At 52.0% G+C, this 56,987-nt stretch carries 44 protein-coding genes, 23 pseudogenes and 1 other annotated feature (2 of these 68 only partly in view); of the genes and pseudogenes, 25 read left to right on the top strand and 42 right to left on the bottom strand.

The annotated features are described in order from the left end of the window. Both FOY93_RS23200 and FOY93_RS23195 read right to left on the bottom strand, forming a co-directional pair. On the bottom strand, window positions 1–2,993 hold the 5' portion of the coding sequence (locus FOY93_RS23200) for an inverse autotransporter beta domain-containing protein (protein WP_143345820.1). It extends 124 nt beyond the left edge of the window; 2,993 of the gene's 3,117 nt are visible here — the first part of the coding sequence; the start codon lies at window positions 2,991–2,993; the stop codon falls past the left edge of the window. A 26-nt stretch (window positions 2,994–3,019) separates the two neighbouring features. Continuing rightward, window positions 3,020–3,418, bottom strand: coding sequence for a YuaE family lipoprotein (locus FOY93_RS23195; protein ID WP_232057404.1), 399 nt, complete (start codon window positions 3,416–3,418; stop codon window positions 3,020–3,022). A gap of 166 nt (window positions 3,419–3,584) precedes the next feature. Between FOY93_RS23195 and FOY93_RS23860 the strand changes: the two are divergent. Further along, window positions 3,585–3,793, top strand: a pseudogene (locus tag FOY93_RS23860) (IS91 family transposase); the annotation flags it as partial. Between the two features lie 204 nt (window positions 3,794–3,997). On the opposite strand, the gene FOY93_RS23190 reads toward FOY93_RS23860, so the two are convergent. Then, window positions 3,998–4,462, bottom strand: a complete 465-nt coding sequence (locus FOY93_RS23190; protein ID WP_123061062.1) for a GyrI-like domain-containing protein — start codon at window positions 4,460–4,462, stop codon at window positions 3,998–4,000. Window positions 4,463–4,701: 239 nt separating this feature from the next. On the opposite strand from FOY93_RS23190, the gene FOY93_RS23185 reads away from it, so the two are divergent. Both FOY93_RS23185 and FOY93_RS23180 read left to right on the top strand, forming a co-directional pair. Further along, a complete protein-coding gene (locus tag FOY93_RS23185; protein ID WP_123061061.1) occupies window positions 4,702–5,907 on the top strand; it encodes an AAA family ATPase in 1,206 nt (401 codons plus the stop codon). Next, window positions 5,907–6,881 (top strand): ParB family protein, encoded by a 975-nt coding sequence (locus tag FOY93_RS23180; protein ID WP_172621953.1) that lies wholly within the window; start codon window positions 5,907–5,909, stop codon window positions 6,879–6,881. The genes FOY93_RS23185 and FOY93_RS23180 overlap by 1 nt, the downstream gene beginning before the upstream one ends. 81 nt (window positions 6,882–6,962) lie before the next feature. Here the strand turns inward: FOY93_RS23180 and FOY93_RS23175 are convergent. Next, a pseudogene (locus FOY93_RS23175) lies at window positions 6,963–7,067 on the bottom strand (DUF4113 domain-containing protein); the annotation flags it as partial. Between the two features lie 64 nt (window positions 7,068–7,131). Between FOY93_RS23175 and FOY93_RS23170 the strand changes: the two are divergent. Beyond that, window positions 7,132–7,257, top strand: a pseudogene (locus FOY93_RS23170) (IS3 family transposase); the annotation flags it as partial. A 370-nt stretch (window positions 7,258–7,627) separates the two neighbouring features. Here the strand turns inward: FOY93_RS23170 and FOY93_RS23855 are convergent. The 6 genes and pseudogenes from FOY93_RS23855 to FOY93_RS23850 all read right to left on the bottom strand — a co-directional run. Beyond that, a pseudogene (locus FOY93_RS23855) lies at window positions 7,628–8,434 on the bottom strand (IS66 family transposase); the annotation flags it as partial. Between the two features lie 19 nt (window positions 8,435–8,453). Next, window positions 8,454–8,669 (bottom strand): annotated as a pseudogene (gene tnpB / locus FOY93_RS23145) (IS66 family insertion sequence element accessory protein TnpB); the annotation flags it as partial. A 161-nt stretch (window positions 8,670–8,830) separates the two neighbouring features. Continuing rightward, window positions 8,831–9,412, bottom strand: coding sequence for a DUF2913 family protein (locus FOY93_RS23140; RefSeq protein ID WP_123061056.1), 582 nt, complete (start codon window positions 9,410–9,412; stop codon window positions 8,831–8,833). Between the two features lie 51 nt (window positions 9,413–9,463). Continuing rightward, window positions 9,464–10,036, bottom strand: a complete 573-nt coding sequence (locus tag FOY93_RS23135) for a cytochrome b/b6 domain-containing protein (protein WP_123061055.1) — start codon at window positions 10,034–10,036, stop codon at window positions 9,464–9,466. A 596-nt stretch (window positions 10,037–10,632) separates the two neighbouring features. After that, window positions 10,633–11,852 (bottom strand): IS3 family transposase gene (locus FOY93_RS23130; RefSeq protein WP_172621952.1). Its coding sequence is split into 2 segments (ribosomal slippage): window positions 10,633–11,558 and window positions 11,558–11,852, totalling 1,221 coding nucleotides; the frame shifts between segments, so codons are not numbered across the junction. Next, window positions 11,449–11,565, bottom strand: a sequence feature (AL1L pseudoknot). Its footprint overlaps the gene before it by 117 nt. 693 nt (window positions 11,853–12,545) lie before the next feature. Then, window positions 12,546–12,764, bottom strand: a pseudogene (locus tag FOY93_RS23850) (phospholipase D-like domain-containing protein); the annotation flags it as partial. 168 nt (window positions 12,765–12,932) lie between these two features. Between FOY93_RS23850 and tnpB (FOY93_RS23845) the strand changes: the two are divergent. Further along, window positions 12,933–13,217: pseudogene (gene tnpB, locus FOY93_RS23845) on the top strand (IS66 family insertion sequence element accessory protein TnpB); the annotation flags it as partial. Here tnpB (FOY93_RS23845) and FOY93_RS23840 read toward each other — a convergent pair. Further along, a pseudogene (locus FOY93_RS23840) lies at window positions 13,173–13,655 on the bottom strand (transposase domain-containing protein); the annotation flags it as partial. The pseudogenes tnpB (FOY93_RS23845) and FOY93_RS23840 overlap by 45 nt on opposite strands. A gap of 54 nt (window positions 13,656–13,709) precedes the next feature. Beyond that, the gene (locus FOY93_RS23110) at window positions 13,710–14,621 is read right to left on the bottom strand and encodes a LysR substrate-binding domain-containing protein (RefSeq protein ID WP_143345814.1); all 912 of its coding nucleotides are present in this window, start codon (window positions 14,619–14,621) and stop codon (window positions 13,710–13,712) included. 107 nt (window positions 14,622–14,728) lie between these two features. On the opposite strand from FOY93_RS23110, the gene FOY93_RS23105 reads away from it, so the two are divergent. Beyond that, window positions 14,729–15,091, top strand: coding sequence for a nuclear transport factor 2 family protein (locus tag FOY93_RS23105; RefSeq protein WP_143345813.1), 363 nt, complete (start codon window positions 14,729–14,731; stop codon window positions 15,089–15,091). 154 nt (window positions 15,092–15,245) lie between these two features. Further along, window positions 15,246–15,767 (top strand): response regulator, encoded by a 522-nt coding sequence (locus FOY93_RS23100; protein ID WP_172621951.1) that lies wholly within the window; start codon window positions 15,246–15,248, stop codon window positions 15,765–15,767. 52 nt (window positions 15,768–15,819) lie between these two features. Here FOY93_RS23100 and traM (FOY93_RS23095) read toward each other — a convergent pair whose 3' ends face one another. The 13 genes and pseudogenes from traM (FOY93_RS23095) to FOY93_RS23035 form a co-directional block, all read right to left on the bottom strand. After that, window positions 15,820–16,200, bottom strand: coding sequence for a conjugal transfer relaxosome DNA-binding protein TraM (traM, locus tag FOY93_RS23095; protein WP_123061013.1), 381 nt, complete (start codon window positions 16,198–16,200; stop codon window positions 15,820–15,822). Between the two features lie 436 nt (window positions 16,201–16,636). Beyond that, a complete protein-coding gene (locus FOY93_RS23090; protein ID WP_143345811.1) occupies window positions 16,637–16,888 on the bottom strand; it encodes a hypothetical protein in 252 nt (83 codons plus the stop codon). Continuing rightward, complete coding sequence (locus FOY93_RS23085; protein WP_143345810.1) at window positions 16,885–17,469, bottom strand: adhesin; 585 nt, start codon at window positions 17,467–17,469, stop codon at window positions 16,885–16,887. The genes FOY93_RS23090 and FOY93_RS23085 overlap by 4 nt, the downstream gene beginning before the upstream one ends. Before the next feature lie 98 nt (window positions 17,470–17,567). Continuing rightward, entirely contained in the window at window positions 17,568–17,825 is a 258-nt protein-coding gene (locus FOY93_RS23080) for a hypothetical protein (protein WP_143345809.1), read from the bottom strand. Continuing rightward, a complete protein-coding gene (locus tag FOY93_RS23075; RefSeq protein WP_223540632.1) occupies window positions 17,822–18,319 on the bottom strand; it encodes an adhesin in 498 nt (165 codons plus the stop codon). Before FOY93_RS23075 ends, FOY93_RS23080 begins: the two co-directional genes overlap by 4 nt. 428 nt (window positions 18,320–18,747) lie before the next feature. Further along, the gene (locus FOY93_RS23070; protein WP_223605385.1) at window positions 18,748–19,257 is read right to left on the bottom strand and encodes an adhesin; all 510 of its coding nucleotides are present in this window, start codon (window positions 19,255–19,257) and stop codon (window positions 18,748–18,750) included. A gap of 165 nt (window positions 19,258–19,422) precedes the next feature. Next, window positions 19,423–19,917 (bottom strand): DUF2569 domain-containing protein, encoded by a 495-nt coding sequence (locus tag FOY93_RS23065; RefSeq protein ID WP_143345808.1) that lies wholly within the window; start codon window positions 19,915–19,917, stop codon window positions 19,423–19,425. Window positions 19,918–20,002: 85 nt separating this feature from the next. Beyond that, window positions 20,003–20,251 (bottom strand): hypothetical protein, encoded by a 249-nt coding sequence (locus FOY93_RS23060; protein ID WP_143345807.1) that lies wholly within the window; start codon window positions 20,249–20,251, stop codon window positions 20,003–20,005. Continuing rightward, complete coding sequence (locus FOY93_RS23055; RefSeq protein ID WP_143345806.1) at window positions 20,248–29,214, bottom strand: hemagglutinin repeat-containing protein; 8,967 nt, start codon at window positions 29,212–29,214, stop codon at window positions 20,248–20,250. The genes FOY93_RS23060 and FOY93_RS23055 overlap by 4 nt, the downstream gene beginning before the upstream one ends. A 129-nt stretch (window positions 29,215–29,343) precedes the next feature. Beyond that, window positions 29,344–29,919 (bottom strand): Ail/Lom family outer membrane beta-barrel protein, encoded by a 576-nt coding sequence (locus FOY93_RS23050; protein ID WP_143345805.1) that lies wholly within the window; start codon window positions 29,917–29,919, stop codon window positions 29,344–29,346. A 52-nt stretch (window positions 29,920–29,971) separates the two neighbouring features. Further along, window positions 29,972–30,523: a toxin-activating lysine-acyltransferase gene (locus FOY93_RS23045; RefSeq protein ID WP_143345804.1), complete on the bottom strand. Its 552-nt coding sequence runs from the start codon at window positions 30,521–30,523 to the stop codon at window positions 29,972–29,974. Between the two features lie 10 nt (window positions 30,524–30,533). Further along, entirely contained in the window at window positions 30,534–32,276 is a 1,743-nt protein-coding gene (locus FOY93_RS23040; RefSeq protein WP_240679502.1) for a ShlB/FhaC/HecB family hemolysin secretion/activation protein, read from the bottom strand. 288 nt (window positions 32,277–32,564) lie between these two features. Next, window positions 32,565–32,669 (bottom strand): annotated as a pseudogene (locus FOY93_RS23035) (NgoMIV family type II restriction endonuclease); the annotation flags it as partial. 165 nt (window positions 32,670–32,834) lie between these two features. On the opposite strand from FOY93_RS23035, the pseudogene FOY93_RS23025 reads away from it, so the two are divergent. The 5 genes and pseudogenes from FOY93_RS23025 to FOY93_RS23005 form a co-directional block, all read left to right on the top strand. Beyond that, window positions 32,835–33,173: pseudogene (locus FOY93_RS23025) on the top strand (DUF3363 domain-containing protein); the annotation flags it as partial. 135 nt (window positions 33,174–33,308) lie between these two features. Beyond that, window positions 33,309–33,890 (top strand): annotated as a pseudogene (locus FOY93_RS23020) (TetR/AcrR family transcriptional regulator). A gap of 155 nt (window positions 33,891–34,045) precedes the next feature. Continuing rightward, window positions 34,046–35,107 carry an MFS transporter gene (locus FOY93_RS24165; protein WP_423069608.1) on the top strand — a complete coding sequence of 354 codons (1,062 nt, stop codon included), beginning with the start codon at window positions 34,046–34,048 and terminating at the stop codon, window positions 35,105–35,107. Window positions 35,108–35,117: 10 nt separating this feature from the next. Beyond that, on the top strand, window positions 35,118–35,882 hold the full coding sequence (locus tag FOY93_RS23010) for an SDR family NAD(P)-dependent oxidoreductase (RefSeq protein ID WP_143345802.1): 765 nt from the start codon (window positions 35,118–35,120) through the stop codon (window positions 35,880–35,882). A gap of 24 nt (window positions 35,883–35,906) precedes the next feature. After that, window positions 35,907–36,122: pseudogene (locus tag FOY93_RS23005) on the top strand (LysR family transcriptional regulator); the annotation flags it as partial. 41 nt (window positions 36,123–36,163) lie between these two features. Here the strand turns inward: FOY93_RS23005 and FOY93_RS23925 are convergent. Beyond that, window positions 36,164–36,289 (bottom strand): transposase, encoded by a 126-nt coding sequence (locus FOY93_RS23925; RefSeq protein WP_143345801.1) that lies wholly within the window; start codon window positions 36,287–36,289, stop codon window positions 36,164–36,166. 355 nt (window positions 36,290–36,644) lie between these two features. On the opposite strand from FOY93_RS23925, the gene FOY93_RS23600 reads away from it, so the two are divergent. Beyond that, the gene (locus FOY93_RS23600; protein ID WP_172621950.1) at window positions 36,645–36,872 is read left to right on the top strand and encodes a hypothetical protein; all 228 of its coding nucleotides are present in this window, start codon (window positions 36,645–36,647) and stop codon (window positions 36,870–36,872) included. A gap of 75 nt (window positions 36,873–36,947) precedes the next feature. Here the strand turns inward: FOY93_RS23600 and FOY93_RS22990 are convergent, their stop codons facing one another. Both FOY93_RS22990 and FOY93_RS22985 read right to left on the bottom strand, forming a co-directional pair. Then, the gene (locus FOY93_RS22990; RefSeq protein WP_232057403.1) at window positions 36,948–38,108 is read right to left on the bottom strand and encodes a reverse transcriptase domain-containing protein; all 1,161 of its coding nucleotides are present in this window, start codon (window positions 38,106–38,108) and stop codon (window positions 36,948–36,950) included. Window positions 38,109–39,110: 1,002 nt separating this feature from the next. Continuing rightward, window positions 39,111–40,226 (bottom strand): IS110 family RNA-guided transposase, encoded by a 1,116-nt coding sequence (locus FOY93_RS22985; RefSeq protein WP_143345799.1) that lies wholly within the window; start codon window positions 40,224–40,226, stop codon window positions 39,111–39,113. A gap of 43 nt (window positions 40,227–40,269) precedes the next feature. On the opposite strand from FOY93_RS22985, the pseudogene FOY93_RS22980 reads away from it, so the two are divergent. Further along, a pseudogene (locus FOY93_RS22980) lies at window positions 40,270–40,470 on the top strand (transposase domain-containing protein); the annotation flags it as partial. Between the two features lie 80 nt (window positions 40,471–40,550). Here the strand turns inward: FOY93_RS22980 and FOY93_RS23835 are convergent. The 3 genes and pseudogenes from FOY93_RS23835 to FOY93_RS23830 form a co-directional block, all read right to left on the bottom strand. After that, window positions 40,551–40,679: pseudogene (locus FOY93_RS23835) on the bottom strand (IS1 family transposase); the annotation flags it as partial. Window positions 40,680–40,714: 35 nt separating this feature from the next. After that, the gene (locus FOY93_RS22970) at window positions 40,715–41,617 is read right to left on the bottom strand and encodes a LysR family transcriptional regulator (RefSeq protein ID WP_123061053.1); all 903 of its coding nucleotides are present in this window, start codon (window positions 41,615–41,617) and stop codon (window positions 40,715–40,717) included. A gap of 48 nt (window positions 41,618–41,665) precedes the next feature. After that, a pseudogene (locus FOY93_RS23830) lies at window positions 41,666–42,471 on the bottom strand (IS3 family transposase); the annotation flags it as partial. 17 nt (window positions 42,472–42,488) lie between these two features. Here FOY93_RS23830 and FOY93_RS22955 point away from each other — a divergent pair. Then, window positions 42,489–43,463: pseudogene (locus FOY93_RS22955) on the top strand (transposase); the annotation flags it as partial. Between the two features lie 160 nt (window positions 43,464–43,623). Here the strand turns inward: FOY93_RS22955 and FOY93_RS24160 are convergent. Then, window positions 43,624–44,218: pseudogene (locus FOY93_RS24160) on the bottom strand (IS91 family transposase); the annotation flags it as partial. A gap of 399 nt (window positions 44,219–44,617) precedes the next feature. On the opposite strand from FOY93_RS24160, the gene FOY93_RS22945 reads away from it, so the two are divergent. The 3 genes and pseudogenes from FOY93_RS22945 to FOY93_RS22935 all read left to right on the top strand — a co-directional run. Then, window positions 44,618–44,878, top strand: a complete 261-nt coding sequence (locus tag FOY93_RS22945; protein ID WP_143345797.1) for a hypothetical protein — start codon at window positions 44,618–44,620, stop codon at window positions 44,876–44,878. Between the two features lie 6 nt (window positions 44,879–44,884). Beyond that, window positions 44,885–45,313, top strand: a complete 429-nt coding sequence (locus tag FOY93_RS22940; RefSeq protein ID WP_143345796.1) for a hypothetical protein — start codon at window positions 44,885–44,887, stop codon at window positions 45,311–45,313. A gap of 77 nt (window positions 45,314–45,390) precedes the next feature. Further along, window positions 45,391–46,074 (top strand): annotated as a pseudogene (locus FOY93_RS22935) (IS21 family transposase); the annotation flags it as partial. 36 nt (window positions 46,075–46,110) lie between these two features. Here the strand turns inward: FOY93_RS22935 and FOY93_RS22930 are convergent. The 3 genes and pseudogenes from FOY93_RS22930 to FOY93_RS22920 form a co-directional block, all read right to left on the bottom strand. Continuing rightward, window positions 46,111–46,371, bottom strand: a pseudogene (locus tag FOY93_RS22930) (ATP-binding protein); the annotation flags it as partial. A gap of 58 nt (window positions 46,372–46,429) precedes the next feature. Then, on the bottom strand, window positions 46,430–47,371 hold the full coding sequence (locus FOY93_RS22925; RefSeq protein WP_232057406.1) for a Mu transposase domain-containing protein: 942 nt from the start codon (window positions 47,369–47,371) through the stop codon (window positions 46,430–46,432). 334 nt (window positions 47,372–47,705) lie between these two features. After that, window positions 47,706–48,206: an Ail/Lom family outer membrane beta-barrel protein gene (locus FOY93_RS22920; protein WP_123061084.1), complete on the bottom strand. Its 501-nt coding sequence runs from the start codon at window positions 48,204–48,206 to the stop codon at window positions 47,706–47,708. A 589-nt stretch (window positions 48,207–48,795) separates the two neighbouring features. On the opposite strand from FOY93_RS22920, the pseudogene FOY93_RS22915 reads away from it, so the two are divergent. From FOY93_RS22915 to FOY93_RS22900, 5 genes and pseudogenes are all read left to right on the top strand, one after another. Further along, a pseudogene (locus FOY93_RS22915) lies at window positions 48,796–49,242 on the top strand (transposase); the annotation flags it as partial. Between the two features lie 98 nt (window positions 49,243–49,340). Continuing rightward, complete coding sequence (locus FOY93_RS22910; protein WP_143345795.1) at window positions 49,341–49,601, top strand: hypothetical protein; 261 nt, start codon at window positions 49,341–49,343, stop codon at window positions 49,599–49,601. A gap of 115 nt (window positions 49,602–49,716) precedes the next feature. After that, window positions 49,717–49,902: pseudogene (locus FOY93_RS24205) on the top strand (IS21 family transposase); the annotation flags it as partial. A 39-nt stretch (window positions 49,903–49,941) separates the two neighbouring features. Next, a pseudogene (locus tag FOY93_RS22905) lies at window positions 49,942–51,111 on the top strand (IS256 family transposase). A 71-nt stretch (window positions 51,112–51,182) separates the two neighbouring features. Then, window positions 51,183–51,989, top strand: a pseudogene (locus FOY93_RS22900) (IS3 family transposase); the annotation flags it as partial. A gap of 73 nt (window positions 51,990–52,062) precedes the next feature. On the opposite strand, the gene FOY93_RS22895 reads toward FOY93_RS22900, so the two are convergent. The 4 genes from FOY93_RS22895 to FOY93_RS22880 form a co-directional block, all read right to left on the bottom strand. Then, on the bottom strand, window positions 52,063–52,380 hold the full coding sequence (locus FOY93_RS22895; protein ID WP_123061047.1) for a hypothetical protein: 318 nt from the start codon (window positions 52,378–52,380) through the stop codon (window positions 52,063–52,065). Next, entirely contained in the window at window positions 52,377–52,583 is a 207-nt protein-coding gene (locus tag FOY93_RS22890) for a hypothetical protein (RefSeq protein WP_123061046.1), read from the bottom strand. Before FOY93_RS22890 ends, FOY93_RS22895 begins: the two co-directional genes overlap by 4 nt. Before the next feature lie 112 nt (window positions 52,584–52,695). After that, window positions 52,696–52,971 (bottom strand): Txe/YoeB family addiction module toxin, encoded by a 276-nt coding sequence (locus FOY93_RS22885; RefSeq protein ID WP_123061045.1) that lies wholly within the window; start codon window positions 52,969–52,971, stop codon window positions 52,696–52,698. Then, the gene (locus tag FOY93_RS22880; RefSeq protein ID WP_103061436.1) at window positions 52,952–53,197 is read right to left on the bottom strand and encodes a type II toxin-antitoxin system Phd/YefM family antitoxin; all 246 of its coding nucleotides are present in this window, start codon (window positions 53,195–53,197) and stop codon (window positions 52,952–52,954) included. Before FOY93_RS22880 ends, FOY93_RS22885 begins: the two co-directional genes overlap by 20 nt. Before the next feature lie 241 nt (window positions 53,198–53,438). Here FOY93_RS22880 and FOY93_RS22875 point away from each other — a divergent pair, with 241 nt between their 5' ends. Continuing rightward, a complete protein-coding gene (locus tag FOY93_RS22875) occupies window positions 53,439–53,684 on the top strand; it encodes a hypothetical protein (RefSeq protein ID WP_123061044.1) in 246 nt (81 codons plus the stop codon). Between the two features lie 839 nt (window positions 53,685–54,523). Here the strand turns inward: FOY93_RS22875 and traM (FOY93_RS22870) are convergent. Continuing rightward, window positions 54,524–54,898 (bottom strand): conjugal transfer relaxosome DNA-binding protein TraM, encoded by a 375-nt coding sequence (traM, locus tag FOY93_RS22870; RefSeq protein WP_143345794.1) that lies wholly within the window; start codon window positions 54,896–54,898, stop codon window positions 54,524–54,526. Window positions 54,899–55,365: 467 nt separating this feature from the next. On the opposite strand from traM (FOY93_RS22870), the gene FOY93_RS22865 reads away from it, so the two are divergent. After that, window positions 55,366–55,821 (top strand): transglycosylase SLT domain-containing protein, encoded by a 456-nt coding sequence (locus tag FOY93_RS22865; RefSeq protein ID WP_143345793.1) that lies wholly within the window; start codon window positions 55,366–55,368, stop codon window positions 55,819–55,821. Between the two features lie 11 nt (window positions 55,822–55,832). Here FOY93_RS22865 and FOY93_RS22860 read toward each other — a convergent pair whose 3' ends face one another. Further along, the gene (locus tag FOY93_RS22860) at window positions 55,833–56,438 is read right to left on the bottom strand and encodes an antirestriction protein (RefSeq protein ID WP_143345792.1); all 606 of its coding nucleotides are present in this window, start codon (window positions 56,436–56,438) and stop codon (window positions 55,833–55,835) included. Between the two features lie 379 nt (window positions 56,439–56,817). Next, window positions 56,818–56,987, bottom strand: the end of a protein-coding gene (locus FOY93_RS22855) for an N-6 DNA methylase (RefSeq protein WP_427859739.1). The gene runs 547 nt beyond the window's last position; the window shows 170 of its 717 coding nt (coding positions 548–717); the start codon falls outside the window, past its right edge; it ends in the stop codon at window positions 56,818–56,820.

Genomic DNA, 56,987 nt, shown 5'->3' with positions numbered 1-56,987 from the left:
CTGGCAGGAGATGAAGTCCCCACAAGGAAACCCGCACTTGGGTATTGATCCAAATTACCCCATTCACTCCAGAGACCACTAATTCCTCGAATAAGTGCACCACTTTCATTTCCTTGTAGTTCCTTAAATGAAGGCAGTATATAACCAGAAATGCTACTACAATATAAAGCAGAGTCATCTCTGTTCCTTAGTGGACCTCCATCATATCTAAACCAAGCATTCAGCACGAAACTGTAAGTAACAGCATGACTCGGTCCACTTATAGGTGTACCTGTAATTGTAACTGTATTCCCAGCACCTTCTCCAGTAAACGTCACCACTCCGTTACTGACCGAGACCCATGATGCGTCTGAAGTCCATGTATAATCGCTGGCGGCACCGCCAGTCAGATTGAGGGTGAATTCAGCCCCTTTAAAGCCGGTAGTAGGGAACCCGGCAGCTTTAGCGAATGTGTAACCACCTGCGGTGACACCTGTTATCTCTCCAGTCAGGGTGACGCCGGCCGGGGCCACCCCGAAGGCCGCACCGCCCAGCGTGGCGCTCACCGCTGCAGCGCCCGCCGTCGTTCCGGTCAGGGTCGCCGTGTAGCTGCCGTCTCCGTTGTCCGTCACCGCGCTGAAGGTCACCCCCCCGAGGGTCGAGGCAAAGGCAACCGCCTGCCCGCTCACCGGGTTGTTCAGCACGTCGCGCAGCGTCAGGGTCAGCGTGCTCGCCGCCACCCCGTCAGCCACTATGGTCGCCGGCGCCGCGGCCAGCGATGAACGGGCCGCATCCGGCGCGCCCGCCGTCACGCTCACGCTGGCATCTGCCGCGATGTTACTGGCTGGTATATTCGCTTTAAGAGTGTTTATGCCGGCAGACGTCATCACAACGCTCGCGGAATAACTTCCGTCTCCGTTGTCTGTCCAGACAATTCCACTGTAATCCTGTCCCGTCAGGGTGTTACTCAGCACGATATCAGAGGATTGCAGGCCTGTTACAGGAGCTGAATCGCGGTTGACAACCTTTAACGTCAGCATGCTGCTCTGCCCGGCTGTTACAGGAGAAGTTGCCAGCAGGGTCATACCGGTAACGGAGGCATTCACCGGTACAAAAGTCACACCGGTTACAAAACTGTTGCCGTTGATGAGCGTTGTACTGAGCGCGTACTGCCCCGCCCTTAAGTGAGTTATATTGAGAGCAACCTGGCCTGAAGCATCCGTTGTTGCCGCAAACCCTCCGCAGTCAGACGAGCCATTGATGGTACATTCATTCTTTCCTGTCGAAGGGGATATAATCACCTTCAGCGCCATTCCGGACACTGGCTTCCCGCTGGCGTCCGTCACCTTAACCACCACCTGATTGGCAGACCGCCCGTCCGCAAGCGCATTATCTGACACAACGCTGAGAGTGGCCTGAACGGAAGACGCCTTCACGGTTATAACCGTCCGGGCTTCCGCTTTGTTGCCTTCCCTGTCGGTCATTACTGCAGTAAGAGTGTAGGTATTTTCTTTTCCCGTTTCAGGCGAATTCCAGGCAGGCAACACCAGGCTGACCTCAAGAGGATTTGCCCCTGTGACAATCTGCCCTCCGGCTGCAATAAAGGCGCCGGCCTCCCACTCAACGCGGGAAACTCCGTACTTTGCCTTCGCCTTTGCGGTAACCGGAATACTCGTCAGCGCCTCCCCCTCAAATGACGGAGGTAATGACAATGAAACAAGCTCCTGCTTGCGGTACTGCATGACAATATTATAGTTACGGTCAACAAGGTCATAACGGCCGCCCTTAAGACTACGCATAATGCTGACATTGTCAGCACTTAACTGCTCAGAAAGCGACAATCCAAACCGCCAGTTAAAATCAATCCTGGCAAACAGGTCAGATGAGTCACCTGAACGGTGACCGGCAGTGACTGTCATTAACGGGAAAGGCGTATAATTTACGGCAGTCGTAAAGGTCTGCGGAGCATCCCGGAGGGAATCAGGAGAGGCAGAGCCTGTTCCGGAAGCTATTCCTTTTCCGAAATATTTTTCGTAGGTAAATTCCCCACCAACCTGCGGATATGCCGGCAGCCAGTACCTGGCCCTCAGGTCATAACCGTTAGCAGGGCGCTCATCATAATCACGCATGGAATCAAGCACCGACTGATGCCAGTCAGTAATTCGGAAATAACGGTTCGCTGAAAGACTGATATAGTCAGTTCTGGCCTCGAGCCCTACACCATAACGGGCATTATTGCCCGTCTGGTCATAATCATAAAAACTGTTAACTCCCAGCATGAATTCCTCTGCCGGGTAATACCGCACGCCCAGACCGCCATTCCAGATTGTTCTGTCTCTGTCACGCCGCACGCCGGCCTGACCATAAATAAGATGCTCCTGAGCATCCACCAGAGGAACCAGTAAATCAGCGCTCCCGCGTTTTTCCGTATCTATCTGAACACGAGCATTGCCTTTTTGCCCAAGCCAGTCACGTATGGCATTATTCATCACCCCATTGGCCATTCCGTTGATACGTCCAAGCGCTGCTGAGCGCGCAGCCCCGGCGCGGTCCTCCGCCCCCATAACTCCCCAGACGGACTGAACCCCGCTCAGCAGGGCCTGAGGGGGTTCGGTTTTTTGGGGGGAAGTTTCATTATGTATACTGCCCGGCATTAGTGGTGGACTCGCAGGCTCTGAAGAGTCCGTTCCGGCTGAATGAACTGAAATATCAGGGTTGCTGTGGTTGTTGTTTTTGCCGGGAAACGCTGCGCCCCGCAAAGGCTCTGAGGATGGCTTAACAACAGACACCTCAGGCGCCGGGAGTGACGATGCCTTTCCGTAAGGTTCAGAGAGCAATGCCTCCGTCTTCCCGTGACCAACCTCCATCAGATGACTCATCTCCCCGAGCCTTTCCATCCCATCAGGCTGGGAAGCAAATGCAAGCGGGGCAAGAGGGAAAAGAAAACTACTTATGACCCAGTAAAATAAAACAAACAGCCGCATTTTTTCAAAAACCCTGATGTCAGCAAACACAAACAGCACCCCGAATATATCAATAATTAAATCTTAGAAACCTGTAACATGCGGTTTCGTATTTCAACAAACGTCTGACTTTTAACCCTGTCACAAATCATATTCAGCTTATCATTCAGAGTGATGACCATAACTTCTTTAGGGTCCTTTTCCATTAATTCTTCATTAGCTTTATAGTACGCGTACTGTCGGTTAACGCTGTCAAACTGGGCCTTATATCCGGAATACGCAGACGTGTTAAGTTGCTTCAGGAGGTCGAAGTTATCAACACACTGGCGACCATCTGATTTTGCGCTGATGCTGCTTTTCTGACTCTGAGATGAAACGAGAGAAACTGAAGAAGGCCGGGTCTTGCCGACCGAACTACAGCCAATCAGGAGTGAAGAAATAACAGAAATAATTACCAGATGCGTTTTTCTGTCCATGTATTAACCATCACCGTGAGATAATTTCAAAATAAAATTAATTATGAGCGCATAAACACATCGGTGTAAATATGTAAGAAAACTCATTTAAAAACCCAAAAATCCACATTATTTAAGTCTTTTGCGTATTGAGGTAGTGACCGGGTAGCTGCGTTAATAGCTAACTTTGTACAGCGCGCTGGAAATGGATAAACCGGAGCCGGCGGCAAAGGTCTGCTACGCGCAGATGAGTAAGCAGTCCTGCGGTATGACCCGTTTGCCTGCGTACTGTGAGGTGGCCAGATGGTGTACCGCCGGGCGGTGGCGGGCCTGAATGTGCAGGAGCTGAAAATCCACGCTCGGGAAATCAGTCTGATGAGGTATATCCCGGCCTGACACAGGGAAGATCCGCCCTGAGCACTCTGACAGCCTGAAAAAGGGTTCCGAAGCCCAACCGTACGGAAACGTACGCTAAGTGCATTTCTGAACAATTCAATATGCACATAGCATATGTGAATATTGATGAGTTTTGGACATATTCCTTGTCTACGTTGGGGGCTGAGCCACAATGTAGACTTATGGAAATTGAGTTTGAAAAGATTATGTAGTGCTAATACCTATGTAGATATCAGCTTCTTCAGGACTTTTATAAGCTTCAAAATCAGTAAGAAAACTGCGACATATCTCAGGGTGTTGCTCAAAATAAGACCAGATATAAGACCAGGTTTGAATCATCGCATCGGGCATAGCCCCTCTTGCTTCAAAAACGAGATATTCCCCAGCTTCAATGACAATATTTTCAAAATCGCTGTTTGATTTATCAACAGATACACCAACGGTTAAATCATAGAAGCCGGTAGCGTCAGTTTCATAAGCTGAGTAAACGCCAAAAATTGGAGTATTTGGTAACCGTGTTGAGATCTGCTCTGTCACCCCCTCTGAATAGAACTTTGCCCATAGTCCAGGGATTTTTGCACTTTCAGAATTGAACTCATCAATGTTTTTCGTACGTACGCAAAGCCCCGCCACGCAGAAGCTTTTTATATGTTCAGTCTTTGGTTTCATAATGATTGTCTCTCTATGTAAATTTGAATTATACCCCAATGTGACAGGTTGACGCGCCCTGCGGGCTTGCCCACCCCCTCGCTCAGATGCAAGCTCTGAACTTACTCACGATTTGTGCTGTGGGTCAACAAAATTAAACACGTCGCCAACTGTTGAGAGCAAAATCAAAATATTATGATTTTTTCCTTGTAACATGATGTTTTTTGCTCAAAATAACAAAAAATGTCATGAGGTGATAAATGGAAAATATTGAGCAGTTACGGAAAGTAGCTACACGTGCAGGTAAACTTCTGACATCCTTGAGCGAAAGTATCCGCCAGCAAAAAGAGGAATTGAAGCTTACTGAGTTCTATCAGGAATACAGCAAAGCTGCCCTGTATAAGCTGCCTAAGCTCAGCAAAGGGAGTGTTGAGTATGCTGTAGCCGAAATGGAAGCAAGTGGCTACATTTTTAAAAAGAAACCTTCCGGCAATACGATGAAGTACGCGATGACGATTCAGAACGTCATCGATCTGTATTTCCATCGAAAAGTCCCCAAGTACAGAGATCGATTCGATAAAGCCTTCACTATTTTTGTATGTAACCTTAAAGGTGGCGGTTCCAAGACAGTTTCTACCGCTTCATTATCCCATGCTTTTCGGGCTCATCCTCAGCTTCTGTTCGAAGACATGCGTATTCTGGCCATCGATTTCGATCCGCAGGCATCTCTGACAATGTTCCTGAGCCATGAGAATTCAGTGGGCCTGGTTGAAAATACGGCTGCTCAGGCCATGCTCCAGAACGTGTCTCGTGAGGAATTACTGTCCGATTTCATCGTGCCGTCAATTATCCCGGGCGTTGATGTTATTCCCGCTTCCATTGACGATGCATTCCTTGCTGAAGGCTGGAAGGGATTGTGTGAGGAACATCTGCCCGGGCAAAATATTCATGCAGTGCTTAAAGAGAACCTTATCGACAAGCTCCGGTATGACTACGACTTTATCTTCCTTGATAGTGGTCCTCACCTCGATGCGTTCCTGAAAAACTGTATCGGAGCGGCAGACCTGATGTTGACCCCTCTTCCTCCGGCAACGGTTGATTTTCATTCTTCCCTGAAGTTTGTAGCCAGCCTTCCTGCGCTTATTGATTCGATCGAACAGGATGGACACACCTGCAATCTCATCGGAAATGTCGGTTTTATGTCCAAAATCCTGAACAAGTCTGATCACAAAATTTGCCATAGTCAGGCTAAAGAGGTATTCGGTGCCGATATGCTCGACATGGTTCTGCCGAGGCTGGATGGCTTCGAGCGCTGCGGGGAGACTTTTGACACAGTTATCTCCGCAAATCCAGCAACCTATGATGGAAGCGCAGAGGCGCTTAAAAGCGCAAAATCTGCAGCGGAAGACTTTGCGAAGGCCGTATTTGATCGCATTGAGTTCATTCGTACTAACGGAGGTATGTGATGTCGAATGAGAAAAGGAAAACCATTGGTAGACAGTTAAATACCCAGGCGTCAATGGTCGAGATGACTGACACCCAAAGAAGTCAGGTATTTACCCTAAAAACCGGCAGGAAGATAACGTTCAGGTTTGTTCGGGTACCTGCATCGGACGTTGAAAGTAAGACATTCGTAAACCAAGAAACCAACGGAAGAGATCAACTTGCTCTGACCAGGGAGTCCCTTAAATCTATTATCCAGACGATTAAGTTTCAGCAGTTCTTTCCCTGTATTGGAATTAAGCAAGGTGAAAGGATTGAGATACTGGATGGTTCAAGACGGCGAGCCTCAGCGATTTATATCCGTACAGGGCTTGATGTAATGGTTACCGATGAACTTTTATCAGCTGATGAAGCTCGCCAGCTAGCTAAAGATATCCAGACAGCTAAAGAGCATAATCTTCGGGAGATCGGCTTAAGATTGATGGCTCTGAAAGAGTCTGGATTCAATCAAAAGGAAATTGCTGAACTGGAGGGGTTATCCCAGGCTAAGGTCACCAGGGCACTGCAGGCGGCAGCAGTACCGCAAGAATTGATTTCTCTGTTCCCAGTTCAGTCTGAGCTGTCGTTTAGTGACTATAAAATTCTGTTAGAGGTTAATGAAAAACTCAGTGAAAAGGGCTTAACGTCTGAAGGGCTCATTCAGTCTGTCTCAGATCAGCATGATGCAATTTTGAGTGACTACGAGCGACCAGAAGACGAAAAGAAAGTCAGTATACTGAAATTGATTTTCCAGGCCTCTCAGGCATTGATAGCTCCGCCTCCTAAGGAAAAGTCAGTAATTTCCGCACTCTGGACCTTTAACGAAAAAGACAAGTTCGCGCGCAAACGTGTGAAAGGGCGTACGCTGACTTATGAGTTTAGCCGTATGCCAAAAGTGGTTCAGGATGAACTGGACAAAGCTATTAACGAGGTCCTTGATAGAAATTTGAGTCAATAATTTCGCCACGGCGATTTCATATCTAACTTATTGTAATTAAGTTATTTATTTTGATAATTTCAAGGTGAAATCTCCACAATTTCAAGTCAATTTTGCTGCAGAAATATCCGCCCAGCGTGTCGTGTAAGCTGGCGAAAGTAGTTCCCTTTTAATCTACCACTCGGGGGCAATCCCCCGACCGGCGAACCTCCGGTAGAGCTGGCTAAGGAAACACCCACACGTGCGTGGGGAAGACGACACAGTCGGGCAGGCGACGCTGGCGTGGGTGGACTGGTACAACAATCGCCGGTTGCTGGAAAGGCTGGGGCATATCCCACCGACAGAAGCCGAACAGGCATATTATGCTTCCATCGGGAATAAGGATCTGGCAGCCTGAGTTCCCAACCAAAATACTCTCCCGGAAAACCGGGGCGGTTCAGGTTCACACGTTCCGTATCTGAGCCTGAGCAGAGATCATGCCACCTCAATGCCGGTTGCCGGATGGTCAGTAAACAGGTTTCCACCATCCTTATCCCGGGGTAACGACAAGAACCCGGTTTTGACAACGCTTACACGTAACGACACTTGTCCAGTGGTTCACTCGCGTTCATCTTCTCTGCTCCTACCTGACGGCTTCTTGCCGCCTTTTCCCCAGCGCTTCCTGCTGTGGCTCTTTACCACAACAGTCTGAGGTGGTTTGTATCATCCTCCTGTAAGGCGAATACGGAAGGCCATCTTCCATCTCAGACACAGCATGGACGGAGCCTTCCCGGTTCCGTCCTTCGTGTCACACTATCATCGGTATGCACTTTGCAAGCCTGGAGTGCCTCATACAGCGGACGAAGCCGGTTGCCCATCATCGCGACCCAGCGGACCATCGTGTTACGGCTCAGCACCAGCCCATGACGGGTGTAGATTTCAAAGTGTCGGTACAGCGGCGTGTGCTCCACATATTTTCCGACCAGGATACGGGCCAGCAGGCTGCTGCCCACACGACTGCCTTCTACTGGTTTGGACGGGAGCGGTGCCTGCACGATCACGTCGCACCGGCTGCACGCCAGTTTTGGCCGGACCGTTTCGATAACTTTAAAGGCGGTATTGATGATTTCCAGTTGTTCAGAGAGATTTTCTCCCCTTCAGTTCTCCACCACAGGACGGGCAGACGCTGTCCGCTGGCAGGAGAATCTGCGTTTCCCGTGGCAGGTCGGCTGGCAGCGGTTTTCGGGTGGTGTTGCGGGCGGTTTTTCCTGGCGTCGTTTGTGGTGCAACCTCAGCATCTGTTGGCGCATCCAGGACCGGTTTGTCGTCGTTCAGGCAGTTTTGGCCGCCTCCAGACGGGTATCAAGCTCTGACAACCGTTTCTCTGCCTGACGGATTTTGTTTTCCAGCTTATTACGGCTCTTTTCCGAACTCTGACCGAACAGCATTCGTCGTAGTTTATCCAGCTGTGCTTTCAGGCGGTTTATTTCCAGCTCGTAACCCGCAACCTGTCCTGCATACTGGCGCAACAGGGTCTGTTGTTTACGTAGCATGACCTTCAGCTGGTCGATGTCGTCAGGAAGTTCATTTTCCATACCACGACATTACAACAGGTTACACCCGCAGGCCAGGACGTTGTGATGACTGCGGATGTTTCCAGTTCAGGCCTTCCAGCAGCATAGCCAGTTGCGCCGGGGTCAGGTGGAGCTTCCCGTCGCTGACAACGGGCCAGGTGAAGTGTCCGCGCTCCAGTCGTTTGATGAACAGGCACAGACCATCCTCATCTGACCACAACAGCTTCACCATATCACCACGGTGTCCCTGGAAGATGTCAATGCCAAGATTTATGGCCATGACAGTCTTATATCATTGGCACTAACAGTATTGCAGGAGGAGTTTCAGACACAGGTTTTGAACCGCTCCAGAAATCCGGGAGAAAAAAGTGTCAGGGGGAGAGGTGTACAGAATAACTGATTAAAATCCGGTGCGTTTCAGCCGGTGCGGATGGCCATCAGTATCCACTGGGTGTCGTTGCTGACGGCCTCCCAACCACAGCTTTTCAGCAGCGTATTCAGTCCGCCAGCCCTGCCGCCAATTCTCGCCGGAACCGGCATAACCTGCTTCCCGTCATCATTAAAACCGATTTCCAGCGCGCTTTTCAGCAGAAAGATGCTGTTTACCGACGCTGATGGCTGAATCTGACGCCGGCCGCTCCACTCACTGTCGCTGAGGACGTGATACACCCAGTCATACTGCTTCGCCAGCTCCAGGGCGTATGTCAGGCGAAAGAGGTCGTTCTGCTCTGACAGTTCGCCCGTACAGCTGCGCCAGAGATAATCGAGCTTATGCCGTAACCCTGCCCGAACGCCAAGTCTTCGCCCCTGATCCAGTATCCAGTCAATATCCGTGGCCACGTCACGCGGGAAGCGGCGCTGTTTTTTCGCCTGCGCAAACCAGCGGTTGATAAACAGGTTTTCCTGCGACTCTGACAGTACCAGTCCGTCTTCCCGCGCCGTGTGCAGGGCAACAAGAGCGCACCATGCCAGATGGCCCGTTTTTTCCATGTTTCTCATAAATATATCCCCTGCTGAGATATTCTTACAACCCGGCTGCTGGGGTCTTTGTTATTCTGTATCTGGCAGAGAAAAGTAGCTCATTATCATATGAAGTAGTCCCATAGCTCCGTGAGCAAAAAAATAAATCTCAATGAAACTGGTCAGAAATTTATGTAATCCAATCATTATTTCTGTGTTAACACCAGAAAAGAGATAAAAATAGTCAGATAAAAACCATGATGCACCTGAAAGAGTAACGCCCAGCAGTGCCAGCACGCCAAGTCCCTGCACAGTAGCTGCAATTCCCCCTGAGTGAGCGTCAGGAAGACTCTTTTCCCTCAATGTAAGCAGATCTTTCTTAATTCCGGTAAAATCCATGAAAAGCCAGCAGTAATAATAACGAACACCTCTCTTCAGTAACATCCAGGAAAACAATACAGTACCCAGAATAATCAGACTTAGGCCTGAGATAATATGAAACCACGTGACGATATTATCAATTCCAGTCTGCTCCAGGGCATCAGTGCTTGTCATATTTGAGTTAATAATCTGGGAAAGAATCAAAAGAGCAATGAAAATATGCAGAAGACGAAAGCCTGGAAAGCTGCTATGAGGAAGCAAACCCCATATTTTTTTAATCATCTTGATTTACCTGCTTTTATTCTTAAAAATTTAATGTTTTTGTTTATGATTAATTTCGGATATACAAAAGGTATTACAGATATAAATATATCAGCTTTTATGTCATAACGACATGGAGGAGCCATCCAATACGTAATATTGTACATTCTCTGAATGTCGCAGCTACCAACGTGATAGCCTGTGGCTGTTAACATTCCTCGCCGTGTAAATCCATAATCGGGGTATGACGCTCAATGGCGCGAAAAGTCACGTTAAGAGCATTAACAATGAGGGGTCACCTCAGAAAATAGAAAATTTCTCACAGCGCATTCTACGCAACGTGAAGCGAAGATATATAGCCCTCTCACAGCTCGACGCAAGAATGGATTAGGGAGCGGAAAATCCGTGAGTATGTCCATTCGAGGAAGCAGAAGGGAGCTGATCTGTCATATGGCACTTTCTCGCCGATGGTTGAAAATTGAGCGTTTGATGTTTTGCATTGAGATTAGGGCAAAGACAGGGAACTGTCCCCTGCTTTCTTGCAGAGTTATCCACAGAGTTTGTGGGTTAAAAACTGAACCGCCCCGGTTTTGTGGGAGAGAGTTTAGTCCGGGAACTCAGGCTGCCAGAGCCTTTTCTCCGATGGAAGCATAATATGCCTGTTCTGCTTCAGCAGGTGGTATGTGGCCGAGTCGCCCAAGCAGCCGACGATTGTTGTACCACTCCACCCATGTCAGCGTCGCCAGCTCAACCTCTGTACGGTTTTTCCAGCTCTGTCGGTGTATCACCTCCGCTTTGTACAGGCCATTGATGCTCTCCGCCATTGCATTGTCGTAGGAGTCCCCCGTGCTGCCCGTTGAGGCCAGCAGTTCCGCCTCCTGTAGCCGCTGCGTGTACGCCAGCGACACATATTGCGATCCCTTATCGCTGTGATGGATTGTGCCTGACGGACGACGGGCCCACAGCGCCTGCTCCAGCGCATCCAGCACGAATGTCGTCTCCATCGAGGATGACACCTGCCAGCCCACGATGACGCCGGCGAACACATCGATGATGAACGCCACGTACGCGAAGCCCTGCCAGGTGCTGGCATACGTAAAATCTGCCACCCAAAGCTGGTTGGGACGGGCAGCGACGAACTGGCGATTGACCCTGTCATGAGCGGCCTGCGTTTTACGACCGACTGTCGTGCGCACTTTTTTACCACGGAGCACACCGGCCAGCCCCATAGCCTTCATCAGCCACGCGATGGTGCATCTGGCCACGCTGAAGCCTTCCCGCTGCAACTGACGCCAGACCTTGCGAACACCATAGACGCTGTAGTTTTCGTCGTACACGCGCTGTATCTCCACTTTCAGCTGGTCGTCACGTTGCTGCCGCAGGCTACGCTTCTCCGGATGCTGACGCTGCTCCTGGTGCCGGTAATATGTCGACGGGGCGATATCCAGCTCATGGCATACCGGTCCGACCCCGTGGCTCCTGCTGAGGGTATCCAGCAGCGGTATTATTTTTTCCACAGACGGTCGAACTCCGCCTTCGCAAAATAAGCGGAAGCCTGCCGCAGGATATCGTTGCTGCGCCGCAGTTCCCGGACTTCCCGCTCCAGCTCCTTGAGACGTTCGCGCTCAGAGGTGGAAAGTCCACCGTCACCTCCGCCTGCATCCCGCTCATGCTGACGAAGCCAGGTGCGCAGGGTGTCGGTGCTGCAGCCTATTTTAGGGGCAAGAGAATGGATAGCCGCGTGTTCAGAACGGTACTCATCACGCTGGTCCAGCAACATTCTGACTGCCCGTTCACGAAATTCCGGGGAGTAACGGTTTGCTGATTTTGATGCCATGTCGGATCTCCTTTTTCACTGAGAGTTTAGTCTCCCGGAAACCCGGTGCGGTTCAATCCGTATGTTTTGACGGACGCTACCATGCTGCTCTCCCTTATTTGAGAAGTTAACCAATAGTTTTGCAATGAAAGACCAGATGGAAGTGGGCACGCTTTAGCGTCAGGGCAAAGTCTGAACCCCTATCGTCACCATTACAGTCACGCATTCGCTTTTTCCATCCTCCTCTACCCGCACTGCCAACAGCGTCTCTTACGATTTGCCTGCCCTTAGGGCAGCAATACGGGCTTACCACGTTTCTGATGGGCTTGCCTATCTGCCGGGGGCTGTTCTGGCGACGTGTCCCAAAACTACAATGAAACATCCAGCCACCTTTACCTTTTGGTTAATGCCTGTCAGCCGTTTGGCATCTTCTTCGTTGACGACATTTATCAGCAATTCACTCATGTTGCCCATACCGACCAGCCTTGCCTCTTGGCCCTCTTTCGGCTGAGAGCTTCTGCCCCACATTTCACAATGATGAGGCACCCTGCCAGGGGAGTACGTTGTCAGAGGAGCTCCAGACAGTTCCGTTACCAGCACTGCCTGTCCTCTTAGGCTACAGTTGGTCGCACAACTGGTTAACTAACAATGCTCAATAAGCTATTGGTTTAACAATGATAAATCAGACAGTCACGTTTGTTAGGCGTGTACGTGTCGCACGAAGTTAAAGGAGCCGACCTGGGTGTTGCGCCCGTCAGCGACGATCACTTTGTCATGGAGAATTTTGTAAGTACTGACTGTACGAACCGGAATGCCCGCACCAGCCAGAAGGTTCATCGCGGCCTTACTCGCGTTGTTGTTCTTTCCGGCATTTGATTTCCAGTCCAGCACCACGGCCACATCCACACCGCGCCTTTTTGCCCGGACAAGCGCCGTACTTCCTGTGACTCTCGATGCAGCTGCCGTACAGTCAGAGCCACTCGTGGAGGCCCCGGAAACCCTCAGTATCAGCTGTGAGGTAACGTTCCGGCACGGAACGCTCCGTCTCAATGGCACTGTCAGCGAAAAGCTCCTGACCCTGCTGATACAGGAGCTCAAACGGTGATCCCGTTACCAACAGGCACCAAAATATGGCTGGTTGCCGGTATCACCGACATGCGTAACGGCTTCAATGGTCTCGCTGCAAAGGTGCAGACGACGCTGAAAGACGATCCGATGTCCGGCCACGTCTTCATCTTCCGGGGCCGCAGCGGCAATCAGATCAAACTGCTGTGGTCTACCGGTGACGGGCTGTGCCTGCTGACCAAACGGCTGGAGCGCGGCCGCTTCGCCTGGCCGTCAGCCCGCGATGGCAAAGTGTTCCTGACACCGGCGCAACTGGCGATGCATGTGTTCTGCATATTTTCCAACCAGGATACGGGCCAGCACGCTGCTGCCCACACGACTGCCTTCTACTGGTTTGGCCGGGAGCGGTGCCTGCACGATCACGTCGCACCGGCTGCACGCCAGTTTTGGCCGGACCGTTTCGATAACTTTAAAGGCGGTATTGATGATTTCCAGTTGTTCAGAGAGAGTTTCTCCCATCACCTTCAGTTCTCCACCACAGGACGGGCAGACGCTGTCCGCTGGCAGGAGAGTCTGCGTTTCCCGTGGCAGGTCGGCTGGCAGCGGTTTTCGGGTGGTGTTGCGGGCGGTTTTTCCTGGCGTCGTTTGTGGCGCAACCTCAGCATCTGTTGGCGCATCCAGGACCGGTTTGTCGTCGTTCAGGCAGTTTTTGACCGCCTCCAGACGGTTTTCCAGCTCTGCCAGCCGTTTCTCTGTTTGGATTCTCTAACTGGTGCCTCAATGGGAAAAAGAAATTTCAGATACCTTGGCTATTCAGTCGTTTGCCGCAGTGAAGTGGTCCACAAAATTCTTTGCCTGATCGTCAAGCCATTTAGAAAAACGCTCCAGAGTGCCCCAATTGTGTGAGCGGTGAGGCCAGACTAGATAGTAGCTGAATGTGTGTGTAGCTTCGATAGCTGTTACCTGAACAAGTTCTCCACGTTCTAGCAGACCTGAAGCAATTGAGCGGCGGGTGAGTGCTATGCCCATTCCTGTTCTTGCAGCTTCCAGCATGTGTGTCGAATCGCTGAAAAGTAATGAAGGTGGGAGGGCGTCAAACGTACACGCCTCTGTTCTTCCGGACAACCATGTTGACCAACTCTCGGTGGCTTGTAACCTAGGAAATGCAAGGACTTCTTCCACAGTTTGCAGCCCACCAGTAGAGAATAGCCGCGGAGCAGCAACCAGCAACAATGAATCCCCCATAAGTCGGTGGATATGCATATTTGGCCATTCACCGTGTCCGAAGCGAATTGCACAATCTGCTGGCCCAGTATCAAAGTCGGTCAGATCCGTCGACGCCTCAAGATTGAGAGTAATAGTGGGGTTGCAGGCTAGCCAGTCAGACAACCTAGGTACTAACCAGTGCATGGCAAAGGAGGGTAAGACAGATATCCTCAAATACTGGCTACCTACTTGGTATCGAAGGTGCTCGGTGGCAGAGACAATATTCTCCAGTGCTTGACTAATCTGGTACGCATAAACTCGCCCCTCATCAGTGAGGATAGTCCGGCGGCCGGTACGGTTTACCAGTGATATACCAAGATAATTTTCAAGGGCGTGCATCTGGTGACTGATCGCACTGTGTGTCACATGTAATTCATCAGCAACAGCACCAACCGAGCCCAGACGTGCTAAAGCAACGAAGGCACGAAGTGCCGTTAAAGGAGGGAGTTTTGATTTCATGTTAGTTTTCCTAACCGCGTAAAAGAAAATATGTCACACATAGTTCTAGGCCGCAAAGCTATACTTTGGTGGCATTGCAATTCTTTCATGTCAGAGGAATTATATAAATGGTTATTAAAGAAATTCAGGAGTTTCTTGGTTCATACTTTGATGTGCTTCAACATCAGGATCTATCGCTATTTGATCGGGTGTTCCACCGTGATTGTGTGCTCTATTCACAGCAACAAGGTAACACAATAGTACGTCCATTATCCGAATACCGGAAAATGGTTAAAGGACGAAAATCACCGGAAGAAGGTGGATTTCCACGTTCTGATGAAGTGTTAATGATCGATGTTCTGGCATCGGATATGGCACTGGCTAAGGTCCGCTTACGTTTGTTCGACAATATTATGATCGATTATTTGAATCTTATGAAAGTTGACGGGCAGTGGCAAATTGTGTCGAAGCTCTTCTATCGAGTGGAGTAATAACATAGGTTCTGTTGCATTAAGGGAGGGGGCTGGCAAAATCCCCCTTATTTTCTCAAGTAACCAGTCATGTCTCTGATCCGAAAAGCCTTCAAACGACTCCATTATCCTGTCGATGTTATCGCCCTGTGAAGTTAAAATTCCTAGCTTCGGAATGGGTCTTGCAATTGTTGACGGGCTTGTGAAAGCCTTAAAAGGCGAAATTGAAGTAAAAAGTGAAGAGGGGATAGGCAGTGAGTTGATTGTAAAATTACCAGTCATTGTTGAACAATCAGTTGATCTTCAAAACACTTCACTTAAACAAATAGATTATCCAGTGCCAGCCAACCTAAACATCATTGTTATAGATGATAATGAACTATCATGTTTTACAATAGCTGAAATGTTATCAACCTATGACCATATATGTGAAACATCAACCTCCCCTACTCGAGCACTAGAAAAGCTTGCAAGAAAACCATATGATATAATTTTATGTGATTTGCAAATGCCAGTCATTACCGGCGATCAATTACTTAAACATATAAGAGATAATGAAGGCCCTAACATGAGAACCCCCTTCGTTTTCATAAGTGCTTACGCAGAAAAATTTAAAGTAATGAACACTAAAGTTATTTCAAAACCTGTGCATTCAGAGGAACTTCTTTCTGTAATATCTAAAGCCATCATAAAATAAATACCATAGTCCATTGTCAATAACTGACAATGGACTTTCCATTCTATTAACCTTAACCTTCATCATCCGGAAAGAAAATTCCAACATTTTCTTTAGCAACCTTATCAATAAATAGCTTAATAGTTTGTCCGTCAAATTTACCACTAGCTACAGACTCCTCACTAAGCATATTCATTCTCATAATTTCACTACACATAGCCCTGACTCTAACCAAACTGTCCAGCATAACCTTGTTGTACTCCATCTGGTTAAAACCGCCTTCCTTCCTTTCTCTCTGAATACGATAAACTCTGAGCCCTAGCTCTACTAACATGGAAGTTATTGACGAAACTGTTGCATCAGTCTCCGTTGCTCCTTCCTGCCTGCGCTCAGTAATAATCGCATCTATTTCTTCCCTGACCTGATTACTGACAAATGTTTGTATCCGTGGCATTCTTTGCTTTTCCTTACAGATTTAGAATCTTATTAAAATATAAATTCGGAAAATTATCCATAGTATGTTCAGAGTATATCATTTATTTTTGCAGAGTATAGTAACGAGTACACCCCCTCGGAAAACCAGAGTATACTCTAGAGTGCACTCTATCTATATAATTGATTTTAAATGTATAGTATAAAAAGAGTATATATATACTCTAATTATACTCTGCATAGAGTATATATATACTCTATGCATCAATGATGCAAATGACTTTGCAGTCTTAAAAAAACTATAACAGCATGATTTCAAAGAAAAACCAGGCAAGATGCAATCTTGCGAGGTGTGTGGGACTTTGAAGTTAAGAAGCAGGTTTAGACAAAATTGTCCGCCGGGCAGGATTCAGTAATTAGTGAGCAAAAATCCCGCCAGCGAAAGGGCGGGATTAATTTTATTCTTTAGGATCTGATGGCGTCTTTTTACGAGCGTTAAATACATCAATTAGTTTAAAAACGACAGCGGCAACTGTTATCGCCGTGCCTGCAATTGTTCCAAAAACCAAAGCTCTTTTGATTTGATGTAAAGGGAAAAACCAATATCCCTTACTGAAATAAATTAATGATGCTACCCCTGCACCCAGTACCAAACAAACTCCGATAGAGAAAACACAGGCATAGATGAATAGCTTCAAGTAACTAATCATTTTTTAGCCCCTGATTTTTCTTCAGATGGATTGTTTAATGCTTCTTTCGAGAATCCGTTAATAAACTCACTACCAACACCTCCGATAGCATCATAAACAAAATCAGGAATGTTATTCCCGTTTAATACTTTATCTACGCCAACTGGCGCATACTTCCCAAATGCCCCACCCAGACCAGCACCAATACCAGCCCCGGCCAGTGACACTGTATTTGGACCATCAGTAAAGAATGCCCTACCCATTGCGATACCTGTGTTCGCAAGGACACCACGACCGGGAGCCATCATGCCTGTTGTAAATGAGGTCGCGCTTCCCAGATAGTCCCACGACTTATTCGCATTCTGCGGCTGGTTTAAATCATAGACCTGATAACCACTATTGGCCGCCAGTCCAAGAAGCCCGCCACCAAGAACTTTACCTGCTGACGCAGCAGGCCCCAGATACCATGCCCCGGCAATCATCACACCATCCTGGTAGCCATCCACGATCACTTTCGTGATATTGGTGCTGTCCGGCATATCACCTTTCGCTATCTTATCCAGCCCGGCCTGCTTTTGTTCCGGTGTCAGATTATTGTCCACCGCGTACTTGTTCCATGATGTAGCCGCCGCAGCATTGCTTTCAAAACCATCACCGAAGCTGAGCGCGTTATTCTCAACAACAACTCACTCCGATAGCGTTATTTGCGTCTGTTTTTCCTATAGTGCTGGTAGTACACAAACCAGCAACCTATAGCTCCAATAACACCACCAACAACGCTGCCTTTCAAAATTTTCACATAATCGATGGATAATAAATCCACAGACAATCCGCTAGTAATAAAATAAAACAATTTTATTACAACTTGAGTGGCAACCGTTGTAATAAATATTCCAATAGGTAAAGCAATTACTAAGTAGAGTAAGATCAAAAGCCATTTTGAGAGTGAAACTTTCATTTCTGCCCCTCCGTTGCTTTTCCTGCTTGATCATTGCCATACTCTGTTGTGACTGAACCAGTTATGTTGCCAGCAACGCCGGGCACTGGATTAATCGGCAGTGGTTTTGATATTCCCATCCCGACATCTGTCCAGATCCAGTCTTTCCATGGTTTCATTGGATTAAGGACTTTATCAAATGGCAATTCAACCAATTTACCTGCGCCATAACCCAACCCAGATGCTATGCCGCTGATTGCTCCACCTTTCCACGGGTCATCACCTTTAAGGTAACTTGATGTCGCTCCACTACCAGCATTCACCGCCATTGTGCCCCATAACCCAGTTCCTGCTGTCAATGCACCTGTCCAGTAACCAAGGATTACATCATTCGGATTCACTTCACCATTAATCAGTAAGCCTACACCAGCATTTGCACTCGCACCGATCAGACTAGTGGTAGCAGCCATCTCGGGCAATAACGGCCAGGCAAGAGCGCTTCCTACCGCTGCCATTGCCGTTTCACAGGATACTGGAGTATTTCCACTACAAGCCTCTTTAATTGCTGCCTGAGTACCTGACGCGTAGTTTTCTGTTGTACCTGGTTTATTCGCGTTTGCGGCAGCTAAAATACTTCCAAGCGCGTTATTCTCAACTTAACCCCAGCCGCAAGGTCTAGGATTTGTATCCTATCTGTTCTTGTTTTTCCTGTAGTGCTGGTAATAGATACACCAACAACCTGAACCTGCAAGTCCTCCACAGAATACACCCGCTTTTATTGTTTTATTAAAATGAATATTTGAGAAACTAAACTCCCCACTATAATACAGCGAGTAACATAATTCAGTTCCAACTTGCACAAGCATGAACCATAATGGGAAAATAAGCATTAAGGCTAAGTTGAGATATAAAAAAACAAATAAGTATTTAAATTTGCTAGACCTCATTTTTTGCTCTCCGAATGATCTTTAACCCATTTACCTGCTTGATCATTAGAGACTTCAGTTGTACCTGAACCAAATATATTTCCAGCAACCCCAGGTAATGGCTCTAACTGTAAAGGCTTCGATATCCCCATTCCGACATCCGTCCAGAGCCAATCTTTCCATGGTTTCATTGGGTTAAGGAGCTTATCAAACGGAACCTCAACAAGTTTAGCGGCACCATAACCAAAACCGGACGCAACACCACTGATCGCTCCGCCTTTCAGCGGATCATCACCTTTAAGATAACTTGACGTGGCTCCACTACCAGCATTCACCGCCATTGTGCCCCATAAACCAGTTCCTGCTGTCAATGCACCTGTCCAGTAACCAAGGATTACATCATTCGGATTCACTTCACCATTAATCAGTAAGCCTACACCAGCATTTGCACTCGCACCGATCAGACTAGTGGTAGCAGCCATCTCGGGCAATAACGGCCAGGCAAGAGCGCTTCCTACCGCTGCCATTGCCGTTTCACAGGATACTGGAGTATTTCCACTACAAGCCTCTTTAATTGCTGCCTGAGTACCTGACGCGTAGTTTTCTGTTGTACCTGGTTTATTCGCGTTTGCGGCAGCTAAAATACTTCCAAGCGCGTTATTCTCAACAACAAAGTCATTAATTAGACATAGTTACCGACAAAAAACCATATTAATTCTTTTGGAAAAAATAAAATAAGGTATCCATATAACAACACCAAACAATCCACTCACTAACAATCTAATATTATCTGAATCCTGCTGTGCGTCAAAAAGAATAGCTGGCAATACAGTAAGATAGAGAGCAACAATCAATTTTGTTACATAATAAGCAATCATGGCTTTTCGAGTTCCTTTCTTGCGTCTAAAAAAGAACCACATTGCATAAAGGGAAACAAGAAATCCACATGCCAGAAACGTAAATGCTCCCATAGCGTAATAAGATAAAAAGCCAGTTTCATTGAAATAATTGAATACGGTCATGGTGAAATTGTAAAGCACAATAGCACCACCAATAACCCCCAGGATAAGCCCCAGAGCAGGAAGGTACAGCAACCCATTAATTTTACACAATTCTTCTTTTTCGCAATCATCACACAAGCCAGACTCTTTATTTGCTTCAAAACCCCTACATTTTATGCATTCCATTTTTGTTCCATTTTCATTCATGTTATGATGATAACATTTTTTATTTAAATAGCCCCAATCACAATGGTGGGGCTTGTCGCTGATTTTACTCAGGATCTGAAGGTGGTTTTTTACGAGCGTTAAACTTATCCATCAGATTAAATACTATTGTGGCCAGTGTAATCGCAGAGCCAGCTATACACCCAAACACAAAAACTCTTATCACTTCGGATGCAGGGAAAAAAAGGTATCCTTTTGTTAGATAGATAAATAAACCACCTCCTCCCATTAAAAGAAAACCGAGGATGATGCAAAAGACGCATGAATATATGAATAACACAAAATAAGCAATCATTTTCCTACCTCCTTCTTCTCAGTAGAAGCAGGCTGACTACTATTACTTGCATTTTTTATATACCCACCTAAAAACTCACTACCAAAAGAACCTGTCGCATCGAATATAAATCCCGGAACTTCTTTGCCTGTAACTGAATCTACAATGCCTGGCACATATTTACCAAAAGCCCCACCAACTCCGGCCCCGATGCCAGCACCAGCCAATGAAGCTGTATTTGGACCATCCGTAAAGAATGCCCCCCCCATTGCGATACCTGTGTTCGCAAGGACACCACGACCGGGAGCCATCATGCCTGTTGTAAATGAGGTCGCGCTTCCCAGATAGTCCCACGACTTATTCGCATTCTGCGGCTGGTTTAAATCATAGACCTGATAACCACTATTGGCCACCAGTCCAAGAAGCCCGCCACCAAGAACTTTACCTGCTGACGCAGCAGGCCCCAGATACCATGCCCCGGCAATCATCACACCATCCTGGTAGCCATCCACGATCACTTTCGTGATATTGGTGCTGTCCGGCATATCTCCTTTCGCTATCTTATCCAGCCCGGCCTGCTTTTGTTCCGGTGTCAGATTATTGTCCACCGCGTACTTGTTCCATGATGTAGCCGCCGCAGCATTGCTTTCAAAACCATCACCAAAGCTGAGCGCGTTATTCTCAACAGCGTTCTTACCCGCCAGTGCCCCCGCAACAACATTAGCACTGCTATCACCCACTACGCCACCAACCAGTCCTGCCGCCAGGGTACCCAGCGCACTGATGGTCTGACGTTGTTCTTCCGTCAAGTCGTTGCGGTCGATACCGGGGTACATCTGTTGGGCGATAAATTCCCCCATCACTGCGCCGCTGGCTCCAGCCAATGCACTGTTGCCATTGACCGCAGCTGTCACCGCACCGAGAACCGCGTGGGCCATCAGGTTGGCCTCGGTGTTCACTATCTTGCCGTCCGCACTGGTGGTCATATTGTGGATGACTTCCGCCAGATACGGTGCACTGGCTCCCGCCAGGGCTTTAGCCATATCACCGCCTGCAAGCCCCTGAATGGCCGCCGTTGCCGCCTGGATACCTTGCTGTAGTGCACTACCGGTGCCATATTGCTTCATGGCATCTTTATACTCTTTGGTTTCACGAAGTTGCTCAGTTGTCTTGTCCGGGTACTTCTCTTTCGCCGCTTTCAGCCCGTTGATATCCCCCTGCGTCCGGGCAATATCTGCCGCCTGGCTACCGATCTCACCGATCAACTGTGCTTCCCTTAACCGGTTCTGTTCTTTCTCTTTATCAAAGATTTTGTTCAGACCCGGATTCGCATTCTCGACATCACGGCTCAGCCCAGCCACGTCTTGCTTCTGGTTGGCCTGGTCACGAATGGTGATGGTGCCATCACTGACTGCCGACTGGGTTGTTGAACTGGCGCTGCCGCTGCCATTCACCCCGGTCAGGAGACCATTCGCCATATTCCCCGCGAACTGCCCGCCGATGCTACCACCCGAGCTGATACCCACACTCTGATGCTCAACGTCGTACCTGGCCTTGTTCTCGATGTTGCTGAAACCCAGCGTACCGGTATCCAGTTTATTCTTGTCCGCTGTGGCGGTAGAGCCGATAACTGCCCCGTTGAGTTGGGTATGCTCACCCACGGTAATGTCGAAGCCACCTTTTCCGGCGAACACCCCGGTCTGCTCCTGCACCGCATCGTAAGTGGAGTGCATCCTGTCACGGCTCAGATTGACCGAACCACTGGCAGAACCGAAACCGACGCTACCGCCTGCGCTGGCGTTCTGCTGCTTCGAGTCGTAGTTGTCGCTGTCGCGCTCACTGGTTAAGGTCAGGTTGCGGCCCACATCCATCGTCACCTTCTCACCGCTCACCTGTGCTCCTGTGAGGGTGGTGTCGCGGCCGCTGGTGATATTGAGGTTGTTACCGGCGTTCAGCGTGGTCTCGGTATGGGTCAGCATATTGCCGCTTTCCGAACCTTTTCCCTTGTTCACGCTGGCATTCAGCGTCAGGCCGTTCTTGCCCTGGCCGAAGTTCACACCCACACCCACCGAGCCACCCTGGCTTTCGCTCCTGCCATCCACCGTCTGGGTGTTCCGGGCTGAAAGCAGATTGACGTCCCGCGCCGCATTGAGGTTGATATCCTTCCCGGCCTGCAACTGGCTGCCCTGGACATTGATATCGGTGCCGGTCGAGCGGATGTTCAGATTGTTGCCTGCGGTCAGGGTGCTGCCCTGGCTTTGCGATTGCACCGTAGTCTGCTCAGATTTTGACGACTGGCTGCCCCAGGAGAGGTTCAGCCCCACCAGGCTGGTATTTTCATCTCCGGCGTTGTGCACTTCATTCGCCTGCGCCGCCTGTACCCCGCTCAATGCCGCTTTCATCCCCTGCAAGGCAGCGAGACGCCCGTTACTCTCCTTGCTGGCGTCACTGGCGCTCGATACTGCAGAACTCACGGCACTGCCCACCGTACCGGACAGCGCCAGCGTCAGGCCACTTTGCTTCTGCTCCACCACATGCTTCCGGGTGCTCTGATTTTCTGCGGCAAGGACATTAACTTCCTTGCCGGTCAGGTTGATGTCTTTTCCGGCCAGCACATCAGAACCCTGTACCGTCAGGCTATTACCCGCATTCAACGTGACATTCCCCTGGGTGCTGCCCACCGTGCTGCCGACGCTGGTCCGGGATTTGCCATCATCGGTGGTTTTGGTGTCACTGGTGCCGTAGCTGAAGCCAATGCCGCCAGTGCCGGACAGGCCGCTTTTCTTCTCCTGCAGCATATGGGTTTCATCGCGCTGTTCGGTCGCCGCCTGCAGGTTCAGGTTGTTACCGGCGGTTAAATTGACATCCTGCGTAGCCGCCACGCTGCTGCCCGTGACGGTTAAATCACGTCCAGCCTGCATGCTCACCGTGTCGCCGCTCAACTGGCTGCCATTGACAGTCTGCTGGCTAATGGTGTCCCGCGACTCGGTGGTGGTTTTCGAGAGCATGCCGCTGCTGCCGGTCGCCTTGTAATGCTGGTCCAGCGTGTTGGTATCAACGCCATGCTGAATGTTGATATCGTTACCTGCCGCCACACTGAGCTTATCACCGGCAGAGACGTTGCCTGCGGTGATATTCACATCTTGTCCGGCTCCCAGTTGCACGTTACCTGCACCGACGATTTCACTGCCGACCTGCTGGCTGCTGGAGTGGTGCTGCCAGTTGTCGCCCCAGTTGAGGTTGTCTGTGCTGCCGGTAGTCACCGTATTGAGGTTGAGATCACGCCCTGCCGTGATGGAGGTGCTGCCGCCTTCCCCGCTATTCACAATCTGCGCCGCCGTCAGATTCACATCGCGCCCTGCCTGCAATGCCAGCGTACCATCCGGCTGCTGCACATATAGCCCGGCGACGCGATCCAGCGTAGTGCGTGCAAAATCGCCACCGGCGCTCTTGGCGCTGCGGGTGGTGGTGGTGGCGTTGATATCCCGCCCGGCGGTTGCGGTGAGGCTTTGTTGCCCGGCGATCACCCCACCGACATTACTGATGTCGGTCCGCGCCTTCAGCGCGACATCGTTCCCCTGGATCAGGCCGCCCAGGTTGCTGATGTTTTCTGCCAGGATCTGCGTACTTTGCTGGCCGTTGATGCGCCCACTGTTAGTCAGATTGCCGCTCAGGTTCAGGCCGATGGTTTTTCCGGCAAGCAGTGCGCCGCTGCCATCCAGATCCCCTGCCTTGACGGAGGCATACACCTGTGGCACCAGTACCTGACGGGTACTTCCGTCCGGCAGGGGCACGGTCTGCGCCACCATCCAGACGATATCGCCCGTCAGCAAGGCCATCTGTTCAGCGGTGAGCGCCACACCCAGCGTCAGATTGTATTTCTTGCCGAACTCCACCCCGTTGTTCATCAGGGCCTTGTACTGCTCTTCGTCGTTCTGGAAGCCGTCGAGGTAACGGTTACCGCTCAGAGCGATCACCTGTTCACGGATCAGCCGCTGCTCGTAATAGCCATCCCCCAGGCGTTTCAGCACGTTGTTCGGATCGGTGGTGAAGGCGTTCATCATGTAATCCGAGCCCAGCCACTGTTTCTTGTCCGTGAAGCGCGGATCGGTTTCCACCAGATACGGGCTGCTGTCCGGTCGTACCCGGAACAGGCTGTTGTCCGGCAGGCGGGTGTTTGGTCCCACCAGACGCACCACCTTACCGGAGTCCCCGAGGTTCACCTCGAAGGTTTTGCCTGCTGGCAGAGTAATCGCCCCCGGCACCACCGGCAACAGGTTACCTGCGCCCGGCCCGGCAATTGGCGTGGCATTAATGCCCACTGCCCCCTGGATATCGCCATTAATATCGGCCTGCTGCTGGGCATCAATCACCAGATTGCTGCCCTGGCTCTGGGTGTATTCTGCCAGCGTACTCGGTTTCAGGGTGATGGCCTGGATCACCGTCGGTGGTTTATAGGCGGTCACATCGACATTGGAAGAGTCTCCGCCTTTACTCTGATGGCGTGAATAGTAGGTAGCGGTGCCCACATCGTTGATCTGGCGGTTGGCCTCCACCTCGACGTTATTCAGCGATCCGCCCTGGAGCGCCAGTGCCCCACCGGCGATGATCTGGCTCTTGTCATTCAGCACGCTGCCCGCATTGATGCTGAGATTGCCCCCGACCAGGATTTTGGCAGGGTCAGACTCTTTCACCCGATCTTCTGTGATGGTGCGGGTGTAGTCGTAGCGGGTAAAACGGTCTCCGTCGGTGGTGTGGCAGATCACCCCTTCGATACACAGGATATTGACTTCGTCCTTGTAGATATAAATGGTGTAGTCTTTGTCGTTATAGCGCACGCCGTTATTCAGACGCGCCACTTCGTACTCGGAAACGTGCTCCTGGGAAACCAGCACGCTTTCCAGCGAGAAATGGTCATTGATGTTGTTGATTTGCGCGATATTGAGCGCCATATCCCCGGCAGATTCAATAGTGGAACTGTGGTTGTTGAGTACCCCGCCCTGGCCGATGGCCTGATAGCTGCCATCCAGCGCCCCGCCAATCGTCATAAAGCCGTCGCTGTAAATCAGCGCATGGTCGTAGTTGTTGAGGGTGCCGCCCCCCAGATCCAGGCGCTGACGCGCGGCAATCGTCGCCGCCTGGCCGTTCTCCGCCTGGTTGTTCAAGGTTCCCGCCTGGATAGCTAACGCATCGCCATAAATACGGCCACTGCCGATATTGTTGACGGCGGTGCTGTTGAGGCGGGTATAAAAACCGTCAATCAAGCCATAGTTGGTCAGGGTCTGGGTGGCGGTGAGTTGCGTGGTACCTGCGCTGATTTCCGCAGCGGTACTGTTGAACAGGTTGGTGGCGACCAGATCAAGTTTGTTACCCGCCTGGATCAGCGACCGGTTGGTCAGAGTACCCTTGGTGGTCAAGCCCAGGTCATGACCTGCCTGGACTGACCCGGTATTGAAGAAATCCTGCACCAGCGTGAGCGACATGTCCCCCAGCGACAACAGCGAGCCATCGCCGGTCAGAGAACCACTGGTGAGATTCAGTTGCTGACCCGCTTCCATGGCACCGGCTCTATTGGTGACTTGTTGGGCCAGGGTGTGCAGGCTATTCTGCGCACTCAACAGCCCCGAGGTGTTGTTCAGGCTGCCGCTCAGATTAAGCGTCAGCGCATCATCGACGCGCAATGCACCCTGGCTGTTATCAACATCCTGCGCACTCAGCGTCAGGCTGCCGCCCTGGATGCCATTTTGTGCACCGAGGGTATTCTGGTTGAGAATAGTGGCAGCGTTCAGGGTGACCTTCAGTGCCCCCTGGATCAGCCCGGCCCTGTTGTCGATAACGGACTGAACCGCGTTAAGCGCCATATTACCCAGCGCCTGGATCTGGCCCTGCTGGCTATTGATGTTGCTGGCTGTGAGATCCAGTGTCCCTTTACTGAACAGGTTACCCTGCAGGCTGTTATCGAACGCGGCGGTATTGAGCGCCATCGCCCCGCCGGAAGCCAGCAGCCCATACTGGTTATTCGCATCTGCGGAGGTCAGCGACAGGTCACCCTGCGCACTGAAGGTGCCGTGCTGGTTATCCAGCCCGTCCCCCTGAGTATTCCACTGTAAATTCTGCCCGGACTGCAAGGTACCCCAGGCGTTATTCAGCGCCTGCGTCAGGGCATTGATACTGCCCAGTGCAGCGATCTGGCCCTGTTGGTTATTGACGGCCCCGGAGGTCAGGGTCAGTTGCTGATTACCGATCAGAACACCCTGCTGGTTATCCAGCGCAGCGGTTTTAAGCGTCAGCGAACCCTGGCTGGTGATGCCCCCCTGGTCACCGCTGCGGGTGTTGATGAGGGTCCCCCTCTGGGTGTCAATCGCCAAATCAGCAGCGCTTTGCAGCAAGCCGCCGTCATCGTTCAGGAGCCCGGTGTTAAACAGTGACAGATTACTGAGGGAAGCCAGTTGGCCGCCCCGGTTATCCAGTAAGCCGGTGCGCAGTAACGTATCGCCACCGCCCACCAGTTTGCCCTGACGGTTATCCACTGCACCGCTGGCAAGCGATAGCGCGCCAGTTGCGCCGATCAACCCACCTGCCGAGTTGTCGAGTGTCTGGCCGTGCGTGTTCAGCGTCAGTACCGCACCGGACTGAATGTTCCCCGCCTGGTTGTTGAGAACGCCGCTGCTGAGCGTCAGCCCCTTGTCTGCCAGGATTTTGCCTGCGGCATTATTGAGTGTGCCGGTCCGGGCATTCAGGGTGCTGGCAGCAATCTGGCCGTTGCGGTTGTCGAGGTTGCCGGTCGCAAGCTGCATATCACCTGCGCTGACAATGCCGCCCTGTGCGCCGCTGTTGCGGTTCAGCACCTCGGCTCCGCGACTGTTCAGACTCAGGGTGGAACCCGCCTGCATCAGCCCACCGGTGTTATCCACCGCACCGCTGAGCGAGATCAAACGACCATCGGCGGCAATCAGACCATCGCGGTTGTAGAGCGCACCGTCCAGGGTCAGCGTTACATCGTGCTTGTCGGCAGCAATCAGCTGGCCTTGCTGGTTGTTCAGGGTTCCCGCCGTCAGCGATAACGCACCGTTGGAGAAGATTTCCCCTTCCTGATTGTCGAGCAGGTCGGTAACATTCAGGTTCAACGTGCCGCTGCCGGTCTGAGTCATCTGCCCGCCACGGTGCGACAGGCTACCGGCATTAAGGGTAATATTTCCCGCCTGGGTGGTGGTGTTATCCAGTTGCAGTTGGGTACCGCTGAGCGCCAGACTGCCGTTGGACAGTACCGCGCCCTTATCACCGTTCATCTGTGTAGCCTGAATGATCAGCGCACCGTCACCAGCATGCACAAGGGTGCCTTGCTGGTTGTTGAGATTCGCCGTGTTGAGCGTCAGGTTTTTACTGTTGCTGGCGATAGTACCTGCACGGTTGTTGATGCTGCTGACGTGGGATAGCGTCAGATCCTGCTGCCCGAGCTGCTGCACGGTACCCTGCTGGTTAGACAAGCTATTGGCAGTCAGGGAAAGCTGGTCGGCACTGAGTTTACCGCCGTCGTTATTGAGCATCCCGCCGGTACGTGCAGAGAGTGTTTGTGTGGCCGCCAGATTGGCCCCGGCGGTGCGGATATCACCCACCGTGGCCTGGAGAACGATGTTGTTGCCGTAGGTCTGGCTGCCGCTGAAATCCAGCGCGGTGCCGGTAGCGGACAATTGCCCTGCTGCGGAGTTCTGGCCGTTGGCGTTGAGCTGACCCTGGCTGTTGAGCGTCAGGTTACCGCTGCTACCGAGTTTCCCATTGCTGGCCATCCCTGCTGCCAACACCCCTTGTGCGGTGCTGTTAATGCTGGCTGTGGTAAGTGTGGTGTTGCCCTGTGCGGCCAGAATGCCGCTGTTGGTCAGTGCGCTGCGGCTCTGCACCTGGGTATCTGCCCCGGCGTACAGCTTGCCGCTGTTATTGATATCCCCGGTGGTCGTCACCTGGACGGCCTGAGAAGCGTTAATCGCCCCGCTGTTGGTGAGCATCCCATCCGCATTGACCACCACGTCACCAGCGATGGCATTGAGCGCCCCGGCATTGTGCACGCCCACCCCGGCCTCGGTGCCCAGCAGGCGGATTTTATTGGCGTACATGCCGCCCAGTTGTGACACATCCACCGCCACCTGTGGACGGGGGTCGCCGTCAGCGGTCTTTGCTGCGACAGTTTGATGTGCGGCATCCACCTCGTTGCGCCCGGTGGTCACCGCCAGATCGTTGGCCCACAGCCCGGCATTGATTTTGACCGAACGCGCAATCAGATCGGTATGATCCTGCAGGCTGCTGTCCAGCCCCTTGCCCTGTATGACGATTTCACCGCGTTCGACGTTATAGCCGGTCAGTTGGCCGTTGGTCATCTGCGCCTGACCGGTGGTGAGCGTGGCGCGGTTGGCGTTGATAAATCCACAGCCGCTACAAGTAATACCTGCCGGGTTGGCGATCACCACCTGCGCTTTCTGCCCGGCCACTTCGATAAAACCGTTCAACTGGCTTGGGTTACTGGCATTGACTTCATTGAGAATGACTTTGGCTTCGCCTTTTGCCAGCCACGGGTTGGCGGTGACCATGCCAGCGATCTGGGTCTGGGTGTTGAGGTGGCTGTTATTGAGCACCACGCCCTTGTTATCGATGTCGAACTGACTGTAGACGTTGCGCGAAACGCCCTCTGCGCTTGGCGTCTGGATATTGACCTGTGGCGTGCCGTTGGCACTGCTGATAATGGTCGGCTGCTGGTTACCCGGTGCACTGCCATCGGCCACGATGTTGGCCTGCACCGGATGTATAGCCCCCAGGGCCAGTAGCACCGCAAAACTCAGTCCATGAACTTTACCTATCATCTGGCTGAGGGTATGACCGGTACCCGACGGCGACGATGCAGCCCCCGCACGGCCAGCCCCGGCGATATCGGGCACCACCATCAGCATGCCACGCGCCTGGTTGAAAATGAGTCGGTATAAATTCTTGTTCACAACAACGTCCCTGCAGAAAATGTGGAAGTGAAAAGTTAGTTTTTTTATCTACCCCAATGGCCTCAAGCGACAGCATAGTGACCTGTCGCTTCAGGTCATTAATCCCGGCGAAAACCGGGATGTCTGGCATCAGAAGCGATAGCCGATCCCGATATTGAAGCCGTTGATAGCATGAGATTTATTGCCGTCATCCAGGCTGGAGCCTTCATAACCGATATCCACCGCCATATTTTCAATCGGGTTAATCTGCAGACCCACACCGTACATCAACGAGGTCTTGTTGATGTTGCCGGTTTCCGTGCCCATATAGCGATAAGAGCCGGATTCGTAGTTGGTCCAGGAGGAGCTGTAATCCACTTTGTTGCGATTGAACCCCAGCAGGCCATAGACGCTGAAAAACTCGTTAAAGCGGTAAGCCGGGCCGACAGACAGCGAGTAATATTTGATGTCTACCTTGTTCTCGATGATATCGCGCGCCAGAAGGTAGGAATCATTGTCATTCCCATTCATATAAGTGAATGAACCGATAACGCTGACCGGTGAATCCCACTCATAGCGGTACTTGAGGTTCACCCCGTTGATATTGTGCAAGTCCTGCACCTTGCTCTGCGCATACCCCAGAGAAACGGTTTGCTGAGCGGCATGTGCCAGCGAACTCAAGCCCAGAGTGGCGACCAACGCCGAGGTCATCAATAACGCTTTCATTGTTTTATCCTTTTTAGTGTGTGCTTGCCTTAGCCGCGGTTTTACGTCGTCCCTAACCCTGTCGCTCATCGGCGTGCGGGGTTTCGGGCAGAGAAACAGATAAGGGATTGGCCACACGCCAGGCACGAGCCTGCGCTTGACTGACCTGGTCACCCTTGAAATTCATCACGCGTTTACCGCGTTGTGCACCACGGTGATAAAGGGAACGAAAACAGTGCTCAGGGAACAGCACGGCCCCTACCAGGCGGCGCATCACCCGGACATCGCCAAACGGCGCGATCCAGTCACGGAGCCACAGGCGATCGCCGCTGGCCCAGTCATCTTCCTTCACCAGAATGGCCGGTTGCGTGAGATAGCGCGCTTCCGCCTCCGCGCTCAGCAACATCCAGCTGAGGAAAAACAGCGGCTGTGTACCCCGGCTGACCAGCATATAGTGCTGGTGTTTGATAATCGGCAACAATACCGTGGGCAACGCATGCAATGGCAGATCCCGGTGCTGTGACGAGTGCATCCACAGCCACACGGCGGCCCCGAGCACCTCGGCTTCACTGAGATCCCCACCTAACATCAACGGCGCATGGACGTCATAAGCACCTGTCTGCATAGTCCTGCCCTCAGAAATCCCAGTTCAGGGTAAAGCCCAGCGTCAACGGGCTGGTCTTGAAGCCATCCGGTCTGGAGAGCGGTACACCGGCAAACAGATCATAACGCGTCTTTAAGGCGCTGCCGCGCATACCGAGCACGCTACCGGCCAGGTTGGTTCCCGCCAGGTTTTCGGTGCCACGGCCGCTGACGTGACCGTAATCTGCCCCCAGATACAGTTCCTGGTTCGGCACTGGCGTGCTCCAGGCCAGCTCATTGCGCACCGACCAGCCCGCACTGGCATTGAGAGTACGTTCTCCGTCAAAACCGCGCACCGTAAAGCGGCTGCCGATGGCAAACTGGTCCTGCGGCGTCAGCGGGGTGCTGCTCATCTGGCGCTGATACTGAACGTTGTAACGGAAGGTCTGTTTGCCCAGCGCAAACGGCACATTAAGTTGGCTGGAAAGCTGTATAATCTTGCTAAGTGCAGTGGCATCGCCATACGACTCTTCCGGCGCAGGCAATGCCCCGAACCAGCGGGTGCCACGCTGATAGCTGATACCGGCGTCCAGTGTCGCCTGCTGGATAAAGTGGCGGTGTTGCAGCCCCATACGCCAGCCTGCAGTGCGGCGGCGCTGTACTTCCACTTCGGTGTCATTGATGTAGTTCTTCGACCCGCGCGTCAGGATATCGTAGGTGAAGGTAGTTTTCTGATTGCTGCTACGGTGCAGGACGCGGCTCAGTTGCACCGTCAGGTTCTGGCTGTCGCCGCTGTAACGGTAATCGCTATTCAGCCCGGCCACGGTCTGGTGATAGTTGTAGTCGTTGGCAGTCACCGACAGCATCGCGTAGCGGAACGGCACCGAGTAATGGGCGGTGAGGTTCTTGCTGCCCTTGTCATTACCGGGTTGCAGCGCACGGGTACCGGAGATGTAGAACAGGTCGCTGAGAGACAGCGGGTTATCCAGCGAGAAGGTCAATCCGCCCTGGTAACGCCCGGTACTGCGGGTGCCGGAATCGTCCAGCGACGCACCCAGCCGCCATATTTTGGCCTGCTGCCAGTTGAGCTGAATATCACTTTCGCCGGGTTTTTCACCGGGGACAATTTCCATCCTGGCCTGTACGGTCGGCAGGCGCTGCAGGTTCTCCAGGCCTTGCTCAATGCCGCGCAAATCCAACAATTGACCGGATCGCGGCGGGAACGCATTGAACAGCGTGATATAGCTCCCGCTGTCCGGCGTCAGTTTCACCTGACGGATGAAACCAGGCAGGATGTTCAGCTTCAATGCCCCTCGTTTTAAGTCTTGCTGCGGGGCCAGCACGCGGGTGGTGATATAGCCGTGGTCCACCAGGCGATTCTGCATCGTGCTCATCAGGAGATTGATGCCCTTGCCGCCCAGACACTGGCCCTGCGTCTGATTGGCGATGCGTTGTAACGGTAACCAGCGTGGCAAGGCTTCCTGACCACTCAGTTCCACGCGATCGATATTGAAGCAGGTTTTTTCTGTGGGGAAAACAAGATGAGAGGGAGAGGACGCTTTCTCAGAAAGACGGATATCCGGTGCTTTTGGTGTAAGAGCCTCGTCTCGGGCTTTTTGCTGCTGCTCCTGCAGCTGAAACTGCCGTGTGGCATCCTGTTGAAGCAGGTTTTGCAGGATAAACGGTTCATCGCCAGTGGGTGCCGCAGAGACGGGGACAACACCGGACAACATCGCTGAAATACAGACAACACAAAAAGAATGCTTACGTATCCGTGAGCGACGCTGAACATCCATGTCGATATAACCCTTACACAATCGCATTATCTTTTAAAATGGAAACAAAGGACTGAATATAACCGATATGGCTGCATTGATTCATTCCATAAAAACCTTTGTTATTCAGTAAAATAACGCAAAGCAATCGTCTTGCAAGGAGGGTTTTATGCTGCCATTCATGGCGGTAACTGCCACATTCCCTCCGTAAAAAGTATATCTGACCAGTCAAATGCGACCATACCCCCCTGAAATGAAGGACAGACATCTTTTCTGGATGCAGGGGCTGAACACCGCGGTCAGGCGTAAGATGGTGCTGTCGTCCTCTGTTTCGCGTACCACCACGATATCCGGTGTGATGGTGTAGTCGCTGCCGAGAGCTGCCGCCAGTTCTGGAGCGGCCTTGGAGGACCGGTGAACTAAGCAGCCTGTCGGCTGCAAATTGCCCCCCCCGCCATCGGTCAACCGCTAGCTGCTCAACGACCTCTGCCGCCTCGCCGTCGATAATCTCCTGTACGCCGCCGGCAAAAGGGCACTGGATATCGGTATTTTCTGCGCGATTCACACTTATGGGCGTCGTCTGAACAGGGACTGGCGCAGCGCGTCATCCTCACACGCAACCTGCTGGGCATGCTGCGCAATCGGGAATTGGCGCAGGGTGCCAAGGACATTGCCGCCGAAACAGGTCTGGAGCATCTTCCGGTGGCCGATAGGCAGCGCGTGGCCGGCATCTACCGGCACTCCGTCATGCTCGCCAGCGGGCGCTACGCGATGCTGGACGATGGCATGGGATTCAGCCTGGTTCCGTGGCGGCCAGTGATCGAACAGCGGCTGGGACAGCAACTTGCCGCAACAGTGCGCGGCGGCGGCGTGTCGTGGGAGATTGGACGGCAGCAGGGGCCGGCCGTTGGTGGCTAGTTTCCAGATGACGCGGCAAGCCGTCTCATGTCCCCAGCTCATCAAATTTATATTTGACTGATCGTTCCATTATTGGCTATAACCTCAGCGAGGTCACGCACCTGCACACGCAGACCAAGTATTCAGAGTTACGTCATGAGTGGAAGACCCCGGGAATTCGACGATGAAGCCGTCATTGAGGCGGCTATGGACGTGTTCTGGTCGAACGGCTATCAGGCCACTTCGTCGCAAGAGCTGGTCGAGCGTACCGGCCTGGGACGCGGCAGCCTCTACAACGCCTTCGGCAGCAAACAGGGGCTGTACCACGAGGCACTCAAGCGCTATCAGGAACAGGGCATTCTTGCGCAGTCGCAGATTCTAAATGACCCCGGCGCAGTCAAGGAGCGCCTGCGCAGCCTCATGCTGTGGGGCATTGAGGGCGACCTTGATCCGGTCAAGCAGCGCGGTTGCATGGCGCTGTTCGCCGCTCTGGAGCGTTCCAGCAAAGACCCGGTGGTCGTGCAGATCAGCCGGGGTTATGTGAATCGGCTGGAGCAGGAGCTGTGCTATTTGTTTGCCGTGGGTCAGCGCAACGGAGAGGTGTCTTCCTAGAGGTCGCCATGGTCGCTGGCGCGCGCCTTTCTGAGCAGTTACTACGGCTTGCGCGTTCTGGGCCGGTCGATGCAGGAGCGCGCGTTCCTCGAAGATGTGATGGAAGGTACGCTCGCCCTGCTGTGAGGCTCACCACTACCCTGCCGTGACAGCCTTTTTATTTCCCCAATTATGTAATGAATGTTAAAAATATGCCCCCGAAATAGCCCGTCCCCTTCGTTGTTTGTCTGCTGGGCCTGACGATTTTCGCCTTGACCACAGCCGAGTTCATGGTGGCCGGCATGATGCCGTCGCTGGCGGTGGCGCTGAGCGTCTCCGTCGGGGAAATCGGCTACCTGATTTCCTGGTATGCACTGGGCATGGACATCGGTGGCCCAGTGCTGACGGCTCTGTTGTTCGCATTGCGCATTCCCGACAAGCGAGCGTTGCTCTGGTTGCTGGTTCTCTACGTGGCTGGTTCCGGGCAGCATTGGCAGCGTGGTCATGGGCATCGCCAGCCCGCCTTACCTCGGCGTATCGCTGAGTATTTTCGCCGGGCTGGTCGCTCCAGAAGCGCGCGGTCGCGCGGCGTCTTTCGTGCTGGCGGGCCTGATGCTCGCACCAGTGTTCAGCGTGCTGGCGACGGCCCTGATCGAGCTGCAGCATGGCTGGCGTACCAGCTTCTGGGCCGTGGCGTTGCTGTCCATGCTCTGCACGGCGGTGGTGGCCTCCGTGTGTCAGTCTCGAAGGGGCAAGCGCAGGTGAGCTTGAGCGCCGAGTTGCTGTCGCAGCGCAATAGCGGATTGTGGGCCGCCTATGCCACCAGTGCACTCATCATCGGCGCGACGTTCACCGCCTTCAGCTATTTATCGCCAATCTTCACCGAGGTCACGGGCTTTTCGGCCCAAATCATTCCCTGGCTGCTGGTCGTCTATGGCCTGGCCAACGTCATCGGCCGCGTGGCCGACCGTCACACTATGGCGGTGCTAACGGTCGGCCTGGGCATCCTGGCTATGGGGTTGGGCGCGTTCGCCCTGTTTGCGCACAGCGCCACGATCAGCGTGACGGCATTCCTGGTGATCGGCCTGACCGGGGTATCGCTGAATCCGGCAATGGTTGTTCGCGTCATGCGTGCTGCTTCGCTTGGGCCGCTGGTGAACACCATGCACGCATTGCTGATTACTGTTGGACTCGCGTTCGGTTCCTGGGTCGGCGGGGTAGCGATCAATGATGGTTATGGGCTGCGATCCCCCTTGTGGATAGGCGTTGCATTGGCTACGCTAGGCCTGCTGAGCCTGTCGCCTTATTTGAGATTCCGGCATTTCAGCGTCAAGCGGACGACGGATGTGTGTTTGGGAGTATAAAGGAGTTGCTATGAAGACAGATTCTTTTTCGGGAAAGAACGCGCTGGTCATTGGCGCGGGTTCGGGTATCGGGCGTCAGATCGCCATCGCCTTGGCTAGGCAAGGCGCTCGCATTGTTCTCGCAGGCCGGAGAATCGCGGAGCTTGAACAGACGGGCCGGGAGATCGATCCGGATGGGCGTAATTGGCTGGCCGTCCCGAGTGATGCAACGGATGAAGAAAGTGTGCGGTCTCTGATGGTTCAGGTGCTGGCAGGGCCGCGGCAGCTTGACATCGCCGTCAATGTGGCCGGCGTGTTCCGGATGGGTGCTGTGGACGAAACCGAAGTCGATGCCTTCAGAACGCTTCTCGATACCAATGTGATCGGCACCTGGCTCTGCATGAAACATGAAATTCTTGCCATGAAACGGCAAGGCGGCGGTGGCTCCATCGTGAATATTGCATCGAATGTCGGCCCCCACCTGATCCGACCCGGAACGGGTGCATACGCGGCATCTAAGGCTGCCGTATCCATTCTGACCCGTACGGCCGCACTGGAGGCGATCAGCAGCGGTATCCGCATCAACAGCGTCAGCCCTGGTCCTGTCGATACGCCGATGTCCTTCCGACCTGGTGAAGACCGGACTGCGCGTGACGCCCGCATGGCGCAAGTGAACCCTTCTAAGCGGGTCGCAAAGTTGGAGGAAATTGCTTCCGCCGTGCTTTGGTTGTGCTCTGAGGGCGCGGCGTACACGGTAGGACACGATTTGGTCGTTGATGGTGGTGCATCGGTGTGAAGTAACCGTAGATGGAACTCAGCGATGGAACTTCGCCATCTTCGTTGCTTTCTTGCCGTAGCCGAAGAGCTGCACTTCGCCCGCGCAGCCGAGAAACTGCATATCGAGCAGTCTCCGCTGTCACGAGCCATCAAGGAATTGGAGGAAGAGCTGGGCGTGGTGCTGTTCGCCCGTACCACGCGAAGCACGCGGCTGACCCGCGAGGGCAAACTGTTTCTGGATCATGTGCCACATGTTTTCGGTAAGCGTCACTAAATCCCCACAGTGATCTGCTACGGGGTTTAAGGCAGGGTGATTTTCCAGGGCAGCAGCGCGTCCACAATCAGCACCAGATCATTGATGTTTTTGCGGAAGTCGATATGCTCCGGATAAAGCCAGATAGTGGGTGGTTCGACAAACATCTTCATGGTGCCATCTCCCGCAGCAGGGTGGCCAGCCAGCGTGGCGGGATATCGGCGGGCAGGGAGAGGGTAGCGTTGTGTAAGGTGAGAGTGAGCCGCAGGTTTGCGGGCGGAGCTTAGATAACACTCCCCGTAGGCAGGATTGCACTGGCTGGCCCGGGCCTGTTTTCTTCTGTCCCGGGAGGGAGTGCGGAAACTGAAGGGTGTGATGGAGGCGTCGCTGGCAGAGAGTCGCAGCCAAGCATTTGAAAATGCGGAGCGCGTGATGCCATGCAGGCGGCAGAACTGTGTTTTAGTGAGGCCAGAGCGGAATTGTTCGTCAAAAAGGGAGTGCCATTCTGCGGGGATGCGGGTGTTTCTCATGAGTCTGATCCTTGTTGGTTATCGGGAACAAAATCATGGCAACATCGCGAACACAAAAACAGGTGGGGATTTAGTGACGCTTACGCTCAATCAGTGGGATGCGCTGTGCTACTACTGCGATGATGGTCTTGCGGAAGCTGGTAGAGTAGAGATGTGGCGCGGTGGTTTTAGTTCAGGCATATCTGTTAATCCACCTCTTTCGATTGGTGGTGCCTTACTGTCCTGAGCGTGACTCCGTTTCCACATCCCTCTCATCGAACCGGACTTGCGGATTTCCCGCATCCGGCTCTCTTGCAGCACATCAGACCTTCGCGTTCGGGCGGTTACGGGGAAGGTCCAGCAGGCGTATCAGTCCTAACTGCTCGTACAGGTACTGGTCGGGGTACTGGCGATATCCCGTTCCCCGCTGGCCCTTCCTTCGCTGTAACCAGATCCTGACTCGTCTCGCCGTGTAGTTGTCAATGTCACGATATATCTGTAACACCGGACCCTGACTGAAGTAACTGGACCAACCCCTGAGGAGCGGATTCAATCTTTCCGCTCTCTCAGCGGCAGGTTTGCAATTCCAGCGTGATGTTGTCTGGGCGTGTATTTCCTGTTTGAGCCGTTTGATCGCTTTCCGGGATATTGCTGTGCCCCAGTAGGGGCGCCCACCTTTGCCATAAAATCGGCCAATGGTATATCCGAGAAAATCAAAATTCCCTTCAGGTAGAGCGACCAGCCGGGTTTTACTTTCGTTAACGGTCAGCCCCAGCCGTTCCATCAGGCGCTTCATCCTTGTCATGGCCTGTTCTCCGGTTCCCCTTTTGCATAATATCACCAGATCGTCGGCATAATTGACGATCTCGCTGTTCTTCTCCCAGAAAGGAGTCCCGCTATTCCATGCCAGAATAAATCGCCTGAAATAGAGGTTTCCCAGCAACGGGCTTATTGGTGAACCCTGTGCCGTTCCACGATGAGTGTTACGGCCAGCTGTGGTCCGGATTTCGACACCCTGCCTGGTCCGTTCCACTACCGGGGCTCTGAGCCACTGGCGGATTATCCCCAGTACGCTACCATCACTTATCCTCCGGGCGATGCATTTCATCAGTTGCCCATGAGGGATCGTACTGAAGTAGTCAGATAAATCCGCATCAACGACTTCTCTGGCGAAGCGTTCAGAGATGCTAAAGTAGACTCTGCGTATGGCCATTTTGGCGTCGATGTGACTTCTGAAACCGTACTGCCGTGGGGACAGATCGGTGTCGAAAACGGGGTTAATAACGAGTAACACCGCCGTCTGAACCACTCTGTCTTTTATTGTCGGGATACTCAACGGGCGTTGTCCGCCGTTGGCTTTGGGGATCCATACACGCAACAGGGGCGAGCAACGATACTGCTTTGTGCTCAGCTCCTGCTTTAATCTTCGCAACCATTGCCCTAATCCCTGCTGTTCTATGCCAGCAAAAGACTCTCCATCCACGCCGGGGGCTCCCCGGTTGAGACGGCATCGCCTGTAAGCTTCCACGAGAACATCCGGTCGGCAAACCTTATCCCACAGACTGTGGAATTTAGCCGTTGCGTTACCCTTTGCTTTTGCCTGTAGTGTCTTCTGCAGGTTCTGAACCGATTCGAGCGGAGTTGTTAGGCTGATGCCAATCCCCGGGCTCTTCCTGCTTGGTACACTGGTACTGCAACAGGTGGCCTTCGCTCCTCTGGCATTACTCAGTCTCTTCACTACTACACCCCCATCCGCCATCCATAACAACCGACTCAGCCCCTCACGGGGCGTCGTTGCCCGTCTGCCGGACGGGCATCGTTATGGACTTCCCTTGTTGCACGATCGATCAATCGTTATGCGTGCTGTCACCATTACCCCGGTGGGTATGACCGGTGCATTTCTCACTCTCTTCCCGGTCATCGTCGGCCTTCCCCGTTATTATGGCGTGTCAGCACCCACGACGGCATTTCGAGGCCTGCTCAGTGTTCACTCACGTTACGGACCGCATAACCTGTTGACTTCCTTAAGAAGCCGTTTCAGGGAGAGCTTCAGCCCATTCGTTACCTCCTGGACCGCCCCCTGTACTTCCGGCCGGAGCGAGAGTTAGCCGGGTCGGACTTTCACCGACGGAAAGATCGTGCCTTGCAAGGCACACACAATAATATCGCTGAAAATGCCCTGCGGACGGTCAGTCTGGGTCGTAAAAACTCTTATGACCTTTGTCAAGAATTTCGGCCGTACTTGTCCTGCACAGCCTGATTTTTCTGTGCTTTAAAACAGTCGCAGGCGTCAGAGAACCTGAAGTGACCGAGCTGTATCCTGAATTGAACAGACTCTTATTCGGAGATTAGTTGCCCCACGAAGGTTTTCGTAGTGAGCTTGCCTCTTTCTACCTGCTGGTATCGGATTGTTGCCTTCCGACCTACGTTCTTGACGAGGATCACTCATTCCGTGCCCGGCACTTCAGGGTTTAACGCTGTACTGTTACCCTGATTGTCGAGCCGTCAGGGCAATATCCCACATGAATCCTGTCAGTTCCCTGGCGACCGCTGTAACAGCAATTTGTGACCGTTTACCTCTCTGTAAGAGCGCTTTGTAGCGGGCACATAACCGCTGTTGAGCTTTCCAGGCAATGTCTTTTGATTCCTGTGTGGTTTCAGTTGGTCGGTAGGTAATGAGCCAGCTTCCAACTTTTGCCGGAGAACGATATGCCCACGCAGCTTCGTACAATAGCCTTCGTAGTTCACTGTTACCGGTTTTTGTTATGCCCCGGGAACGAGTTTTGTTACCACTGGAATATTCCCCCGGAATTAACCCTATATAGGCCATGATTTGTTTTGGATTAGGGAAACGAGAGAAATCGCCAAGTTCTGACACAAGTGAGATTGCAATCGTTTTACCCACGCCTTTTAGCGCCTGAAGCTGGCAGACTAGATTGTATAACGACCATTCGGGTAACAGCCGATCAATCTCTTGATCCAGTTGTATTATTCGGCTTTCTATTTGTTCGAGGCTCTGACAATAGTGCTGAAATGCAATCTGTTGCGATGGTAGAGGAAAAGTCTGGTTGGCCAGCCAGATCCGATGTTTGTAACTCCACGGCTTCTTGTCATATCTCCGGTCATTACGCAGCAATATGCTCTGTATTCGCTGCCTGGCAATGCGGCTATCTTGCTTTGAAGCAGCCCTGGCCCGAACCAGATCACGCATTGCTTCGTGCGTCAGGTCAGGGATCCAGACTGGGGTTAATTCACCGGCACGTAATAATCTTGCCAGACCAACTACGTCACGGTGATCGTTTTTGATGCGGTCTGTGGGTGATTTTGGGATCCGTGATGGCGCTACAACAATACACTCAACGTCCATAGCTGTTAGCTGGTGATAAATATTGTATCCACAGGGACCCGCTTCATAACAAGCCATAATGTATGAGTATTGCTTTTTTATCTTTAAAAATAAGTGATTAATGCTTTGCTGTTGATTTGGGATGTTACCATAAAAGCGGATTTCTCCACCGCGCTCAGGACTGGCTATCGCGATAGCCAGTGATTCTTTATGCACATCCAGACCAACATAAATCGAAGGGGAATTTTGTAACATGATGACCTCCAATAATGCACCGATGCTAAAGTGATTATATAAAGGTCATACCATCTTCCTGTTCTTCGGTTCTGATCATGGTGGTGAGCGGGGGGCTCTGCTGTACAGCCTGATCGGGACGTGCAAACTGAACAGCGTGGAGCCAGAAGGCTATCTTCGCTATGTGCTTGACGTCATAGCCGACTGGCCAGTCAATCGGGTCAGCGAACTGCTACCCTGGCGCATAGCACTGCAAGCTCAATAATACATCCCTGTCAATACGGCCCTCGCTGTACGCTTACGCGCATTCGCGCGGGGTGCTGGTTTGCACCAGCGTATGCCCTCCATCTTCTGTCTATTGGTTTTCTGGTTCAGGTTGTTGCGCTCAATGCGTTGGGTGAAGATTGTGCAGGTCAGATGCTTATCCTTCGGAACTTCTCTGGCTTAGCTGCCCCAGTCGTCGCTGGTGATAATGTCCGGAATCACGCTCGTTTAGCGGCGTCGAAAATCTATTTAGAATAGCAGGAGAAGAGCTTCGGTATTTCGTGCAGGAACCAAGATTTAGCTTCTCCCATGCTGTCGCGACGCCACGCCATAATGATATCCACCTCATGGCTATATTCCGGGCTGACAACGCGCAGCCGCCCTTCAGCAATATCTTTTTCCACAAACGGATACGGCATTGTCGCCACGCCAAGCCCTGCCAACAGCGCCTGCCGTTTGTCTTCCAGCGAGGTAACTGTCAGACGAGGCTGTTTATCCAGCAACTGTACCGTCAATACAGGACGTTCACGTGCGGTATCTGCGACTGCAACACCGCGATACTTCACGCGCGTGACTTCAGACAGCGGTTCCGGCTCGTTGTGAATAGGGTGACTGGATGCAGCAACATAGATGTTATTCACGCTGTAAAGCTTGCGCGAGTTGATTTCCGAACTGGAACGCAAATGCCTGCCCGACGCAATGACGATGTCTGCTCTGCCTGTATCCAGACTCTCCCAGACTCCTGCCAGAACCTCGGTAATGATCGACAGCTGAGTGTTCGCTTTATCTGCCAGACGGTTGACTAGCGGGAACAATACTTTTACAGGCACCAGTGCTTCGGTAACTAATGTCAGATGGTTTTCCCAGCCTCGCGCCAGCACTTCGGCGTCCGCTGTAAGCTTGTCCGCAGCTTCCAGAAGCACGCGCCCTCGCTCCAGCAGCATTCGCCCCACATTAGTGAATTTTGTTCGGCGACCTGAGCGATCAAACAACAACACGTCCAGCTCTTCCTCCAGCTTCTGCATGGTGTAACTTAGCGCAGACGGAACGCGCCGCAACTCATTTGCCGCCGCTGCAAAACTGCCACGCCGGTCAATCGCGTCCATCACTCGAAGCGCCTCAAGCGTCAATGCTCTCTCTTTTGCCATCTCGTACTCAGTTGATCTTGACCCGCCATCTCCGGACAGCTTTGTCTCTTAATTTAACGATGCCCACCCTCTCCGGTATTCCCTTGGGGAGTGATATCCCAGCGCGCTGTACGGTTGTAATGCGTTAACGATGCTGCAAGGTTTCGCAGGGCTGTTCTCACATCCGGTTTTGGCATGAATATAGTCTTCCTTCATCGTCTTCACGAACCGCTCTGCCATGCCATTACTCTGTGGGCTGCTCACTACTGTTGTGCAGGGTTCCAGATTCAGCTCTCTGGCGAACCTCCGCGTTTCATGCGCAGTATACGCTGAACCGTTATCTGTCAGCCACTGCACCGGTGTGTCGGGCAACCTGTCGCCGAAGCGTTTTTCCACCGACCTCAGCATTACATCCTGCACGGCGAACTGTCATAGCCTCCCGTGCTTGCAGCCCAGTCTATGGCCTCACGGTCACAGCTGTCCAGCGCGAACGTTACACGTAGTTTTCCGCCGTTGTCACAGCCGAACTCGAAGCCATCTGAACACCAGCGCGTATCCGGCTTAAGTGTCACGACGTTGCCGGTATGACAGCGCTCTGGCTTTTTATAGCCAGATTTTGCCAGTAACAGCTTATTCGCCTGCATGATCCGGTAAATACGTTTGGGGTTAACCCGCCAGTTCTGTTCCTTCAACGCACGCTTAAGGTGCGCAGTCACGCGACGATAGCCGTTTGTTGCCCGCTCGCTGCATATCTGGCGGATAAGCGGTAACAGTCGGGCGTCATCGTCTTTGCTGTAGCGGGCTGAACGTTGCTGGCGTTTCTCCAGCAACCGGTCATACAGATTCGAACGCGATACACAGAGCACTTCTGCTATTCGGATGAGGGGATACTCCACACGTAGGGATCGACGAATGGGCCTGGTATCGGGGTCATCGTTACGGCACGCTGATAGTCAATCTGGATACTCACCGCCCCCTGGTTCTGCTTCCCGGACGCGACCGGCGTGCACTGGCATCCTGGTTCAGAAAATATCCGGAGATACAGGTAGTATCACGGGATCGCGGTGGGATCTATGCTATGGCTGCCAGGGAAGGCGCACCTCAGGCAAGGCAAGTGGCCGATCGCTGGCATCTACTGAAAAATATTGGTGATGCGCTCGAACGGATGATGTACAGATATATGCCTTTGATACGTCTTGTTGCCAGCGAACTGTCGCCAAAAAAATCAGCAGAGTCAACGCCAGTAGAGCCACCATCATCACTCCGTCGCCTGGAGCGGCTGAAACAGCAAACCCGAAAAAAACGATATCAACGCAGGTCGGAGGTGATGTCACTGCATAATAAGGGATGCGGGTTCAGGGAAATATCCCGTATCACCGGGTTATCCCGGGTGACTATAAGTCGATGGGTACAATCCGGGACATTCCCCGAAATGTCGACCCGTCCACCAAAACGGGGATTTCTCGAGCCATGGAAGGACTGGCTTGAAGAACAGCGAGAAAGCGGAAACCACAATGCCAGTCAGATATGGCGAGAAATGGCGGCGAAAGGGTTCACAGGCAGTGAAACCATCGTCAGGGACGCCGTTGCCAGATGGCGTAAAGGCTGGCTCCCTCCGGTTACTATCACCTGCCGACTTCCTTCCGCTTCCCGTGTGAGCCGCTGGCTGATGCCCTGGCGAATCATCAGAGGTGAAGAAAATTACGCTTCCCGTTTTATTAGTCTGATGTGTGAAAAAGAGCCACAGCTGAAATTAGCACAGCAACTGGCACTCGAGTTCTACCAGATCCTGAAAACCAAAAACAAACCACAGCTAAGCAAGTGGTTCATCCGTGTCCACTATTCGCGGGTAGGATCAGATAATTTTATCGAATTCAAAAATAAAACAGAAAAAATTGGCCTGAAATTTTTAAAGCATAGATAGAGAGCAATCAGAGCGCGTCTAACGAGCATGGTCTTACATGTTAAACTACTATATATGTAACTTATCATAATGAATGGATTTGGTATAGAATGGCCAAAGAAAAAGGTAGTTTGAAGTAGCATCCCGGATATTTCACGCTGTGCCACGCCCCGGGTCTTCTTCGCAAAATGGACTTTCCAGTGGCGACCATACTGAGCCTGCAGGTAACGCCGCCACTGTTCCCTGTCGCGGATATGCCCCAGCCCCGGCAGGCTGCCGGGATTAATCAGGTCGTAACTTTTGCGCAGCAGGCGAATGACGGCACCCCGCCAGATTTCTTCCACCACCTTCTTTTTGAAAAACAGCGCCCGCCAGACGCCATGTTTAACATCGAGCCCGCCGCGGGTGACGGAGGCATGAATGTGCGGATGCTGGCTGAGCTGGCGGCCACGGGTGTGCAGGGTGCAGAAGATGCCGGCCTCCACGCCCTGCTTACGGGCCCGGTGTAGTATGGCGCGGGTGGCGGCCTGAAAGAGCTGGTTGAGCAGGGGCCAGTTTTTGTTAAAGAAGGGCTACAGCAGATGGGGCATGGTAAAGCCAGTCGCAGTCGGACAGGATGTGGCTCTGCTGCGACACCCACTGCTCCGTGCTTTGAAGCCGCAGGAGCTGCAGGCCCTGGACTTGGAGCTCTGGCAGAAAAAGCGGGAGTGGCCTAGGTCAGGACCATCAGACAAATATGATGTTCAGAGAAAAACAGGGGTTTCACATCATTGCATCTGAAAACACGAATGAGGGATAGATATTGTAACGCGCGGTGCCGGGTGCCTCCCGGTGAGTCCTGGACAGCCGCCGTGACTCGCTATTATACGGACGAACCTGATAATAACTCTGTATTGGCTGTTTAGCCCCTCCGCTCAGGGGGATTCACCGCACAGGATGAATTTAAACCATTAGCCTTAATTGTGAATATTCAAATAAGAACATATTTTTGTATAATATGAGACGAAAATAACTCAGTCCGCGCATTGACTCAGCATTTTTGTTACCCAACGTGCACTGTTGCCTCACCAAAATTGTTACTTTGGCTGTGTGATAAATAATCAGCCAGAGGTCCACCTATGAGCAATGCATTGTTGCCTATGGATACCCGTCGTCAGCTTCTGCGGGCGCTGAAAACACGCTATCAGGCAGCCAGTAAAGCCGAGAAAACCCGGATCCTCGAAGAGTTCATACTGATCAGTGGGTACCATCGTAAATCAGTAATCCCGTTACTGAATGGTGCCGTCACCAGCGGCAACCAACGGCGTCGATCAGCCGCGGCTCGTTCAGTTTATGGCGCAGCTGTTCAGCAGGCTCTGATCGTACTGTGGGAAGCTTGAGATCGGTTGTGCGGTAAACGTCTCAGGGCGTTACTGCCCCAGCTTATTCCGGCGATGGAGAAACACGGGCATCTCAGCCTGAATCCGGCACTCCGCGAGCAGCTTCTGAAAGTCAGTGCATCGTCTATCGATCGCCTGTTGAAAGAAGCACATACCACTGCCGGTAAAAAGCGTAACCGGACGGTTAACCGCGTCAGTAAATGTATCCCGGTCAGAATGTTCACCGAGCATGAGCGGCATTCTCCGGGATTTATGGAAATGGATCTTGTGGCGCACTGTGGTCGGCATCTCTCTGGTACCTTTTTGTGGACGCTGTCGCTGACCGATATCGCCAGTCGATGGACAGAATGTGTGGCATTACCGGCGAGTAACGCTGAGTTGATCATCCGGGCTGTTGATAAGGTTCAAAAAAGTCTGCCTATGAGACGACAATAACTCAGTCCGGTTGGCGCTGATTATTCTGGCCGATTTTGTAATCTGAGCATCATGTTCATGATCCCACAGGAAATGGTGTGACGCTCAATACTCATCAGGTCAGTTATTACATGACGCAGCGTAAAAAAGGTGTAACCCAGCATATCTCGGCCATGAAGGCCGGTATCTCTGTTCGCTCCGGCCGCAGGATCGAAAAAGAACAGTGGTCAAAAACCGGTAATCGTCACTGGCGGACGCGTAAGGATCCGCTTGAGGCTGTCTGGGACAACGAGCTTGTCCCCCTGTTAAAAGATAGACCCGCTCTGATGCCCACGCCCCTGCTGGAAATGCTGCAGGATAAATATCCCGGTCAGTATCCCAGCAGCCTCCGCAGGACTATGCAGCGGCGGGTCCGCGAGTGGAAGCTGCAGTATGGTGCCGAGCAGGAAGTGATGTTCCGGCAACTTCATCAGCCAGGCCTGCGCGGCCTGTCGGACTTTACTGAGCTGAAAGATGTAGTTGTCACCATCAACGGCAGGTTATTGACGCATAAGTTGTACCACTTCCGCCTTGAGTGGAGCCACTGGAGCTGGATGCGGGTTGTGCTGGGTGGTGAGAGCTTCTCTGCCCTGGCTGAAGGCCTGCAGGAAGCCCTCGGAAAACTGGGCGGAGTGCCAGCAGAGCACAAGACTGACAGCCTGCGGGCAGCATGGAAACAACAGGGTGAAGATGGGCGTCGCGAGCTGACTGAGCGCTATGCTGCCCTCACCCAGCGCACAGGCCACGTACGTTTTGCCGCATCCCGTTGGCCCGGTGCTCAGCACATTTTCATGACGGTGAACATAAGCACCGGTCAGCAACTGCACCAGTAACTGCCGGTTCAGCCCCCGTTTCGGCCGGTAGTCAAGCTGTGAAGGCTGCGCATCCAGTCTCAGTTTCGACTGTCTTCGCAGGCGATTGACCTTCGAGACCTCATGCTGCAGCAGTTCGTGCTCCAGCAGAAGCCCCAGGCGCTCCTCGAAGCTCAGCGAGGTGTAGGTCATCGGTTGTGACCATTGCAGTTCCAGTGCGTTGCTCATGTGCCCCAGCCGCAGGGCCCGTATCTGTTCCAGCAGGTTGTTGTGCATTATTGTTTCCTCAGTGGTAGTACCCGGCACCGCGTACGTTGCTGTGCTCTACAGGGGATTCATCCGGCGCTTCGTCTTTCAGCCGGTCCCGGTGGTTCGTCAGCAGATTCAGGATCACCTGCCGCCATGGTCGCTCCAGTAACAGCGCCTGCTGGTAGGCATTCTCCAGCCGGGCATCGCCATATTCCCGGCTGAGATTGAGCAGCCCCAGGCAGGTCCGGTAAGCCTGTTCCGGATGAGCGCGGTGGTGCAGATGCCAGGCCACCACGGCACGGGTGGCACTGCCGATGCTTTCTCCCCAGGACAGCAGCCTGTCCGGGCACCATCGTTGCCGATGGTGCGACTCCGGCATATGTTCTGCCTGCGTGGTGAAGCCGCCCTGTTGCTGCGCTCGTGGATGCTGGGCAACCAGCGTTCCCCGGTGATAGAGGCGAACAAGCCGCGCACCTGCTTCGATATCGATATGGCTCCCAACCAGCGCGTGAGGAACAGAGTACGCATGTTTGCCGTACAGCACGTGATAGTCCGGGCCGACCTTTGCACGGCGGATATCAACGTATTCATACCGGTATGGCGGCAGCGCCTTCAGTGCGGGCTTATCCAGTTTTTCGTACAGGCTTTTCCGGCAACGGAACGGTCGCTCATTCAGATCCTGCAGCAGCTCACTGATGGCCAGATTCAGTGCGGCCAGCGTGTGGAACACTTCATGCCGCAACCGCATCAGGATCCAGCGCTCCACAACCAGAACGGCATTTTCAACCTTGGGTTTATCTTTGGGTTTGCGTGGCCGCGCCGGGATCACAGCAGTGTTATAATGGCGGGCCAGCTTACGGTAGTTCTCGTTCAGTACCGGATCATAGCGGTCTGCGCGGCTGACCGCCGCTTTCAGGTTATCCGGCACAAGAAGCTGGGGCACGCCGCCGAAGAACTCGAACGCCCTGACGTGGGCCATCAGCCAGCTTTCCTGACGCTGGTTTTCGCAGGCTTACGGTGGATTACCCCCAAATGAATCGGAAAACCGATACTGGAAAAACTCTAAAGCGGTGGCTAGTTTTAGTTGACCACTACATTTTTACATCGGTACTAACAAATATGGCACACACTGATCGCTTACATTCAACTTTATAACGATAAAAAAACATACAGTTGCGAAGATTTGTGTGTTGATGGGGATATCGAGGCCAACGCTGTACAAATACATAGCGCCGGCTAGATTGGTCAATAAATGTACTTAGCGTACGTTTTCGTACGGTTGGGCTTCAGATCCCTTATAGTGGTATATCAGTTCAATAACGATAACCGATACCAATCATCCAACTGCCAACATCAACGCTGTCAATACGACTATTTTCGTAACCGATATCTAGAGCTAATTCACTTACAGAATTAACCTGAATACCCACTCCGTAATTCAAGCCGTAGCGAAGTGAACCTGTTTGGGTGAGCTCACGTGAACCAGCGCCCACACCAAGCAAACCATAAATACTAAGCCAATCATTAAGACAGAATGACGAACCAGCAGATACCGAACCATACTTTTCTTTGCTATAAATACTGTTATTCGTACCTGTATGTTCAAGATACATAAAAGAGCCTATAACCCCCCATGCACTATTGGCATTATCATGGCGAAACTTGACGTTGAATCCCTCCGCACCATTTACAACCCCCTGAAAATCCCCCCGTGCATACCCAACAGAAACAGTGCTATTGCTCGCAAATACGTTCCCAGTCACTATTGAGAATAAACACATCCCAGCAATAGAAAATTTATGAATTTTATTCATGCACCCCATAAAACACTCCAGCAATCAGAAAGGTGAAAACGACAATGGTGTAGGTTGCGTAGTTTAGTTCCACATTCTAGTGAATGCCAAAGGAGCCAAAAAATTTAGGTAATATAATTACCTTGACGCCAGATTATATCTAACCAGTATTACTGGTGATTTTCGTGCTCAACAAGAGTATGCCTCTGAGAGATAGTAATAGGTTCAGCCACATTTAAATGCAGTTCTCCTTTTTTAACGTGCTGTAAGAGCGCTTCTCAAAGCGAAGCCCTAGATTAGCAAAGAGTCGAACTGCGCTCTTATTCTGATAACCTAGGCAGAAAGCCAAACACGGCTGCATATATCGAATCCATATGTATAGTGACCTTATCCGGTCAACACATAGAGTACAACAAATAAAAACCGCCAATTTAGGTATTATTTTGTATAAAAAAAGATATTATCTTTAATGAGAATTAATAAGCCAGTTTTTTATCAGCATAGCAGCCCTGATGATGCAGGGGAGCAAATCATGATCGACTGGGATGATCTTACCCAGTAATATCGGACACGGTATTAAGTGAGTAAACTCTTAACTCAGAGGTGACTCATGACTAAATCATCAGCAACGGAAAACAAGCCCCGCAAACAACACACGCCTGCCTTTCGGGACGAAGCGCTTAAGCTCGCTCAACGTATTGGCGTAGCAGCAGCCGCGCGCGAACTAGGTCTCTACGAGTCGCAACTTTATACCTGGCGAAGCAAACAACAACAGCAACTGACATCATCCGAGCGTGAAAGCGAACTGGCTGCCGAAAATGCCCGGCTCAAACGTCAGTTGGCAGAACGGGAGGAAGAGTTGGCTATTATCCAAAAGGCCGCGACATACTTTGCGAAGCGCCTGAAATGAAGTATGTCTTTATCGGAAAACATCAGCCTGATTTCAGCATCAAAGCCATGTGCCGAGTTCTCCGTGTCGCCGGCAGTGGCTGGTATGCCTGGCGTCTGCGTCGTCACCAGATAACTCCGCGTCAGCAGTTCCGTCTTGTCTGCGATTACGCATTGACTCAGCATTTTTGTTACCCAACGCTCACTGTTTCCTCACCAAAATTGTTACTTTGGCTGTGTGATAAATAATCAGCCAGAGGTCCACCTATGAGCAATGCATTGTTGCCTATGGATACCCGTCGTCAGCTTCTGCGGGCGCTGAAAACACGCTATCAGGCAGCCAGTAAAGCCGAGAAAACCCGGATCCTCGAAGAGTTCATACTGATCAGTGGGTACCATCGTAAATCAGTAATCCGGTTACTGAATGGTGCCGTCACCAGCGGCAACCAACGGCGTCGATCAGCCACGGCTCGTTCAGTTTATGGCGCAGCTGTTCAGCAGGCTCTGATCGTACTGTGGGAAGCTTGAGATCGGTTGTGCGGTAAGCGTCTCAGGGCGTTACTGCCCCAGCTTATTCCGGCGATGGAGAAACACGGGCATCTCAGCCTGAATCCGGCACTCCGCGAGCAACTTCTGAAAATCAGTGCAAGATCCCTTCGCTGACGTCTGGAACGAAATAGAATGCTGGCTTAAAGATGAACCGCAACTGGGCAGTACCGAATTACTTCTCAAACTTGAAGGCGTACATCCTGGTCAATTTACTGAAGGTCATCGCAGAACACTGCAACGCAGGTTGCAGGAATGGCGGGTCAGGGTGGTCAGAGTACTGGTCTACGGAACTCGTGCCGATGGTAACAGCAACACCCTGATGCAACTCGGCGGCGAGGATTTCCTGCATGAGCTCACCGAATTTATGCTCAACCTCATCATGGAAGCTGACGTCACTCAGCGCATCAACGCAGAGCCTCACGAGCGCAGCGATGAACGCGAGACATACCGCAACGGCTACCGTGACCGGCAGTACAACACCCGGCTCGGCACGCTGGACCTGCGTATCCCGAAGCTGCGTGAAGGCACCTACTTCCCGCCCTTTCTCGAGGCCCGCAGGCTGTCGGAGAAGGCGCTCAACGCGGTTATCCAGGAGGCATGGATAAACGGCGTCTCGACCCGCAAGGTTGACGCGCTGGTCCAGTCGATGGGGATGACCGGCATCTCCCGCAGCCAGGTGTCCTCCATCTGCCGCGGTATCGATGAGCGCGTGTAGGCGTTCCTGCAGCGGCCGCTGGAAGGGGAATGGCCCTACCTGTGGCTGGATGCGACCTACGTGAAGGTGCACAAGAACGGACGGGTGCTCAGCGTGGCGGTAATAATCGCCTGCGCGGTCAGCCCGGACGGTCGCCGGGAGATTATCGGGATGGGTATCGGTGAGTCTGAAGCCAAAGCGTTCTGGCAGGCCTTCCTGCTGAGCCTGAAGGAGCGCGGTCTGGAGGGCGTGAAGCTGGTTATCTCCGACTCGCACAGCGGCCTTAAAGCAGCGATACAGCAGGTGTTCTCCGCCAGCTGGCAACGCTGCCGGGTCCACTTCATGCGCAATATGCTGAGCCGCGTCAGCCGGGCGAACCAGTCGGTGGTCCGTGCCGCATTGCAGCAGGTGTTCGTGCAGACCGACGAGAAAAGCGCCCATGCCACCTGGCGTGAAGTTGCCGGCCAGCTGGAGAAGAGCAACCCGGCGGTCACGGCGATGATGGATGAAGCGGAGGCGGACGTGCTGGCGTACTTCGGCTTCCCGAAAGCGCACCGGGTGAAAATCCACTCGACCAACACGCTGGAGCGCCTGAACAAAGAGGTGAAGCGTCGTGCCGACGTGGTGGGTATCTTCCCCAACGAAGAGAGCATCATGCGGCTACTGGGTGCGGTACTGACGGAGCAGAACGAAGAATGGCTGCTGCAGAACCGCTACCTGCCGCAACACAGCATGGCGGAGACAGACCAGCCCGCTGAAACCGAAGTAATCGACGCGCTGCCACTCAGTGCATAACAGGCCCGTTACCGGACCGGAAGGCTGTAACTGAATTTACACCACCTTGACGGACTCGACCCAGAGTCCCAGAGTTCAGTATCAAAGCCATGTGCCGGGTGCTGCGCGTGGCCAGGAGTGGCTGGTATTCATGGTGTCTGCGCCGTCATCAGACTAACCGGCGACGGCAGTCCGTCTGGTCTGTGATGCCGCTGTCCGGCAGGCGTTCAGTGATGCAAAACAGCGGTATGGTGCACCGCGTCTGGCTGATAAATTGCCCCGGTACAACATCAGAACCATCGCCGCCAGCCTGCGTCGTCAGGGGCTTCGTGCAAAAGCAGCGCGTAAGTTCAGGCCGGTCAGCTACCGTAAGCATGGTCTGCCGGTATCAGAGAACCTGCTGAAGCAGGATTTTTACGCCAGCAGGCCGAACCAGAAATGGGCTGGTGACATCACGTACGTACGGATGAGGGCTGGCTGTATCTGGCGGTCTGTGGTCCAGGGCTGTCATTGGCTGGTCGATGTCGCCAAGAATGACGGCACAACTCGCGTGTGATGCGCTACAGATGGCACTGTGGCGACGTAAGCGACCGGAAAATGTCATCGTCCATACGGATCGTGGCGGGCAATATTGTTCAGCGGATTATCAGGCATTGCTGAAACGGCATAATCTACGCGGGAGCATGAGCGCCAAAGGGTGTTGTTACGACAATGCCTGCGCGGAAAGCTTCTTCCATTCGCTGAAGGTGGAATGTATCCATGGAGAGCGCTTTATCAGCCGGGAATTAATGCGAACGGCGGTGTTCAATTATATCGAGTGTGATTACAATCGGTGGCGTCGTCACAGTGCCTGTGGCGGACTCAGCCCGGAACAATTTGAAAACCAGAACCTCGCTTAGGGCGGTGTCCACATTATCTGGGTAAGATCACATTGCCCCCTGCGCCTGTGGCGCCAGATATTCGAATTCGGACTCATATCCCCTCTCCCGTTACGTTATTCCTGAACCAGTAGCAGACCGGCCCGTCGCAGGTATCATGGACTGACCCCAGGAACCAGCCGTCATCGTCCGGCGGTTCGGGTATCCAGCCCCGCGCATCCGGTGCCTCATCAGTGAATCCGGCTGCAAAGGCCTCAGGTGCCTCATCCCGCATGGTCATCACGAAGCACGCCAGCCCGTGGGTTCTCAGCCAGTAACGAAGTTCTCCCGGAGTTTCACAACCGCTGCGGACAAGCGCAGGATGCGTCGAGTATCCGTGTTCATCGCGTTCTGCATCGACGGGAACAATCATTTTCCGCCCTCCCTGAGTTCAGCACGTTCATCCGCCGCGTCCGTCCCTGAAAAGGACTTATCGCCATCGTGTTGGGGTTCTACGCCGGAAACCTGGATTTTTCCGAAACCAGTAACGGCGAGGGTTGTCACATAAACGACCAGTTGAGTGACAATCATTAAGACAACGATTTTAATGCTGAAGCCTGTCACATAACCCGTCATTCAACGCCATGCAAATCTGAGGAGCTTTAGGTTTGGTGACGAAATTTTCTGGGATTCCGGCGTAGAAAACCATGTGAATAAAGCCCGCATCAAACGGGCTTTATTGGCTTTGCTATTTGTCACCATAGTGATAACGGGCTGCGTAGATGATGATTTCTCCGCTCTTGATTGAATAGACCAGACGGTGACTCTGATCAATCCGGCGGGAATAGAGCGCCGGATCTTTGTGGTGCCGCAGCCGTTCGGGTTTTCCGATACCTGTCAGCGGATCAGCCTCGATGCTGCGCAACAGCTGCCGGATACGCTCAAACTTCTTTTTGTCAGTATCACGCCAGTAGCTAAGGTCATCAGCTCCGTTCCTGGTGAACTTAATATTCCACTTCGACAAATTCGCCGCGCTCCGCCTGTTTCATTGACTCATTGATATGCGCGGCGTTCGCCGGATTGCTGAACAGATAGACCGTTTCGATTAGCGCCTCATACTCTCCTGCATCGATCATAACAATATCAGGTGCGTCACGACGCATGACGCGTACAGGTTCAGCATCATCAGTGACGCGCTTCATGGTGTCAGCAAAATGTTTACGGGCATCAGTAAAATTGATTGCATGCATGTTGTTAGCTCCCATTTTTGGGCTTAGTATATAACACGTACGCAAATAAGTACACATTAGCATTCCATAACGACGAATTCACTATGTAAATTGGCTGGTGTTTTGTTGGCCGCTTAACGGCGGTCACTGTTCCACTGAGCCTCAACCCCCAACACCCCATCATACATCTGGCAGGACTTAACCAAAATGTATCCATATGGCATAAGATGTTATGTAAGAAAGCAGCACAGCGGAGGACACCATGAAACGCCAGAAACTGACTGAATATGAATCCCGCCGCCTGGCAGACGCGATTGCAGCTGAGGTCAGGGCTATGGGATTACACGGCAGGGTAAGGATGCCTCAGGAGACAAGACGCCGCATCCGGGAACAGGTACTGAAAATCATTCTTGCTGAACGGGAAGCGGACAAAAAACGGGAAGCGGCACAGGCGCAGGGTCTCGAACCAGAAGACACCTTCAGCTGGCGGCCACAGCGTCGCCGGTGACGGTGATGGAAACGGAGACCATTGAACATAACGTCCTCTTGCGCGCACAGCTAAAACGGAATGAGAGCGTTTCCGGGGTCAGACGGGCGAAAGTCGTGGCTGTTAAACCGAAAAACCACCGGAAACGCGCCCGGTAAATTTTAACCGTCTGCATGACCATGCAGCAAGATGAATGGCAATCTTTTCCTGCGTAGTCTTACGCTTACGAAGCTCCAGCCCCAACAGTATTCCTATCACCTCAAAATTAGAACCAGTATTAGACATATGTTTAAACCTATCTCTTATTTTAAGATACATCTACTGTCTGGTGTTTCTTGGGGACGCCCCATGAAGTACATTTATCCGCTTTTATCGTCCTGTTATTCGTAAGCGTAAAGCCAGCGCCGTATGTAGCCATTAAGCAAGTACTGGTAACTTAGATGCCCACCTGTTACAGACGGACATCTAAATATGGAAACCCAATCCTGACAAAAAGAACCCTGAAAGAATTATTGGGGTTTGGGGAGTAGTGGAACCAAAAAGACGGTTAAGCGGTTCAATTGAATGGTCAATAACAGGTAAATCAATCTGTTGAGAGCCACTGCGTCTTTTGCTCCGCAAACGGCCAGGATGGGTATAGTTAATTTGGCTATCGTAAAAGAGGTGGCTAAAAATGGCAATATGCGATGTAAATTGGCTGGTTAATTTTTGGCTATTTAAAATGACCGCTTAACGGTGTTTACTGTTCCGTTGCTCCCGAAACCCCAACAACATCTAACACATCATTCACGACTCAATAAAACCAAATTCTTTAAAATAGCATCTAAATACACCCCTCGCAGAATTCCCTAAACATTACCTTACGCATCCGGAAAGAAAATACCAACGCTTTCTTTAGCAACCTTATCAATAAATAGCTTAATAGTTTTTGCGTCAAATTTACCACTAGCTACAGGCTCCTCACTAAGCATATTCATTTTCAAAATTTCACTACACATAGCCCTGACTCTAACCATACTTTCCAGCATAACCTTGTTGTACTCCATCTGGTTAAAACCGCCTTCCTTCATTTCTCTCTGAATACGATAAACTCTGAGCCCTAGCTCAACTAACATGGAAGTTATTGACGAAACTGTTGCATCAGTCTCCGTTGCTCCTTCCTGCCTGCGCTCAGTAATAATCGCATCTATTTCTTCCCTGACCTGATTACTGACAAATGTTTGTATCCGTGGCATTCTTTGCTTTTCCTTACAGATTTAGAATCTTATTAAAATATAAATTCGGAAAATTATCCATAGTATGTTCAGAGTATATCATTTATTTTTGCAGAGTATAGTAACGAGTACACCCCCTCGAAAAACCAGAGTATACCCTAGAGTACACTCTATCTATCTAATTGATTTTAAATGCATAGTATAACAAGAGTATATCAAGCACTCTAATTATACTCTGCATAGAGTATATATATACTCTATGCATCAATGATGCAAATGACTTTGCAGTCTTTAAAAAACCATAACAGCATGATTTCAAAGAAAAATCAGGCAAGATGCAATCTTGCGACGGGTGTGGGACTTTGAAGTTAAGAAGCAGGTTTAGACAAAATTGTCCGCCGGGCAGGATTCCGCATATTCCGGCATTGCCGTTTTTTATCGGAAATGGCACTCTAGACATGGGATATGACAGATATGGAATATTGCAGATGAAGAACGTTCTTCTCGCTGGATTACTCGTGGTTACCTCTCCAGCCATTGCTCAGGACTGTTTTGATATGGCGGGAAGGGATTACCATATTGAACCTGATTTATTGCGTGCAATCTCTTTCAGAGAGTCATCATGGCGCCCTGATGCAATGAACGTTGTCAGCAATCAAAGTTACGCTGTCGGTATGATGCAAATACACTCGCAGAATTTTTCGCATCTGGCTCAGTATGGGATCACGGCTGGTAATCTTTACAGAGATCCCTGCATGAATATCTATACGGGTGCCTATTATCTCGCAATTGCTTTTAAGCGCTGGGGATACTCCTGGAGGGCAGTAGGAGCTTATAATGCAGGCTTTCGTGAAACGGAGGCGCAGGAGAGGAAACGCCAGAAGTACGCAGAGGAAATCAGAGCTATTTATAACGGAATCAAAAAAAATGCGTCACCTGAATGACGCATCAGCTGTTAATCAATAGCACGCCATATCAGTTCGCGTTCCGGGTGCTGAATAATGCTGACATAATCCTTTAGCGCATCCTGACGGGCGATGAGATGATTAAGGACCGTGGCATATTCCGGCCCCATACCTACCACCTTCCATGATAGCCAGTTCATTATCATCAGGGTAGAAATAATTCCTGCTGCATCAGCACTGACTTCTGCCTCAAAGTAATTACCGGGAATAACCATGTTATAGCGCTGTTCACCTTCTGGTGCGATATATCCTGTTTGTGCGGTGGTGAACCTGACACAGTTCGGAGCCACGTTTCCGCCAGTACCCTGCGGAATAATCCAGTAATTCCAGAAACCACCATCATAATCTGAATGCTGACGTAACCAGCTGGCAATCATGTTATCAGCAGAAGGCGTAAAAAAGAGCGCGGGAATAAAATCAAGACGTTCATCTCCATCTGTAACACAGTAGCGCTTGCGTTCATCGATTTTAAATTGTTCGGCTGATGCTAAAAGCAGCCCTCCGCGAATTGATGAAATCGGGAGATAGTCACACAAGGAGAATGCACACCTCCCGGAACGTAAAATCGGCGCAAGACGAATTACCGTTACGGACATCAGAGCGGCGGTAATTTATTACCGCCACGGTGAAAGCGGCGCATCCTTTCAGGATGCAGCAAGCGTGATTTTGAATTTGCGTCAGGATGGACGCCCGAAGGGCAGAGACAGCTTGCTGGCTCTGTTCACGACGTGCCGTGTCCCTTCAGGGACGACGCCCGGACTAATATTTATTATTTTCAACGCAAGGAATAAATAGCAGATAAGATAAACAGCAGTATGCCGGATGAAATATCACAGGTCTTCATAACTAATAATGAGAAACCCACGCGACGGAGTAATATGGGCGGCGCGTAGCGCTGCCGGTATTACTCTGCGCCGCAGGCGCGCGGCCTTTGATGCCACGAAAGGCAGGGTATTCCCCTGCCCTTCAGGCTAGTTATGCAGCTTTATTCATGGATCGCATAAATTGGCGCATGGCATTAATTCGGCGCTGATCCTCCAGGCGCTTCTCAAAGTTGTTGATATAGTACACCGGCGTATACCTGACCCTGTTAAGCTGCATCGTCAGCGTATTGCCCGTGATCACCTCAGCAGGAATACCCAGCA

It is taken from the genome of Enterobacter sp. 18A13, from assembly GCF_007035975.1.
Taxonomy (GTDB): domain Bacteria; phylum Pseudomonadota; class Gammaproteobacteria; order Enterobacterales; family Enterobacteriaceae; genus Enterobacter; species Enterobacter vonholyi.
Note: the sequence above shows the minus strand (reverse complement) of the source record. Positions and strands in the feature narration are given on the sequence as shown.

Excerpts from the sequence above, each read along its gene's own strand:
- FOY93_RS23045 (WP_143345804.1), bottom strand. The coding sequence starts at position 30,523 with ATGCAGACAGGTGCTTATGACGTCCATGCGCCGTTGATGTTAGGTGGG.
- FOY93_RS23070 (WP_223605385.1), bottom strand. The coding sequence starts at position 19,257 with ATGGCAGCGGTAGGAAGCGCTCTTGCCTGGCCGTTATTGCCCGAGATG.
- FOY93_RS22880 (WP_103061436.1), bottom strand. The coding sequence starts at position 53,197 with ATGCATGCAATCAATTTTACTGATGCCCGTAAACATTTTGCTGACACC.
- FOY93_RS23185 (WP_123061061.1), top strand. The coding sequence starts at position 4,702 with ATGGAAAATATTGAGCAGTTACGGAAAGTAGCTACACGTGCAGGTAAA.
- FOY93_RS22970 (WP_123061053.1), bottom strand. The coding sequence starts at position 41,617 with ATGGCAAAAGAGAGAGCATTGACGCTTGAGGCGCTTCGAGTGATGGAC.
- FOY93_RS23080 (WP_143345809.1), bottom strand. The coding sequence starts at position 17,825 with ATGAAAGTTTCACTCTCAAAATGGCTTTTGATCTTACTCTACTTAGTA.
- FOY93_RS23140 (WP_123061056.1), bottom strand. The coding sequence starts at position 9,412 with ATGAGAAACATGGAAAAAACGGGCCATCTGGCATGGTGCGCTCTTGTT.
- FOY93_RS22920 (WP_123061084.1), bottom strand. The coding sequence starts at position 48,206 with ATGAATAAAATTCATAAATTTTCTATTGCTGGGATGTGTTTATTCTCA.
- FOY93_RS23050 (WP_143345805.1), bottom strand. The coding sequence starts at position 29,919 with ATGAAAGCGTTATTGATGACCTCGGCGTTGGTCGCCACTCTGGGCTTG.
- FOY93_RS23180 (WP_172621953.1), top strand. The coding sequence starts at position 5,907 with ATGTCGAATGAGAAAAGGAAAACCATTGGTAGACAGTTAAATACCCAG.
- FOY93_RS23060 (WP_143345807.1), bottom strand. The coding sequence starts at position 20,251 with ATGATTGCTTATTTTGTGTTATTCATATATTCATGCGTCTTTTGCATC.
- FOY93_RS22895 (WP_123061047.1), bottom strand. The coding sequence starts at position 52,380 with ATGATTGTTCCCGTCGATGCAGAACGCGATGAACACGGATACTCGACG.
- FOY93_RS22925 (WP_232057406.1), bottom strand. The coding sequence starts at position 47,371 with ATGGCCCACGTCAGGGCGTTCGAGTTCTTCGGCGGCGTGCCCCAGCTT.
- FOY93_RS23195 (WP_232057404.1), bottom strand. The coding sequence starts at position 3,418 with ATGGACAGAAAAACGCATCTGGTAATTATTTCTGTTATTTCTTCACTC.
- FOY93_RS24165 (WP_423069608.1), top strand. The coding sequence starts at position 34,046 with ATGATGCCGTCGCTGGCGGTGGCGCTGAGCGTCTCCGTCGGGGAAATC.
- FOY93_RS22875 (WP_123061044.1), top strand. The coding sequence starts at position 53,439 with ATGAAACGCCAGAAACTGACTGAATATGAATCCCGCCGCCTGGCAGAC.
- FOY93_RS22890 (WP_123061046.1), bottom strand. The coding sequence starts at position 52,583 with ATGACGGGTTATGTGACAGGCTTCAGCATTAAAATCGTTGTCTTAATG.
- FOY93_RS23065 (WP_143345808.1), bottom strand. The coding sequence starts at position 19,917 with ATGGAATGCATAAAATGTAGGGGTTTTGAAGCAAATAAAGAGTCTGGC.
- traM (WP_123061013.1), bottom strand. The coding sequence starts at position 16,200 with ATGCCACGGATACAAACATTTGTCAGTAATCAGGTCAGGGAAGAAATA.
- FOY93_RS23105 (WP_143345813.1), top strand. The coding sequence starts at position 14,729 with ATGGTTATTAAAGAAATTCAGGAGTTTCTTGGTTCATACTTTGATGTG.
- traM (WP_143345794.1), bottom strand. The coding sequence starts at position 54,898 with ATGCCACGGATACAAACATTTGTCAGTAATCAGGTCAGGGAAGAAATA.
- FOY93_RS23925 (WP_143345801.1), bottom strand. The coding sequence starts at position 36,289 with ATGAAGATGTTTGTCGAACCACCCACTATCTGGCTTTATCCGGAGCAT.
- FOY93_RS23100 (WP_172621951.1), top strand. The coding sequence starts at position 15,246 with ATGGGTCTTGCAATTGTTGACGGGCTTGTGAAAGCCTTAAAAGGCGAA.
- FOY93_RS23600 (WP_172621950.1), top strand. The coding sequence starts at position 36,645 with ATGAGTCTGATCCTTGTTGGTTATCGGGAACAAAATCATGGCAACATC.
- FOY93_RS23090 (WP_143345811.1), bottom strand. The coding sequence starts at position 16,888 with ATGATTAGTTACTTGAAGCTATTCATCTATGCCTGTGTTTTCTCTATC.
- FOY93_RS23040 (WP_240679502.1), bottom strand. The coding sequence starts at position 32,276 with ATGGATGTTCAGCGTCGCTCACGGATACGTAAGCATTCTTTTTGTGTT.
- FOY93_RS22860 (WP_143345792.1), bottom strand. The coding sequence starts at position 56,438 with ATGTCCGTAACGGTAATTCGTCTTGCGCCGATTTTACGTTCCGGGAGG.
- FOY93_RS23075 (WP_223540632.1), bottom strand. The coding sequence starts at position 18,319 with ATGGCAGCGGTAGGAAGCGCTCTTGCCTGGCCGTTATTGCCCGAGATG.
- FOY93_RS23190 (WP_123061062.1), bottom strand. The coding sequence starts at position 4,462 with ATGAAACCAAAGACTGAACATATAAAAAGCTTCTGCGTGGCGGGGCTT.
- FOY93_RS22985 (WP_143345799.1), bottom strand. The coding sequence starts at position 40,226 with ATGTTACAAAATTCCCCTTCGATTTATGTTGGTCTGGATGTGCATAAA.
- FOY93_RS22865 (WP_143345793.1), top strand. The coding sequence starts at position 55,366 with ATGAAGAACGTTCTTCTCGCTGGATTACTCGTGGTTACCTCTCCAGCC.
- FOY93_RS23010 (WP_143345802.1), top strand. The coding sequence starts at position 35,118 with ATGAAGACAGATTCTTTTTCGGGAAAGAACGCGCTGGTCATTGGCGCG.
- FOY93_RS23110 (WP_143345814.1), bottom strand. The coding sequence starts at position 14,621 with ATGAAATCAAAACTCCCTCCTTTAACGGCACTTCGTGCCTTCGTTGCT.
- FOY93_RS22945 (WP_143345797.1), top strand. The coding sequence starts at position 44,618 with ATGAGCAATGCATTGTTGCCTATGGATACCCGTCGTCAGCTTCTGCGG.
- FOY93_RS23135 (WP_123061055.1), bottom strand. The coding sequence starts at position 10,036 with ATGATTAAAAAAATATGGGGTTTGCTTCCTCATAGCAGCTTTCCAGGC.
- FOY93_RS22910 (WP_143345795.1), top strand. The coding sequence starts at position 49,341 with ATGAGCAATGCATTGTTGCCTATGGATACCCGTCGTCAGCTTCTGCGG.